This window comes from Streptomyces sp. NPDC086787, assembly GCF_044745865.1.
Taxonomy (GTDB): Bacteria; Actinomycetota; Actinomycetes; order Streptomycetales; family Streptomycetaceae; genus Streptomyces.
On record NZ_JBIVBC010000018.1, the window covers coordinates 1 to 57,160 of the forward strand.

Below are 57,160 nucleotides of genomic sequence, written 5' to 3' on the forward strand. Positions count from 1 at the left end.
CCTTCACACCTACAACTACCATCGCTGCCACACCGCACTCGGAGGCCAACCACCCATCAGCCGTGTCAACAACCCTGCGGGTCAATACACCTAGGCCCTGTCGGCCCCGGGCTCGGCCGGCCGGGGTGGCTTCCGGACGATCAGGAAGGCCTGGGGGACCGTCTCGTCGAGCACCGGGTCCGGTTCGCGGAGGGTGTGGGAGACGGGGGTGAAACCGGTCTCGGTCAGCAGGGCGGCCGTCCGGTGCGGGTCGCGGCGTTCGAAGTCCAGCGTGACCGGGTGGCCCCACGGGTTCTCGTAACGGCGCGGCGTGTCGCCGGCCTGGAAGCCGAGCAGGAGGTGGCCGCCGGGGGCGAGTACCCGGTGGAACTCCGCGAACAGGGCCGGCAGCCGGCCCACCGGGGTGTGGATGGACGAGTACCAGCTGACCACACCGCCCAGCGTGCCGTCCGGCAGATCCAGGTCCAGCATCGAGCCCCGCTCGAAACGCAGACCCGGATTCTCCCGGCGGGCCACCGCGAGCATCGACTCCGACAGGTCCAGGCCGAAGACCGGCAGACCCAGCGAGGCGAGGTACCCGGTGGTCCGCCCCGGCCCGCAGCCGAGATCGGCGACCGCGCCGGAGCCGCCGCCGAGCCGCCGCCGACCAGTTCGGCGTACGCGGCGAGCACGGCCCGCTCCAGCGGTCTGGGGGCGAGTTCACCGCGGAATCGTTCGGCGTAGTCCTCCGCGATTGCGTCGTAGAACACCCGGGTGGCGGTCAGGAAGTCGGGGTCGGCCATGGACGGGGACCCTACTCCGCGCTCTGCATTCCGTCCCGGCCCGGAATACGCGGGGCGTGGGACAGGTGAAGCGGGAATGAACGGAAGAAGCGGGAATGAACAGAAAAGGCAGGAGCCCCGTTGCCTTGCGGCACGGGGCTCCTTGGGTACTGCACTCAGACTGCGAGCAGACTCGCCGCTATCAGACGGGGGTGACGTTCTCCGCCTGAGGACCCTTCGGACCCTGCGTCACGTCAAAGCTGACCTGCTGGTTCTCCTCAAGGGAGCGGAAGCCGGCCGCGTTGATCGCGGAGTAGTGAACGAAGACGTCCGGGCCGCCGCCCTCCTGGGCAATGAAGCCAAAGCCCTTTTCGGCGTTGAACCACTTCACGGTTCCGGTAGCCATAAGCCCTCCTTGGGCCCACAAAGGGTTTGCCCTGCTCCAGAACCTGCAAGTGTGAAAACAATGCTGCACAACTGCATATGTCTGAAAACGACGAGAGCCCGCGGTCACATGCTCCGCAGGCTCTGTACTGCAAGGGAAACCAAACTGCAACTTGCGGCGAGCCTAGCACGCGGGCAGCCGAAAGCAATAGAGGCCAAGATCACGTCACCCGGATGTTTGAAGATCGCGCCATCCTGGTTGACCGTGGGGCCGGAGTCCGCACGGTATCCCACGGGGTCTAGTGTCGCGATGTGGACATTTCTCGCACCCGGCCGCGCGTCGGCCACATCCAGTTCCTGAACTGCCTGCCCCTCTACTGGGGGCTCGCGAGAACCGGCACCCTCCTCGACTTCGAGCTGACCAAGGACACCCCCGAGAAGCTGAGCGAGCAACTGGTGCGGGGTGACCTCGACATCGGCCCGGTCACCCTCGTGGAGTTCCTGCGCAACGCCGACGACCTCGTCGCCTTCCCCGACATCGCGGTCGGCTGCGACGGCCCGGTGATGTCCTGCGTGATCGTCTCGCAGGTTCCGCTGGACCGGCTGGACGGCGCCCGTGTCGCCCTCGGCTCCACCTCCCGCACCTCCGTCCGCCTCGCCCAGCTGCTGCTCTCCGAGCGCTACGGCGTACAGCCCGACTACTACACCTGCCCGCCCGACCTCAGCCTGATGATGCAGGAGGCCGAGGCAGCCGTACTCATCGGCGACGCGGCACTGCGCGCCAACCTGCACGAGGGGCCCCGCTACGGGCTCGACGTGCACGACCTCGGCACGCTGTGGAAGGAGTGGACGGGCCTGCCCTTCGTCTTCGCGGTGTGGGCGGCCCGCCGGGACTACGTCGAGCGCGAGCCGGAGATCACCCGCCAGGTGCACGAAGCCTTCCTCGCCTCCCGCAACCTCTCCCTGGAGGAGGTCACCAAGGTCGCCGAACAGGCGGCCCGCTGGGAGGCCTTCGACCAGCGGATCCTCGAGCAGTACTTCACCACCCTCGACTTCCGCTTCGGAGGTCCGCAGCTCGCCGCCGTCTCCGAGTTCGCCCGGCGGGTCGGCCCGACCACCGGTTTCCCGGCCGACGTGAAGGTGGATCTGCTCCGGCCCTAGTCACTACGCTGCCCGGAGAAACGGGGAGCGGGGAACGGGGGAGGGGACGCGATGCAGCCGCTCGAAGCCGGTGAACCGGTCGTCGTCGGGCCCTACCGGCTCCTCGGCAGGCTCGGCGCGGGCGGTATGGGCCGCGTGTACCTGGGGCGCAGCACCGGCGGCCGTACGGTCGCCGTGAAGATCGTGCACCCGCACTTCGCGCTCGACGAGGAGTTCCGGGCCCGCTTCCGCCGCGAGGTGGAGGCCGCACGCCGGGTGGGCGGCGCCTGGACCGCGCCCGTCCTGGACGCGGACCCGGACGCCGCCGTGCCCTGGGTCGCCACCGCCTACGCGGCCGGACCGTCCCTGGCCGCCGCCGTCTCCGACGCCGGCCCCCTGCCCGCGCACTCGGTACGGGCCCTGGTCGCGGGCCTCGCCGAGGCACTGACCGCCGTGCACGAGCTGGGCCTGGTGCACCGCGACGTGAAGCCGTCCAACGTCCTGCTCACCCTGGACGGCCCGCTGCTGATCGACTTCGGCATCGCTCGGGCCGTGGACGGCACCGCGTCCCTCACCTCCTCCGGCGTGTCGATCGGATCGCCCGGCTACATGTCGCCCGAACAGATCCTCGGCAAGGGCGTCACGGGTGCGGCGGACGTCTTCTCGCTCGGCGCGGTCCTCGCCTACGCGGCCACCGGACGGCCCCCGTTCCCCGGCGACTCCTCGGCCGCGCTGCTCTACAAGGTCGTACACGAGGAGCCCGAACTCGGTGCCCTCGACGGGGAACTGCGCGGGCTCGCGGCGCACTGCCTGGCCAAGGAGCCGTCCGCCCGCCCGGTCCCCGCGGACATCGCCCGACGGCTCGCCCCCGACGGTGCGGCCCGCCTGGTTGCGGGCGGCTGGCTGCCCGGGGCACTGGTCGAGCAGGTGAGCCGCGGCGCCGTACGCCTGCTCAACCTGGAGACCGCCGACGCGGCACCGTCCGGACCGGTGGGGTTCAGCAGCCCGTCGGTGGGCGGGACGGGCGGGGTGTCGGCGGGTGCGGGTGCGGGATCGGGAGCGTTCGGGCCGGCCCCCGTCATGCCGGCACCACGGGACGCGGCGGTCGCGGATGCCCGGCCGGAGCAAGGTCCGGGGCCTGGAACGGGTGCCGGATCGTCGCCGGCACCTTCCCCGGGACTGAGACCGGGACCTGGGCCGGGGCCCGGGAAGATCTCCGTCACGTTGGCGGCGGGCTCGGCTCCGGGGGAGGGCGGCCGCGGCCGCCGGATGAGCTGCACGGTCGCGCTCGCCGTGGCCGGGGCGCTGGCCGCGGTCAGTGTGGGACTGGGGTTCCTGATCCGCCCGATGATCGGCGGAGGCGGCGCCGACAGGGCGAGCGGCGGCGCGCACTCCCCGGCACCGAGCACGGCCACCGGAAGCACCCCCGGCGACACCACCGGGACCGCCGTCCCCGACCGCTACCTCGGCACCTGGGAGGGCCAGGGCACCGCCCTGGACGGAACCCTGCCCATCGGCACCTTCCGGCTGACGGTCCACCGGGCGCGGGTCGGCGAAGAGCTGGGCCGCCTGACCCAGACCGACCAACTGGGCGGTGTCTGCACCGACATCCTCACCCTGAAGAAGGTGACGACAACCACGATCGTCGCCACCTCCGTCGGCGCCAAGGGCAACCACGACGGCTGCAACCCGGCCCCGCACCCGGTCGAACTGAAGCCGACCGGCGCCGACCTCACCTACATGTCGGACAGTTCGGCCGAGGGCAATCCGGTGGCACGGATGTCGAAGGCCGAGTAGCCGGGCGGGGCCGCTGCCCCGCTCACCCCGGAATCACCACCGTCCGCAACTCCCCGTCGCCCAGGTGCAGCATCCCCTTGCCCGGGACCACCTGACCGCCCACCAGGCTCCGGGACAGACGGACGCCTATGAGGTCGCCGCTGGACGACTCCTGCGGGGAGAGCAGGATGCCACGGCGGGCCTTCTTGGCGTCGACCTGCCAGCCCGAGAAGCCGCTGCACACGTCCTCCTCGTCACCGGCGATCACCAGGGCGAGGCCGCGTTCGGCACCGCGCGAGACGATCCGCTTCATGTGCGACTCGGCGTCCAGGTCCTCCAGGATCTCGCCGTCGTCCACGAGGACCACGATCGGTTCCTCCGGGGACGCCGAGTCGATGACCTCCTCGAAGTCGTCCTCGTCGATGTCCTCGCCGGTGAACACCTTCACCACGCCCCCCGTGCCCTCCAGTTGACGCAGCGGCGACTGGCGGGGCGCGGCGACGACCAGCCGTACGCCCTGGGCGAGATAGGACTGCGCGAAGTTCATCAGGACGGTCGAGCGGCCGGACTTCGCCGGTCCGGCGATGACGAACGCGGGAACACCGTCGGCGAGGTCCGGGCCGAAGCCGACGATCTCGTCGCCGCCGATACCCGCCAGCGCCCACAACCGGGAACGGGAGGCGTCCGGATCGCGCATCTCCCAGGCGTCCGGGAAGGAGATCCGGCTGGGCAGACTGTCCACCCGGAAGGGCCTGCGGGCGCGCGGCACGGCCGCGTCCCGGGCCGCCGCCGCCTCGCCGATCGCGGCGAGCGCGGCCGCCTGCCCCTGGCCGGTGGTGTCCTCGGCGAGCAGCGCGAACTGCGTCTCCGTGCCGGACTCGTTGCGATAGGCACGCCCCGCCGGGATCTCCTCGGGCACCTTGCGGCTCGGGATGCCGAGCGTGGAGAAGTCGCTGCGGTCGGCGAGCCGCAGACCGTACTTGTCCTCCGTCAGCGTGGCGACCCGGCCGATGAGGAGCGTGCGGTCACCGGTCAGGACCAGATGGATGCCGACGCTCGCACCCTCCCGCATCATCGTGGTCAACTCGTCCGTGAGCGAACCGTGGTCGATCTCGCCGAGCGTGGGCACCCAGCCCTCCCACCGGTCGAGCAGCACCACGATGTGCGGCAGCCGCTCGCCCTCGGGCGCAGCCGCCCGCTGCTCGCCGATGTCGGCGAAGCCCTTGTCCGCCAACAGGTCCTGACGGCGACCCAGTTCACCTTTGAGACGGTTGACCAGGCGGATCACCCGCTCGGTCTGGTTGCGGCCGACGACCGCCCCGCAGTGCGGCAGCCGGGTCAGCGCGTTGAGCGCGCCGTTGCCGCAGTCGATGCCGTACAGATGGACATCGGCACTGGAGTGCGTACGCGCGAGGGAGCCCGCGATGGTCCGCAGCACCTGCGAACGGCCGCTGCGCGGCGCACCGCCGATCATCAGGTGACCGAAGGTCGCGAAGTCGACCACGACCGGGCGGCGCGCCTGGTCGGCCGGCAGGTCCGCCACGCCGTACGGGGCGGGCGCGAGCCGGCCGGGGGCGAGAGCGGGGGCGGCGATCTCGGGGATATCGTCCAGCAGCAGCGTCTCGGTGAGAGCGGGCAGCCACGGGCTGTGCTGGGCCCGGATGTCCAGTACCCGGTTGGCGTCGTTGACCGCGTCCACGAGCACCTTGAGGTCGGTGATCTCCTCGTCCTCCCGGGCCTCCGTCTTCGGCTTCACCAGCGCGGACCGGCCCAGATCCGCCCAGGACAGCTCGCCCACCCAGGGCGCGAGTGCCGTGGGATCGGCGGCGCCGGGCCTGCGGCCGCCGACCCGGCCCGACTGGAACGGCACCAGCGAGGCGTGGCCGAGCCGCACATACGCCCGTCCCGGTGTGGTCTTCGAGATGTGCCCCGCCTCGGGCGAGTCGATGACGTCGCTCGACTCGCCGCCGTCCGTGACACGCAGGGCGATACGGAGGTTGGTGTTGGCGCGGATCTCCGGCGAGACCACACCGCTGGGCCGCTGCGTGGCGAGCAGCAGGTGGATGCCGAGTGAACGGCCTCGCTGGGCGATGTTGACCAGACCGGTGACGAAGTCGGGCAGATCGCGCACCATCGACGCGAACTCGTCGATGACGATGAGGAGTCGGGGGACCGGTGCATGGCTCGGATCCCGGCGCACGAGATCCTGGTAGTCCTCGATGTCCTTGGCGTCGGCGGCGGCCAGGATGTGCTCGCGCCGCTTCAGCTCGGCCCCCAGCGACTCCAGCGCGCGCTCGACCAGATGCGCGTCGAGGTCGGTGACCATGCCGACGGTGTGCGGCAGCTTCACACAGTCCTTGAACGCCGAGCCGCCCTTGTAGTCGACCAGCACGAAGGTCATGTTCTCCGGCGTGTTGGCCACGGCCAGCGAGGCGACAATGGTCTGGAGCAGCTCCGACTTGCCGGAACCGGTGGTGCCGGCGATCAGGCCGTGCGGTCCGTCCTTGCGCATGTCGATGCCGAACGGCCCGTCGTACGACTCACCGATCACCGCGAGCGTCGACTGCCCGCCAGTCCGCCACCGCGCGACGATCGCGTCACCCGTCGGCGGCTCCAGCTGGAGCACGTCGAGCAGACGGCTGGCACCGGGCAGCGCCGAGTCCTCGGTCTCCCCGCTGATGTCGCGCAGCGCCGACAGCGAACGGGACAGCCGCAGCGCCCAGGCGGCGGACACGAAGTCGGGCCGTACGTCCTTGATGCCCGCGGCGCCGCCCTCCTCGACCCGCAGCCGCAACTCCTTCGCCTCATCGGCGTTCTCGTTCTCCGGGACGCCCGTGTTGTGCCAGGCGTGGAAGGAGGGGAAGCCCCCGGCGGTCTGCGGCTGGGCGGCGGTCCGGTCGGCTTGGGTGTCGTACTCCCGGGCCTTGGGCTCCGCGACCACGAACGCCTGGCACTCGCCCGGCAGGAACCGTTCCTCGGTGTCCAGGCACACGGCGTACATCGAGACGGCGGGCCCCTCGCGCAGCAGCCGTACCGCACCAGGCAGCGAGCGCAGCCGCCGCGATCCGTCCCATACGACGACGATGTCCGGGTCGCTGAAACTCGTCCCCTGCCCGCGGTTCTGCTCGGCGGCCTTCTTGCGGGCGTCGAGGACCTGCGTCAGCTCGCCGATGCGGGCGCCCACGGTCTCGGCGTCGGTGCCGATGAGCACGTTGACGTCCTGGCTGCCCGACGGGCGGGCGTGCGGCAGCCAGCGCACCCAGTCCCATTCGCTCTGCGCGCTGTTCTCGCTGAGGAAGTAGAACTGCACATCCATCGGGCTGTGCAGCGCGGCGGTCTGCCCGACCGCCCACCGGCCGAGCGCCCGCGCCGAGTCCCCGGGCCCCGCGATGCCGATGACACCGAGCGAGCGCAGCGAGAGGGCGACGGGAGCGTCCTCGATGTTCCACGTGACCTGCCGCCGGTGCTCGTCCTGCTCGGGGTCGTCCAGCACCACCTCGGACGGCACCCGTCCGGTCCCGAGGCGCAGAAGCAGGTGATCGCGGTCGGTGCGGCGGCGCTCCCACAGCCGGGTGCGCGGCCCGGTGCCGAGCGAGAGGACGGCGGCCGGGTCGGGAATGGCGTTGCGCCGGTCGTCGCGCTCGGCGGTCAGCGCGTCCTGCGCGTCCTTCTCGATCCGGTCCTTCTGCTCCTTGTACTCCTTGACCTGCTTCGCATGGGACTTGCGCCCGTGCTTCTTGTCCATGAAGTAGTTGGCGAACAGCATGACGGGACTGAGCCCCGCCATGATCAGGTAGTACCAGCGGTGGAAGATGAGCACGGCCACGACCGACCCGACGAGCGGGGTGAGCGCCATCAGCCAGGGCAGTGGGCGGGCTTCGAACTCCCGGGGCGGGCTGGGCAGCCGGAACTTGGTCTGCCGGTCCGGCGGGCGCAGCCGGGGCGGCCGGTTGTAGTCGAGGCCCACCCCGTCCTCGGACCACTTGAGGGCGGCGTTGGGCGGGGTGTAACGGGCCAGCTCCAGAAGGGTGTTGCCGATGGCGATCTGCCCGCCGAGCGGCCAGTCGTCACTGCCGCTCTCCCCGGCCTTCTCCCCGTCGCGGGTGACACTCTCCTTGTCCTGGTGCACGACGACCTTGCAGGTGCCGTCCGTCGCGATCGACAACGTCAGGGCCCTGGCGTCGAGTTCTGGGTCATCGATCCGGATGTACGAGGCCGGCCCGCTGCCGATGTCGTACCGGCCGACACCGAGCCGGTGCACGAAACCGGCGACGGGACCACCGACGACACGCAACTCGACGAGCCCGGTGGGTTCTCCGGGCAGGCACCCGGCTGGATCCTGAAGGCTGACCACCGCGCCCTCGCGCAGCGGCGAGCCGATCACGGTCGCGGCCGGATCGACGGAATACCCGTCGATGTAGACGGCCGGCGCCCCGCCCGACGGCACCTGGCCGTGCTGTCCGAACGGGATGATCTGCGCCCCACTCTGCCCGACCTGCCTGGCCAGCTCCGTGGCGATGTCCCCCACGGTGGACTCGGGATCGGCATCGAGAACGACGTCGGCGGCCCCACCGCCGAACGGGTCGACGACGGTCAGAGTCAGGCGCACGCCGGACCTCCCCAAGCACCTGTGGCCGCTGGCGCCACGTGTCATGGCGGGATCTGACGATATCTGCTCCGTTGCGTCCGTGATGTCCGGACGTCAACCGTCGATGACCCTTTTGCGAAGAGGCAGGAAGTCCAGGCCGTCAACCAATGACCGGCGAGCGGCGACTCAGGCGTCGCCGAGCCGCCGCAGGTCCACGTATCCGGCCTTGAAGTCGGGCGAGTTCACCGCGGAGTCCGTGTTCCCGGCGTTGATTGTCTCGACCTTCCACAGCTGACCCGCGATCTCCACGGTACTGCCGTCGCGTACGTCGCCGTAGAAGGCGAGTTGGCCCTTGCCGGAGGCGGTCACACTGATCGAGGCGCGGGCGGGGCCGCTCTGGATGTCGGTGACGACGGCTCCCATGGCGGGCCCGTTGTCGGGCACGTGCCAGCGGAGCCGCCAGTGACCGTCCTGCGTTGTCGGCCACTTGTCCATGTCTGCCCCTTCGTTCGTGCTGCTGTGATCCGGCGTCGTGAGGACTACGCGGTAGGCGCAGATCTGGGCGACGGTGAAGGAACGCCCCTTCACGGTGACCTTTCGGCCCGCCGTCACGGTCTGCCCCGTGTTGTCCAGGGTCAGCATCGCGGTGCGGTGCTTTCCGTCGGCGCCCGCCTCCGTGTACGCCGCCTTGCCGCCGCCCGGCAGTACGGTGGTGCCGCCCCGCAGGACGTGCACCCCGTTGGTGTTCTTGGCACCGTCGCACTCCGGGCCCTTGTCGGCGGGCGGTGCGGGGCGCGACGGCGACGAGGACTCCGGGGGACTTGTGGTGTCCGACGCCTTGGTATCGCTGTCCGTTCCACAGGCGGCGAGGATCAGCGTGAGACAGACCGCTCCGCCGAGTTTCAGCAGTTTCATTTCTTCACCTGCAGCTCTTGCGGGGTGTTGAAGAATTTCTCGTACTGTTCGCGCGTGGCGACAACGTCCGGACTTCCGCCACCCCATGGATTGCCGAGGATGACGTCCCCGTTTGCATTGAATCCCTTGACGTAGTAAACATGCCGAGTAACGTATGCGCCGTTCTTCTGCCAATCCGACGGCAGATTGCTGGAGTCGGAATTGGACGCCACGATCACCGGGTGATGGGCGTCGAACGACTTCTTGATGGAGTCGACGTTGTTGTCGATCGACTTGGAGTTCTCGCCGGTCACATAGGGCGGCGCCTTGTCGGTCATATCCCACTCGGTGGCACCGTAGTTGCCGAAGTCGGCGTGGTCGTAGCGTTTGTCTCCGTCACGGCCGTCCGGGGCCCCACCCTCGTCGCCGCCGTACATCAGGGCGAAAGCCTTCTCGTAGTACGCGGGCCAGGTCTCGGCGTTTCCATGGGCCGAGATCAGGTGCCCATTGCTGTCCATCGGAAGGTCCGGAGTGACGGTGACCCAGTGCTTGTTGCCGTCTTTGTCCCAGATCCGGACGTCCACGGTGCCGTTGGCGTTCTGCTTGAGTCCTTCCGCGATGAACTGGGGATCCGCCTGAGCTGTCGCGGTGAGAGACGCGATGTACCAGCAGTCGGCGAACTGTCCCTGCGAGATGCTCGACGCGTCGACCTGGCCGGGTTTGGCGAACAGCGGGTCGGTGGGGGTGCCGTACTGAACGCCCTGCACGGTCTGACCCCGCTGGGAGTTCTGCTTGTCGAGCCAAACGTCCGTTGTGTCGAATCCCGGCTGTATTCCCGGGAACGCCGCTTCCAGCTTCGCCCAGTGCGACGGTCCGGCCTTCTTCAGCAGTCCGCTCAGGTGGTCACGGAACGCGCTGTCCGGGATGCCGTCGTGCGACTCCCACCACCACATGCCGCTGTCGTCGGTCTTCCGCGCCAAGTCGCCGTAGCGGCGCAGATCCTCGGGCTTGGCCTTGGCCAGGAATGCGTCGAGCTCGGCGGCGGTGAGGCCGTTCAGCTTGTCCTTGACCTCGTCCAGATCGTCCCGGTTGCCATCGTCGCCGAAGTCCTTGCCGTCCAGTGCGGCGAGCGCGTCCAGCGCATCGTTGATCTTCTTCTCGTCGGGGGCCTTCTCGTCGGCGAAGGCGAGTGCCGGGTCGATGGCGTATCCCTTGGCGAGCAGTTCGTTGCACTTCTCCAACTGGCTGCAGCGGCGTGCCATCGAGTCGGACATGTCTCCGAGTTCCCCGTTGAGCGACCCGGGCAGGTTGTTGAAGCCGAACGGCCAGAAGGAGAAGGGATTGCCGACCAGGGGCTCGAGGTCGCGGCTCGTGGTGGCAGGTTTGCCGCCCATCAGGCTCTGGGCCTGGGTCAGCACCGCAGAGACGTCGCTGTGCAGCTTGCCCGCGTTGTCGCCCAGGGTCTTCAGGCTGGTTCCCAGGCTGCGTATCTTCGGTATGTCGAAGCCGGCGAAGGGCATGGGTCAGCCTCCCGGCTTGTCGCTCTGGGTCTTGGCCTGTTCGTCGAGGTGGTTTGCCTCGGTTTCCCAGCGCTTGGCGTCGACCATCAGGTCAGTGGCCATCGAGCCCAGTCTGGCCTTGCGGGTGCGGAGCGTTGCGGTGGATGCCTCGGCGAACGGGCCCATCCATATGCCCTGTGTCGCACTCGTCACCGCGCTGTCGAGATATGGTCCGAGCGACCCGGCGAGTGTTCGTGCCTTGCGGGCGCACTCGCGCAAATCGTCCGCCCGTTTGCGCAACTGTGCGGGTGTCTCGCCCCGTTCGTCGTCCGGTCTTCCCATGTCAACCCCGTAGTCGATCGGCCGCAAGCATCGAGTGCAGATGCTAACAAACGAACCAACGTTCAAGCCTGCCACCGCGTTTGGGCGTTGCAGCACCTGCACACCGACGTGAGGGCGAGATCCCGCGACCGGCTTCGTCCCGCCTACGCTCCTCCGCCGGTGCGCTTGCTGTCCATTGCCGCCTGATCCTTCTGGGCCTTGGTGACCAGGCGCTGTTCCTCCGGGGGGTAGGAGTCGAACAGTTTGCCCAGAGTGCCCATACGGCCCTGGAAGTCACTGCCCCACTTGTCGGCGGCGGCGCCGACCCAGGTCTCGCAGCCGATCAGGTTGTTCACGGCGGTGATCGCGGAGCGGATGTTCGCGACCGATGCCTCGATCTTGTTCATGTCCTGGCGGCAGAGATAGCCGAGTTTGTCTTCGTCTGGTATGCCCACTGATGTCCCCGTTAGTTGATGCCGATTTGAAGGAAGTACTGGGTGTCTCCGGCGAGAACGAGTTTCCCGCCGCCGTACGTCATGAACTTAGGGAGAGCGCAGGGCAGTTGTTCGGCGTCCACCGTGTCCTTCAACTCACACTGGTCCGCGTACTTCGATGTCTGCTGTGAGTTCCGGGAGCGGGCCACCAACTCAGCGCGTCCGGCGTGAAGGTGGAGCAGATAGTGCGCTTCCTCGCCGTAGGCGTTGGCGTAGACGCCCTCGGCACCATCCCCGGTGAGGGATACGACCGTCAGGTCGCCGGGGCTCCCCTTGACCCCCGCGACTGACCGGGGCAGAGCGAGGGGGGTGGTCGTCCCGTCGGTGCGGATGGCCGTGACGTCTTTGATGTGCGAGAACTCGGACGAGTGGGTCCACGGATCACTGGTGATGTAGACCGTACCCGTCCTGTCCACGGCAGTACTTGGGTAGCCGGCCAGTGTCCGGGTCTCGCGATCGCCCGCCGGGAGTTCGTACACACGGGTGAGCCGGTCCTTGGCCAACGACCAGACCACATGCCCATCGAGCACGATCAGTGACCCGTCGGGACGCACACCGAGAGGCGCGACGTGGTCATCGGCGAATCTGAAGCCGTGAGCCGTGGCCGATTCCGGGGCCTGTGCCGTGGCTGACCGGTGCTTACCGGGGACTCCGGCCAGGACGCTGACCTGTCCGTTGCTGCCGTACTTGTAAAGGGCGTGATCTTTCCCGAAGACCAGGGAACGGTCCGGCAACACGACCAGGCCGGACGAGCCCTGGGTCGCCTCGGACCCCACCGACTTGACCGTACGGTCATTGTTGATGCGTTGAATGCCGTGCTGCATCGAATAGACAGTGCCGTCTGGGGCAGTGGTCAAAGCCTTGACCTCGTAACCAAGCAGGTCGGCGAGCGCATCGGACTGGCCACGGTCCAGCAGGACCGCCGCCTGCCCCTTGCCCGGCGGTTTCCAGGCGTCGTCGTCGTTGTGATCGCAGGCGGTGGCTCCGACGCACAGCCCGACGGCTGCGAACACGAGCAGGGTTCGCCGGACACGGCCGAAGGTCCCTGTCATCGTTGCCGAAGTCTCGGAAACCTGCATCCGCGACACCTCACTGTCGCTATTCGGAGCCACGCTTGAAGCCGTCCCTCATGTCGTCGTCGAAGTTGTCGAGCAAGCCGCCTTGCTGCTTCTTGACCTCAACCCACCACTGGTTGAAGTCGGTGCGATCACGGTCGTTGCGGAACGCGATATGGCCGTCCGCCCACTCCGGGTGATCCGCCGGCGGCTGGATCCTGCCCGCGCGGACCAGTCCCTGGACGAGGGGCACGTGCATGGAGACGGCATCGTCGAACGCGATGCTCTTGTAGCCGGACTCGACATTGGCGGCATTGTTCGTCGAGAACTTGCTGCCGACATAGGGGATACCGGCCCAGATCGCCGCCTGGACCCAGTTCTGGGTGAGCTGGGTGGTCGGGTTCGGGATGGCGGCGGCACCACTGGCGATGATGTTGAACCAGAGGAGTTCCTTTGCGTGTGCCGCGTCCGTAAGGGCGGCCGCGTCCAGGTTGACCTGCTTGCCCGCCGCAGACACTTCGCCCCGCAACTCGGCCAGGTTCTTCAGATACGTGTCGGCGTCGGAGTCGTTCAGGCCTTGCTGTGCTGTGAGGCTGATCTGGGCGTTGATCGCCTGGACGACGTTTCCGGCCTCGTCGTGGTTCTGCATGATCTCGCTGAGGAAATCCTCGGCGTGCTGGCGGTCCATGACGATCCGGCCGTCCTTCGCGTCGGCCGCCTGGTTCGAAAGGCCGGTGGAGTTGGCGAAGTCCGGCACATACGCCTGGAAGACCGTCGAAAGGGCTGTCGTTATGCCCTTGTTGACTGGATACTGCTCCTTCTCGTAGTCGCCCTTGGTCTTCTCCTTGGCGTACTCGGCGGCCCCCGCGTTGATCAGGTTGGCGGCCGCCTCGGCCGACTCCTTGGCGTGGTGCTGTCGGTCCAGCGTCGCCATGCGGATGACGGCGGCGGGGAACTTCGCGTCGTCGAAGGAGTACGGCCCGGGAGTCGCCCACTTGTCGCTGACGAGCGCCGCTGCGTGGTTCGCACCGTCCTTTCCGGTGAGTACCAGGCGTGACGCGTCCGCGTTCTGGCTGAGGCGCTGCATGAGGGCGAGCGAGGGGTCGTTGGCGTCGATGGCGGCGATTCTCGCGTCAACGCCCTTGCTGCCGTGGGTGTAGTCGACGCTCAGGCCGAGCGACTTGTACCAGTAGTAGTCGTCCTTGCCTTCGACGTATCCGCCATAGCCCCCGCCCTGCATGGTGGGTGCGACGTAATCGGGTCGCATCTGGTTCTTCTGGCGCCAGTCGAGCATCGCGCCGCTCACGGTGGACAGCACATGGGGATCCCACTTGTCCCCGTCAGGGCCGTACTTGAAGAGCATGCCGACGGACCACATGTCGCCGCCGTCCGGCTTGGTCAGCTTGTCCGTGCAGTTGGGCGGGAGGGTGATCTTGCCCTCCTGGGCGAGGCTGGTCGCGGCCTGCACGCCCTGGCCGAACTGCCCGATGATCGCCTCGGACTCCTTCGACAGCACCACGCCGTCATGGGTGCCGTCCTGCCCGTGCAGGACGCGCGCGACGCGGGCGGCCTGGCTCATGCCGTCGGCCGCCATGAATGCCTGGAGGTACGCGGGATCGTCCTGGTGGTCGGCCAGGGACTGCGCGATCTCGTTGATCGTCTGCCGCGACGACGGGTCGTCCGGGTCGTCCAGCGCCTTCTTGAGGTTCGCCGCCTCCTGCTGCGCCTCGTAGGCGGTATTGATCTGCGAGACGTCCCAGGGAATGGTGATGAAGTCCTTGTGCGGGTCGTTCGGGTCGACGAACCGCGGGTTGTGCAGCAGGTTCAGCGCCTCGTCGGCGCGCTTGGCCATGTCCCGTGCGTCATCATGAACCTGCGTCACCTGGCGCAGCAGCGCGGCCTGGTTGAGGGCTCCGTGCCACTTGTCGAATTGACTGCGTATGTTCGGCGCCTCGCGGGCCAGCGTGTCCGCCAGATCCTTGAGCTTGTTGGCCAGCAGACGTACGCGATGCGGGTCGACCCCGGCGAATTCAGACATCCTGCTCTTCTCCCCCGTGCCGCAGTAGCTGCGCCGACGTTCGGGCGTCGACAGCAACAGTCAAGGCTAGCCTCCCCTGCTGTCACCAGGTGTCCCGGACCGGTCAAACAACGATCAAGGCTGCGTAGGGATTCCGCAACCAGGTATGCGGAAGGGAACCAACACCGGTACAAGTTGAGTCTGTTGCAGAAGAAATGTAGAGGTGCCAGAGACACTGGCGTCACCTGAACGGCGTACAGTTACGATTGCCAATCGCGGGCGTGGTGCCCGTGACGTGTTGAAACGGGGAGGAGCGGCGACTCATGGCTATCAGCGGTGCTGATCTTGACGCGTTGAACAAGATGGTCAACAACTTCAAGTCCCAGAAGATCAACCTGGAGTCGGTGTTCAGCGGTCTGAACTCGGCTGCTGACGAGAGCCACGGCTACTGGACGGGGCCTCTGGCGGACAAGTTCCGCCACGAGTGGACCGCGATGAAGCCGCACCTCCAGAAGATCGTGGATCTGCTGCACGAGGCCCACCAGGCCTCGCAGACCCACCACGACAACATCCGTAGGGCCACCGCCGGCCACTGAGCCGATCAGGTCCCACGGAGCTGCTTGCCCAGCCCGGGGGGTCCCGTCCGACTGTCGGACGGGACCCCCCGGGCTGTTTCCGGTTGCGTGTGCCACGAAGTCCCTCACTCGACCTTGGGCAGCCTTGACGGGCGGCGGCCATGGTCCGTAAGCGAACGGACGGAGGAGCGTAGGGAGTCGACTCCCTCCTCCGCCTTGCAGCTGCAAGCGCCGGACCCCGCTCACCGCCACCACACAGGCCCGACGCTTCCCTCCGCCTTGACCGGCCGGACAGGTCCTAGCCCCGGCACGGGCCGTCGACGACAGAGCCGGTGCCGTCCGCCGTGTCCGGGACGGTGGCGCAGACCTGCTTGCCGCTGTCCGAGTCGGTGACGGTCACGTGTCCGCTCGCGTCGAAGGAGTCCGCCGCCTGTGCCTCGTACACGCCGTCGGAGGTCGTCACCGACGTGTCCAGAGCGACGTCCCGCGGCGAGGTGCTGCACGGTGACGGAACATACGTGGCCGCGCCGCCGGACCCCGGTTCGCTCGGATAGACGAAGGTCGGTTGCGGGGCGGCGGGGTTGCAGGCGCGGGCCGACTTCAGTGCCTCGTCGATGATCCGGCTACCCGCCGCGTGGAGTCCGTCGCTCGTCTTCCGGTCCTCGGACGCTTCGCCCAGCAGTACGAGTCCGCCCACGGCACACATCGTCATGCCGAGCCCGAACAGCCAGTTGGTCAGGCGTTTGGCACTGGGGTCCCGTCGTGTCAGCGCGGCCGCCACGCCGGCCGTCAGGACGATCACCCCTCCGGCCCCGAGCAGGGCCCAAGCCGGCCCGGTCGAGATGGGTCCTACGTGGACGTCGGGTGGCAACGGCTGAGCCATCAGCATGTACACCGCCCCCGTTCGATCAGTAGTCCGTCACTCTGGTGGGTCGAGCCGCCTGCGGTCCCTGCCGCGCTCTCAGCCATCGATCACGGCCTGCACCTGCGTGACCGCACCCGCCTGGATCAGCACCCCTCGGCCGGCGGGGCCTGCCGAGGACGTGCGAGGCAGGCGGACGCCGAAGAGCTGTTCGCCGGCATCCGCGGTCGGCGCCAGGAGCAGGCCGTGGCGGTTGCGGCGGGTCTCCACCACGAAGCCGCGGTACTGGGAGCCGAGCGACTCGGCCGAACCCGCCGCGATGACGGCGTGGTCGCCGTCGAGTCCGCTGCGGACCACCTCTTCCAGCGCGGAGTCCAGCGGGGTGTCGTAGAGGAGTTCCGCGTCGTCCGCGAGGACCGCGTACCGGCCGCCCTGCGTCTGGGCCAGTAGATCGGTGAGGTCCTGCTGGGTGGCGTCGCCGAGTAGCACGCCGAGGACGCCGGGTTCTCCTTCCAGTTCCTTCAGCGGGGAGCGCTTCGGGGTGATCAGCACCACGGGCAGACCTGCCCGCGTCATCGAGCGCGCCATCGCGATCAGGGTGCTCGACCGGCCCGACTTCGGCGGTCCTGCGACGACGAAGCCCGGTCCGGCCTCGGACAAGTCGGCCCCGAGCGGCGAGAGTTCGTCGCCGCCCACGCCGACGAGGGCCCACAGGTCCGAGGCGGGCGCGAACTCGGGCTCCAGGGCGACGGCTTCGCGGACCGTGCAGCGTACGGGAAGGGCGTCCACCCGCATCGGGCGGAGCGGGCGCGGGGGACGGGCGTGGAGCCCCGTGGCCTCCGTCGCGATCCGCTGCAGCGCTTCCACCTGCGCCTTGCCCGCCGGATCGGCGGCGAGTAGGGCGAGCTGGCACTCCTGCACGCCGTCATCGGTCAGGCGCAGGGCTCGTCCGGGCGGCATGTCCTTGGGTACGGAACGCGGGTTGATGCCGACCATGCCGTAGTCGTTGGGGTCGGTGAGCCGCAGGATCAGCCGTTCGCCGAAGGAGGTGGTCATGGCACCGGACATCCCCGTGCGGTCCGTGGTCATCACCACACGCAGGCCGACCGCGGGGCCCTCGCGGAACAGGCGGGTGGTGGCCTCGATCAGCTTGCCGTACTCGTAACCCTCGAAGGTGGAGACGAAGCTCTCCCAGCCGTCGAGGAGCAGCACCATGTACGGCAGCCGGTCCTCGCCCTGGGCCGATGCCCGCTGCTCGGCCACGCTGGAGACGCCGAGATGGGCCAGGAGTTGCTGGCGTCGGGTGATCTCGGCCTGGAGACGGCCCAACAGGCGGACCAGGCGCTCGGTCTCGTCGCGGGTGATGATGGCGCCGCAGTGCGGCAGCCTGGTCAGCGGCAGCAGGATGTTGGCGCCGCAGTCGATGCCGTAGAGATGGACGTCGGCGGGACTCGTGGTCGTGGCCAGGGACGCGGCGACCGTGCGCAGTGCGGTGGAACGGCCGGAGCGGGGGCCTCCGATGATCAGCAAATGCTCGCCGTCCACCAGGTCCAGGCTCAGTGGGGAGCGCGCCTGCCGGGAGGGGACGTCGATGACGCCGAAGACCGCCGGGGCCACGTCGCCGTGTGCGGGACGGGTCTCCTGGTACAGGTCGGCGACCGTGACGTGTTCGGGCAACGGCGGCAGCCACGGACTGTGCGGCGCGCCGAAGCCCATGCGCTGAGAGCCCTCGGCGATGGCGTCGACCAGCACCGCGAGGTCAGTCACCATTGTGCCGTCGTCCCCGTCGTCGGCCCGCCGGGGCAGGGGGCGGCCGATGGCGCCCCAGGACAGCGGGAGGAGACCGACGGTCGGCGCCGACGACGCACCGGGGCGCCGACCGCCGATACGGGCCGATTGAACGGCGACCAGCGCGTTCGCCCCCGACCGTACGTACATCCGGCCCGGCGTCGACTTCGAGATGCTTCCGGCGTCCGGGGCTTCGATGACGTCGGCGGACTCGTCCCGGTTGGTCACCCGCAGCGCGATGCGCAGGTTGGTGTTGGCGCGTATGTCCTGGCTGACGACGCCCGCGGGACGCTGGGTCGCGAGGATGAGGTGGACGCCCAGGGAGCGGCCGCGGCGGGCGATGTCGACGAGACCGGCGACGAAGTCCGGCAGTTCGGCCACCAGTGAGGCGAACTCGTCGATGATGATGACCAGGCGCGGCATCGGCTCCAGTTCGGGCCGCAGCCGCCTGGTGTCGGCGTAGTCCTCGATGTCCTTCGCGCCCGCGTCGAGGAGGATCTCCTCGCGCCGTCGCAGTTCGGCGGCGAGCGAGGCGAGGGCGCGCTCGGTCAGATGCGCGTCGAGGTCGCTGACCATGCCCACGGTGTGCGGGAGCCGGGCACAGTCCTGGAACGCGGCGCCGCCCTTGTAGTCGATGAGGACGAAGTTCAGGGCGTCGGGCCGGTTGTGGACGGCCAGCGAGGTGATGAGCGTCTGCAGCAGCTCGGACTTGCCCGCCCCGGTGGTACCGGCGACGAGTCCGTGAGGTCCGTCCAGCCGGAGATCCAGGAAGAACGTTCCCTCAGCGCCGACGCCCACGGGGAAGACTGTCGTGGCGCCTCCGGTGCGCCAGATCTGTTCGATATGGCGGCCGGTCGGATCGGGCATCTGCAACAGGTTCAGCAGGCGCGCCGCCGACGGCAGGGCGCTGTCTGCGTCGTCCCGGCTGACGTCGCGCACAGGCGCCAGCGAGCGTGCCACCAGCTCGCACCACTCGTGGGACACCTGGTCGGCCAGCACCTCGCCAATGGCGTCCAGACCCGCCCCGCGCAGCACGACGTGGTGGCTGGATCCCATCGGCCAGCAGATCGCGGCCCGGCACTCCTCGGGCAACAGCCGCTCGTCCTCGTCCACGCACAGCGCGAACATCCCGTACAGCGGCCCCTCTTGGAGCAGCTGCGGGACGCCGGGCACCCGCCGCAGCAGCCGCGCACCGTCCAGGACGACCAGGATGTGCGGGTCGGGCCGCAGACGTCCCGCGCCGGCTGCCGCGCCGGCCCCCTCCTTGCGCCGGTTCAGTTCGTTCAGCAGTTCCGCGACGCGTCGGCCCACGGTCTCGGAGTCCGCGCCGACGAGGGCGACGCAGTCCTGCCCGTTCTGCGGTTGGGTGTGGGGCAGCCAGTGCGCCCAGCTCCAGGCGACCGCCGCGTCCGGTGCGGACGAGAACACGACGATCGAGAGATCGCGCGGGCTGTGCAGCACGGCGGCCTGAACCGCGAGCCATCGGGCGCTCGCCAGCACCTGGGCGCGTCCTCCGGCCAGGCCCACCACACCCAGGTCGGTGAGCGGCAGCGGCACCGGGACATCGTCCACGTGCGGTGGCGTGGGCGGCCCCTCTTCCGCTGCCTTCCCGGGGGAGGCGACGAGTTCGACGTTCGCCAGGAGTTTCGCGACACCGACGCGCAGTTCCAGGGCGTCCGGATCCGTGAGCCGACGCTCCCACAAGCGGCGCCGTGGTCCGGTCGCGAACAAGAGGAGGGAAGCGGCGTCCGGGGAGGCCTCGCGTCGTGCCCGCTGGTCCGCGGCGGCGAGGGCGGCCAACTCCTTGTCGTACTCGGCCTTCTGCGCCTTGTACTCCTTGACCGACGTGCGGTGCTTCTTTTTGCCCTCACGGTTCTGGCTGAACCACTCGCCCGCCATCATCACCGGGCTCATCAGGCAGAACAGCAGCATGTACGGCTGCTTGGTCATGGCGTACATGACCAAGCCGAACACCAACGGGGTGATGACGCTGATCACTTGGAAGCGGTGACGGTCGGCCTTGTTCGGCGGATACGGGACCACCAACCGGGCGCGAGGTGTCAGCGAACCGAGGCGTGGCGGGCGGTTGTAGGCGAGGCCGCCCTCGCCCATCGGCGCAAGATGCGCGTCGGCCTCCACCGGGTCGTCGAGGACCAGCAGCGAACCCCCGCAGCGGACGAGGCCGCCCGGCGGCCACTCGCGTTCCCCGACGACGGCCTCACCGTCGAGGAGCACCTTCGCGCCATCGGAGCCAGGGGCGAGTCTCACGCTGCCGTCGACGGCGACGCTCACGCGCACCGCCTCACGCGGGAGAAGCGGGTCGGCGACGGGGACGGTACAGGCGGGCGCCGAACCGATCACTGTCACACCCGCGGCGAGGCGAGCCACCCGGCCGGCGCCCGGTCCTCCGGTGACGCGCAGCTCGTAGCGCCCTGCCGGCTCGCCTGCCCGCAGGAACGGCCCCACGCTGTCGTCGACGGATATCCGCATGCCGTCACGGAGTGCGTCGCTCGCGCGTTCGTCGGATGCGCAGAGCCGGCCGTCGGCCCACAGCCCGGTCTTGACGGGTCCCGGCGCTCCGCCGAGACGAGGGTCGTACGCAACTTGGGGCAACCCGGCGGGGACTGAGGCGGGAGCCGTAGCCGGGGCCAACGTCCCCGCCACCTCGGCAATGCTCGCGTCCTCACTGAAATCAAGAATGACGTCCTGTGGGTCCATGCCCTGCCGGACCACTGTCACGGACACCCGCATCGACCGCGTTCCTTCCAGGGAATTCCATGGTCATGCCATGCTGATAGGCCAACACAGGCTACCCCTCCCCGGCGACAACCGGTTTGCGGGCGGCGTTGCTCACCCCGGCTTCGCGTTCTGTGCCCTAACCACCGCGGCAGCTCTGCGTCGCAGGGCTGCATCGTGGCTCGCCTTCGCCGTGAAGCCGCTGCTGCAGGACCGGACTGCCTTCGACGCGTCACTCACGGCCGACTCTGCCCCGCCGGATCCGTACGTGGTGAGGGTGAAGTGGGTGAACGCGGGCTGGGTCGACGGATGTTCCGGTCCGAGGACGCGGGTCAGGTCGACCTGTGATTCGCTCCGAGCGGTAGTTCGTGCGAGCGCCGGCAGGCGCGTGAGGAGGCGAGGCCGGAATCCGGGATCCTCGACCCGGACGAATGACGTCTCGATCCATGAAGCCAACGGCGTGCGCAACGGTCGTAGTCTGCTGCCGCAAGAGCGGACGATCACTACGGTGGAGGCGGCTTCATGGCCAAGGACCTTGACGTCACATACCAGGACATGCGTGACGCTGCCAAGCAGGTCGTGAAGGAGAAGGAACGGCTCCAGGAGAAGCTGGACGGCCTGCGCAAGTACATCGCCAACCTGGTCGAGTCGGGCTACGTCACCAAGAGCTCGTCGAAGGCCTTCGACGAGAACTTCGACGAGTTCGTCCGAGGCACCAAGGACACGCTCGACGGCCTCGACGGCATGGGTGACTACCTCACCACCGCGGCCGACCGGTTCGAGCAGATCGACGACGAGCTGGCGAAGTCGGTGCGGAGCAAGTGACGCTGTGCCGGCGATGTCAGGCTGGTGCGGTGGACGTACGAACCTACCGCCGCATCGGCTTCTCGCAAGCCCCATGACACGACACTCCGGGGGATGGCATGTCTGGTGCGGGTGATCACACGCGAGTCGACCTCGACGCCGTCAGGGAGATGGGTGTCGGACTCAGCCGTGTGCAGAAAGCCTTTGAAGGGCTGAACAAGCTGAGCGGAAGGTATGGCGAGGACTTCGGGCACGGTGGACTGGCACATAAATTTGAGGACTTCGCCGGTAACTGGGAGATCAGCCGTCGTGAGCTGACAGAGGAAGTTGAGGCGCTGGCAAAGATGGCCAAGGAAGCTGCCAAGGTGTACGACGACGTCGACCACCAGTTGGCTGAAGCCATTCGAGGTGCTCGGGACCCCAAGTCGAAACAGTAGGGGGAGTAGGCTATGCGGCCTCGCGATTGGCATCCGATTGCCGACAGCGACCCCATCCCTGGTGACCCGGACCAGGTTGCCGCGCTTGGTCGCCAACTTCGCAAGACTGCCGAGGTGCTGGAGCGTCAGATTCGCAGCCTGAAGGCGGTCTCCGCAGTCGAATCCTGGGACAGCAAGGCCGGCGAGGAATTTCGAGCGAAGGCCAAAGGCAGCGTAGGGAAGCTCGAAGCCGCACTGAAGCGCTACGACACCGCGGCAGATGCCCTTGGCACGACAGTGTCGGAGACCGGTGGTGGGTACCACGACAAGCTGCATGCCAAGTCCACGAACTACGCGTCTGATCTGAGCCGAGCACAAGAGATCGCGGACTCCGCGCTCAAGGATGCCCAGGATGCGGATGGACGAAAGGGGGCTGCCGAACGGAGCTTGGGTGTCCTCTCCGGGAAGGACAAAAGTGACAAGGCCAAGCTCGAAGGGCAACGGGATGCCGCTGGGGACGAGATCGCTGCTGCCAGAGAGAAGATCAGGCGCGCCAAGGACATCCGGGACAGTGCTGCGAAACGCGCGTGTGAGGCGATCGATGCTGTCATCAGCCACGATTCCCTGAGAGACGGCTTCTGGGACAAGTTCGATGACTGGGTCGAAGACATTGGTGAGTGGACAGGGTCGATTGCGACTTGGCTCGGTATTGCCTCCCTGGTCGTTGGCTGGATTCCTGTCATCGGTCAAGCACTGGCTGGAGTCCTAGGCAGTCTGGCCATGATTCTCACGCTGGTGAGCGCCTTGATGACGGTTATTCAGTTCGCTCGTGGCGATGCTGGATGGAGAGATCTTGCATTTGCAGCCATCGGTTTCGCAATGATGGGAGTGGGAAAGGGTTTCTCCAAAATTGCGGGCAGGTTCGGAAAAGGTGCGCTCGGAAATCTTGGACGAGCTGGTGCGGCACGAACGGTCCGTCAGGTCAGTCGTGCTGGCAAAAATCTCAACAGGCTCTCCGGGAAGCGTTTCACGCTTGGGAGGGGCGACGCCTGGAAGTCCGTCAAAGAGCCGTTCGTCGAGCCATTCTCGAAAACCTCCTGGAGCCAGAATCTCAAAGCCTTGAGGCCTGGGGTCGGCAGCTACAGGAGCTCCTGGAACGAGTTGTCGGCGCGCGGCGGAGGTAACCCCTTCAAAGGGCTTCCCAGATCTTTCTCCATGGCTGATCCCGGCGTGGCATCCGATTTGAAGTCAGTCAAAATGGGGACGGCCGCTCTGGTCGGCCAGTTCAACTCTGACGCTCTCAATAAGATCTCAAAGACCGCCACACGGATGTCCCTCGTCGGTACCGGTATTACCCTGGGTGGGCTGGGACTGGACAGCAACGTCGACCCGCTCGTCGGCTGAACCGTCGAGAACGCTTTGCCGGAAGGAAAGCATGACCGCACTGGACGACAGCGCCCCTCTGGATGAGCGCTTCGAGTGCCGCTTCGACTTCGAGCCCGGATGGATCGATCTCACTCTTCGTGAGGCCACCAAGAACGAGGCGAGGACACTGGCCAGGGAGGTCGTGCATGGCCTCAACCCACTCGGGCTGGAGATCGAGACGAGCGCGGTTTTCGAGGACACGGTCGAACGTGCCATCGACCTGAACGAAGACGTACCGATTCTCGCGGCCGCGTACTATACCGAGGCGGGAGAGCCCCTGGCGAACCTGGTGGTCGACTCATACGGTGATGAGGGTGTGCCGCGTCCGAGGCGTGAGGAAGTTCAGCCGCGCTTGCTCGAATGGGCGAACGCGCGGGTCGCTGGCGAACCTCAGGTCGCCTACCTGGACTTGTCCGCCGGACCTGCGGTGCGTGTTCAGGCGATGCTCCAAGTGAAGCGCGTGTTGGGCTTCGGGCGGAGGCTGACCGAGTTCATCAAGTACGCCGTATTTCCACCCGGCATGCAGAGCCTTGTTGTCGTCACGGTGACTTGGGAGAAGATCGCTCGTGCCGAGGAGATCACCGCCCTGGCCGACGAAGCGGTGCGGACGTTGCGGATCGCGCCACTTGGACCCGGTGGCTCTGCGGAGGCCACAAAATGAGGCGGGGAATGAAGGTAGCTGATGAATTCATCTCACCTCCCGAGGACTACAGTGTCATTGTCCCGGATGGGTGGTTTCAGCTCCCGCTCGATCCGGACGTAAGGGATCGAGCGATTGTCGCTCTGGCCGAGCGGACTTTCCATGGAGTGGACAACGCTCCGCATCTCAAAAAGGAGCTCATGCAAGACCTCCAGCGTAAGGCCAAGGAGGCCTACAGTGTTGGCGGTACCGAGCTCTACCTCTCCACGCTGAGCATCGGCAAGGTGCCACTGGCATCCTCGTTGCTCATCAGCATTCCTGCAGCCGATGAGTGGCCACGTACATCGGACGTGGAGGAACTTGCCGAGCACCTCGCAGGACCGGAACTGGCTGATGGCGCTGAACTTGGCGTGGTGCAACTGGAGGCGGCCGGCAAGGCGGTGCGATACCGGCACTGCAGTGATCCCGCGCCTGAAGCGCAACTGGGCAATAGGCTACCTACAACCAGCGTCACATATTACGTGCCGGTACCCGCCACGGGGCGTTGGCTGATGCTGAGCTTCTCTACGCCTTTGGACCCGCTTGCGGACCAGATGGTGGAGCTCTTCGATGCGGTCGCCGGCACCCTGCATTGGTCGTGATGTTCCCTGGAGCGTGTCGGTTGGGAGCCAAGGAACGGCAGTCCACTGTCGACTCCACGTGTGACAAAAGTGCTGTCGGGCTTATGCCTCGAAGACGCCGAATCGCGGATCGGCGGGCAACGGTTGCCGGAGAGGTACATGTGGAGGGCGCTGCGGGGGTTCTCCGTGTCGTCGGCAGGCGTTTTGTTGACCTTGCCGGTCTTGCGGACTTTGCTGAATGCCTTGCTCTCATCGGAGCAATAGCGCATGGAACCCGCTGACTTTCCTGAGAGCGTCACCTTCGGGTCGAAGTATCGGACCGTGCCCGTGATGCTCAGTCCGTGGTCCATGAAGGTCGACTGGATCCACTTCGACGTGGCGACGAGAGCGTCTCCCGAGTAGTAGAAGGACAGGGCCGGTTCCTTCGTGCTGCCCCGCGTGATCGAGTAGTCCGTCGCGGACTGGGCGCCCTGGACGTCGGCAAGGACCGCGTCCTTCGTCGCGTCTCCGGTCTTCCAGCCCCGAACGTGTCGGTGAGGTCGCTCGGCAGAGTGATTTCGGGACGATCGGGACTGACGCTTGCACTCGGTGGCGTTGCCGTCGGTGCGTCGCTCGTGTCAGTGCCGGCGATCTTGTTGTTGTCCTTGGGACTTCCACCTCCGCCGCCACAAGCGGTCAGCAGAGCAGCTGCGGTGGAAACGAGCGCGGCACCAACGGGCAAGGGATGACGCTTCACACTGGGCTCCCCGTGAGACAAGTCAATTCAGCGTCCCCACGGAATCCGGACTTCACTGCGCCTGCGGACGCAGAGGGGGGGCGGTGTGCGAGGGTTCGCGATTGCCACCATGGAGTGACGGATCACAAAGTCACCCCAACTTCGCGTTCTGCGCCTTCACCACAGCATCCGGCAGCTTCGCATCGCTCGGCTTGCCCTGTCCGATGGCGAAGCCGTTGACCGAGAAGTAGACGGCGATGACGTCTCCGCGGCGTACGGCTTCGGTGCGCAGGGTGTGGTGGATGCCGCGGAAGGCCAGCGTCGACTTGAAAGCCAGGGTTTCGTCGCCGCCCGAAGGGGCCTTCTCGGTGCTGACCGAGTCGTACGAGCTGGTGTTGACCTTGGCCTTGGCGGTGAAGCCGCCGCCACAGGCGGCCACGGACTTGGACAGTTCGGCCAAGGTCGACTTGGCCTCGCCGGAGGCGTACGAGGTGAGCGTCACGTACGTGGACACGCCGCTGTACGCCCCTTGCGCGACATCACGCGTGAGGTCCGCCTCGGGCTTGCCGAGGGGGAGTTGGTTCAGTGCGTAGGCGACCGGCTTGCAGGCCGGCTTGTCCACCGTGACATCGTCGCGCGACGCGGCGAAGGCGTAGTCCGAGTCGGGCTTCTTGACCTTGAATCCGTGAACGTCCGCGTCCGTGATCACCAGCTTCGTGAGCCGGTCGGCCGGGGTGACCTGCTTCGGCGCGGAGGCGGTGGCCGACGTCTCGGCAGAGTCGGAGCCCGAACCGCCGCCGCAGGCGGAGAGGGTGAGCGCGGTGAGTGACAGTGCGGTCAGGGCACAGGCGGTCCGGGCGGCTTGCCTCACGGGGTGACTCCTTGATGTCGGTCGAGTAGAGGCTCGTGGGCCGCATCGAGTGCCGAGGGGCGCAGCCGTCGAGGACGAGTGTCGTGGGGCCGGCCAGAAGGCTCGCCCGGGTCGCTGCGACACCATTCCCCCGATGGGCTCGCGCTCTCGTACCGGAGGTCTCGCCGTCCTCCTGGGAAGCCCGAAGAAGATCATGACATGCCCCGCCACCCGCTTTGCGGGAGATCTGTGCAGGAGTCATGACCTTCGCGTGAGCAGGCGATGGCCTCGCACAGGTCGCCCATGGGGCTCTTGATGCCGCTCAACGGCACGGTGAAGGCCAGCAGCAGGTAGCCGACGCCGCCGGGCATGTGGATGTAGAGGTCCAGCGTCGTCGTTGTCGCCACACGCACCCTGTCCCCGGCGGGGAGCGGCACGACGGTCACCTCCGCGGTGGAACCTCGACGGGCCGAGACGGCTTGAGCGAACTCCTCCGGCGGGGAGTCGAGCGCTCCCCGTGTCGGCAGGAGGGAGACCAACAGGGTGGCCGGCGTGGCCGATTCGGCCTCCGTGCGGAGGAAGAGTTCCAGCGCGCCTTCTGCGACACCGCGCTCGGCGGTGTTGCGCAGCGCCGTCCACAGCTCCTGCCTCGCCTCCGCCGACATGGGTCGCCGGGATGCCTGCTGGTCGATGAACGTCTTCAGCTGCGGACGCCAGCGGTCGAGGGTGAGGTCGATCCGGAACCAGTCACGGGGGACGAGGAGTCGGTAGTCCTCCGGGGGCCGAGGGTCTTCGGGTCGGTCACGCGGAGGGCTCCAACGAGTTGCCCTGGTCGTCGAAGAGACAGAGGCATCTTCAGGATGCCCGCGAACATGGACGAGAAGACCTCCCAGCCCCCTGCGTGGGGGTGACCATCTCCAGGACCAGCGCCGAGCCGTTGGGCAGGGGTATCTGCAGCTGGATGAAGGGCGTCCAGAACTGCTCGTCGTGGCCCGACGGCACGAGTGCGGCGTCGACGGCCGCCTGGCGGGTGCCGATCCAGACACGGCCGGACCGAAGGTCAGGCTGATCTCTGCGACTTCGCCGCGACCCCGCGCGCCCATCGTGGCGTGCACGGGACCTGAAGCGGGCCTCCTCGGCCACATCCATGAGGGGAGAGGTGCACGGTAGCCGTGCGGTGGGCTCCATCGGCGCTGCGAGGATCACCGATGTGGCAGAGAAGGGGTACGGCCCTCGGCGTCGGCATACAAGGACAGGGCCTTGAAACCTGGCTCCTGTCGCGGGGGAAAAAGAACGCGGATGGCGCGTTGACGCGCCGGTCTCCGGAGCGCTGGGGACCCGGAATGCGCGGACCCCGACGACGGTGGGGCTGGGTAAAGTGCGAGTCAGGAAGTCGCTGAGCAGCCCCTTCGGGACTGCGCGAAGTAACGGGAGAGCAGCTCCGCGTGGAGACGTACGAGACGTTCGTGCCGGCAGGGGTGATGACCACTAGGCGGCGGCGCACGCTCAACAGCCCCGTGTGGGCGCTCCTCACACCAGCGATCGGAGGCCTGGCGGGCGTCATTGCCCACTATCCATACGGAATGTGGATCGGGGTCGTCATCACGCTGATCGTGGCGGCGGCGGCAGCCATCATTGTGGGAGGCATCTGGCGCCGCACCGGTGCGGCGACGCTCGCGACCCTATGCGTGCTCGCACTTCCGTTGTTCGCGGGACCCACGTTCTACGAGCTGTAACTGAAGCAGTTCGGTGGCCGGATGCATGCCGTTGTGACGGACACGGGGTCACGCCAAGGGCTCAAGAAGAGCACCGACTTGTCGGTGTGCCGGGTCGTGGACGAGTCCGGTGAGGTGCGCGACGTGTCCGAACGGCAGAACTACTAAGACCAGTTCCACAAAGGGCAGCACGTCGCTCTCTTCGAGGACCCGCACGACTGAATCGTCCCTTGGATCGAGCCTCTGCCCGGTGACCGGAGCGTCGACACCGTCACTGTCGGTATCACTGCCGGTGCGTTCCTCGTGACCGGCACGACCCTCTTTCACCGCTGGGCAGAGGCGCAGGGGATAGACGGACCCTAGCGCCGAGTCTCATCGCCGCTCTCGGAAACGATGCGGTGATGGCGGCGCCCTCCGACGGGTGTTGGCAGGGGCGAGTTTGCTCTGGCGGAGTGTCAGGAAAGCCCGATACCTTATTCGGGTTTTGTATCAAGCCTCTCAACCGCCCCAATAGGAGCCCACCGTGACCCCTAGAACCCGCCTGCTCGCGGCAGCCGCAGCCGGAGCGACGGCCGTACTTCTGCTCGCCGGTTGCGGTGGGGGTGGGGGCGAAGGCAAGCCGAAGTCCAATGACAAGATCCCCGGAGCTGATACGGCCAGTGGGGCGCCGGCCTCGCCGAGTGCTACCGCGGCGAGCTCGGCCGGACGGCCGAAGATCGAGCTACCATCCGACCTGACCCTGACCTTTGAAGGCGTGAAGACGGGAGACGCCGTCAAGGACGCGGTGCTCGCCGATAGCGCTGAGAGCGTGCGGGCTGTGGATGCTGCCATTGCGGGGACAGACCCCAAGGGCGTGGCGGTCGCCTACTACAACACCGGCAAGGCTCGCGTCGCAGCGTTCTCCTGGGTGGACCAGTGGAAGAAAGCCAACGCAACCATGACGGGTGAAGCTCGCTACTTCGACCGCAAGCTGACGTTGCAGAGCAAAACGACAGCCATCCTCACGTACTGCGCTGACGAGAGCAAAGGCTTCAGCAAGGACAAGAGGACGAAAAAGATCGCCAAGACTGCCGTAACCAAGAACAGTTACGTCGTGTACAACACCAGGCTGGACAAGAACTCCATCGGGGTCTGGCAGACGTCTCAGATCACTTCCACCAGGGGGGCAGCCCAGTGTCAACCGTAGCCAGAGTTTCGGTCTGCGCCATCGTGGGTGTGGTGGCGTGGGCCACTGGCCCAGTGGCTTGGGCCGACTTCACCCCGGGGGGTACAGGCAGCGGTTCCCAGACCCAGGCGAACGGAGACCGAGAGGGCGACACGCTCTCTGCCTCCGTAGTCGTCTACGACCGGTCGAAGAACGGTTCCGGGACGTCGGCCGGTGCCGTGACCTCCACCACGACATGGACTCCCCCGGCCTGTTACTACGCGCCCAGGTATACGCCCGATCAGCTGAAGGCGCACCTCGAACCGATCTGGGAGGTGGGTTCCACGGGTGACCTGTGGGACTCGCAGCAGCGCGACCGGTACGTCAACGGCAAGCCGTACAAGGACTTCAACAAGGGCAAGGACGGCGACGGCTACTTCTGGGAGTCGTTCGTGACGGACGGGCGCGAGGCGGATCCGCACGCCTATGACTGCGACCAGCCGATCTTCTGGGTGGACAAGGCAGAGTCCCCGCCGGCCAGCGCCCCTCAGTCGGTCACCCCGGAGGTGCTCGCAGGGCTTGCGTACAACGAGATCCGCGTGCCCAGTACCAAGGTGACCTTGGCTCCCGCCGACGAGACCAAGGTGAACTTGCCGACCTGGGCCTGGTTGGACGGTGCCGAGTTCAAGCCGGTAGCCGTAACCGCGTCGGTTCCAGTGCTCGGGATCTCTTCGACGGTCACCGCCGAACCGGTGTCCCTGAAGATCGACCCGGGTACTGCGGACGCGGTGACCTACCCGGCTTCGGGGGTGTGTGGGATCAGTGGCGGCACCATCGGTGAGGCGTTCGCCAGGGGTAAGGCCGACCAGGCGCCGCCCTGCGGAGTGCGGTACCTGCGTTCTTCGGGTACTGGCTCATACCAGCTCAGGGCGACCGTCACCTGGAGGATCCACTGGACCGGTAGCAACGGTGCGGGCGGCGACCTGCCCGACGGGGCCTTCGGGGCCACCCAGGAGGTCGACGTTCAGGAGATCCAGGCCGTCAACCGCTGAGCCGTGTCCTGGACGGTCGCGCAGACCTGCCCGTCGCTGTTCGGGTTGGTGACGGTCGCCTGTCCGCTCTTCAAAGCGAAGTTCGTCTCCCGGACTCCGTACACGCCCTGGGAGGTCGCGAGCGACGAGTCCAGTTGTACGTCGCGCGGGGAGGCGCCGCATGGCGACGCAAGAGCAACCAGTTGGCCGACCGCCGACCTATGAGGTCGCGTCGCTTGGGTGCGGCGCCCACTCAGGTGGTGATCGCGAAGACCGCGCCGGCTCCTAGCAGGGTTAGGGCCCACCCGGTTGGAAGAGGCTGATGCGGACCCGCGCGGGGGACCAATGCCAGGTTGGTCGCGGGTCCGTCCAGCCCTGCGTACGGGCCGCGTCCAATCCGTGTGGGTAAAGCGTGCAGGCATTTTGACGGATCGGTGAGGGCGGCGCCCGAGGGTCGGCCATCGTGGGGAAGCCGGTCATTTGCTGACGCACAGGATGTTTCCGGCTTGTGGTCTTTGACCAACTGGGTTTCATGCTAAGGGAATTGCGAGACGTAACATTGATTCAGGTGTGACAGGAGGGCGCCAAGGCGCCTTGAGGGGCCTATGCATGACTGATACGGTGCGATCGCTTGACACTCACTTCGGCCGCCGCTATTCGGCCAGGCTGGGCGGTTCGTCCAGCACGTCCGGCTGAACCGGCGCATGCCGGGAAGGGCGTTCGGGGGTGGAGTGTCCTCTGTTGCAGGTGTATTGGCAGACATTTTCTTGGGTGTACGGGGAGCGGTTGCGTGAAGATCCAAGAGCGTACGGGGGCGGGCGCCGGTCGTTCCGCCGTTCCGGCTCAGCCTTCGGCCGGTGACCGGCTTCCCGCACCGCCCCGTGAGCGCAAGCCGGCGCTCGCCGCGCTGGCGGTACTGCTGATCCTGCTGGGCGCGCTCGGTGCCACGACGCTCGTGCTGCGGGCCGGGGACCGTATCGAGGTCCTCAAGGCCACCCATCAGATCGAGGCCGGGGAGTCCCTGGAGGACGGTGACGTCACCACCGTGATGGTCGCCGCCGACAGCGGGATCGACTATGTCCGCTCGGAGCAGCTGGACGTCATCAAGACGTACAAGGCCAAGTCCACGATCTACCCGGGTACGGCCCTGGTGGGCCAGATGTTCGCCCAGCGGGTCAGTCTGCCCGCGGGCAAGGCCGTGGTGGGCGCCGCCCTCAAGGAGGGGCAGTACCCGGACGGCATCAGGGCCGGAGACACGGTCGCCGTCTACAACGTCGACTCCAGCGGCTCGGGTGCCGGCAAGTCCGGAGCCTCCACAAGCACAGCCGGTGGAGCCGCCCTCGTCGACAACGCCAAGGTGTACAAGGTCGACGAGGACAGCGACGCCACCGTCAGCACGGGCAACCTCTCCATCACACTGCTCGTCGACCAGGGCCAGGCCGCCGCTGTGGCGCGCGCCGCGTCCGCCGGTGGTGTCGCCGTGGTGCGTGTGCCCGGCAGCGGCAACTAGAAGGCGGCACGCATCTCATGGCGCTCATCGCAATCGCCGCCGACAAGGGTTCCCCCGGCGTCACCACCACGGCTGTCGCCCTCGCGGCGGTCTGGCCGCGGCGCTCACTGCTCGCCGAGACCGACCCGGCGGGCGGCGACCTGGTCTACCGCAGTGCCGCCGCGCACGGCGGGCAGCTCAACCCGAACATCGGCATGCTGTCCATAGCGGCGACCGCTCGCCGCGGTCTCGTGCCGGACCAGCTCTGGGACCACGTGCAGCCGTTGAGCGGTGGTCTCGACGTCCTGGTCGGACTCGGGAACGCCGAGCAGGCCACCGGTCTCGTCGGACTCTGGCCGACCCTCGGCCACGCCTTCTCCTCCCTCGCCGACTCCCCGCACCAGGCCGCCGACGTCATCGCCGACTGCGGGCGCATCGCCGGGGACACCCCGGCCGCGGAGCTGTTCCCGCACGCCGCGCTCGTCCTGCTCGTCTCGCGCACCGAGCCGGAGGCCCTGGCCCGGGTACGGGACCGGGCCGCCGCCCTGACCGCCAAGCTGCACGGCGGACCGCGCGGCGCCGCCGCGCTCGGCACCCCGCTGATCGGCATCCTCCTGATCGCCGACCCGGGCAACTCCGCCAAGCTCGTCAACCAGGTCAACGACATGCTGGTGCACTCCCAGGCGGGCGCCCGCGTGGTCGGCACCATCGCCGACGACCCGGCGGGCGCGGAGCAGTTGGCCGGCCGCAGGCGCGGACGCCTGGAGAAGTCGCTGCTCATCCGCTCGGCACGCAAGGTCACCGCGGACCTCTACCAGCAGTACGGCACGGCCTGGACCGTGGCCGCCCAGGCGAACCAGGGCGGCCACCCCGGCCAGCACGGCCCGGCGCAGCAGGCCGGTCAGGGCCATGCCGGAGCCGGCCGATGACCGCTGTCGACCACCAGTTGGTCAAGCGGTTCCGGCAGGACGCCGGTGACCGCATCGCCGAGCAGCGCCGCCTCGACCAGGCGTCCGGTGTCTCGCCGATGTCCACGGAGGACGAGCGGCAGTACGCCCGCGCGGTCATCGCGCAGCTCCTGGAGGAGCACGCCCGCACCGAGATCAACGCGGGTCGCACCCCCATCGACGCGGAGACCGAGGAGCAGTACGCGGCCGCCGTGCACGCCGCGCTGTTCGGTGTCGGGCGGCTCCAGCCGCTGCTGGACGACGTCGAGGTCGAGAACATCGACATCAACGGCTACGACCAGGTCTTCGTCGGCTACTCGGACGGGCGGGAGGCGAAGGCTGACCCGGTCGCCGAGTCCGACGAGGAGCTCATCGAGCTGATCCAGGTGCTCGGCGCCTACTCCGGTCTGTCCTCGCGACCCTTCGACTCCGCCAACCCGCAGCTCGACCTGCGGCTGCCGGACGGCTCCCGGCTCTCGGCCGTCATGGACGTGACCCGGCGTCCCGCGCTGTCCATCCGTCGTGCCCGCATGGGCAAGGTGTTCATCTCCGACCTCGTCGGCAACGGCACGCTGACCCCCGAGGTCGCGCACTTCATGGCCTGCGCCGTCCGAGCCCGCAAGAACATCATGATCGCGGGCGCCACCAACGCCGGCAAGACGACGCTGCTGCGTGCCCTGGCCAACGAGATCCCGCCGCACGAGCGGCTCATCACCGTCGAACGCGCCCTGGAGCTCGGGCTCGACACGTTTCCCGACCTCCACCCCAACGTCGTGGCGTTCGAGGAGCGGCTGCCCAACTCGGAGGGGCAGGGCACCATCGCCATGGCCGAACTCGTGCGCCGTTCCCTGCGTATGAACCCTTCCCGGGTCATCGTCGGTGAGGTCCTCGGCGACGAGATCGTGACCATGCTCAACGCGATGTCGCAGGGCAACGACGGCTCGCTGTCCACGATCCACGCGAACAGCTCCAGCGAGGTCTTCAACCGTATCTCCACCTACGCGTTGCAGGCGTCCGAGCGGCTGCCCATCGAGGCCAGCCAGATGCTGATCGCGGGCGCGGTCAACTTCGTCGTCTTCATCCAGCGGCGCAACAACTACCAGAGCGGCGGCCGCCTCCAGCGCATGGTCACCTCGGTGCGCGAGGTCAACGGTGTCGACGGGCGGGTGCTGTCCAGCGAGGTGTTCGCGGAGGCCCCCGACGGCCGGGTCGTACCGCACGCGCCCATAGCCTGCCTGGAGGAACTGATGGCTTTCGGCTACCAGCCGCACGGGGCGTGGGGGTGACCGGCATGACAGACACATACGTGGCGGTCGGCTCGCTCGGCTCCCTGGGCGGCCTCTTCTCCACCGAGGTCCTCTACTCCCTCGGCAGTGGCCTCGCCGTCGGCGGCGGACTCGCGCTGCTGATGATCGCGATACGCGGACTGCCCGCCAAGCCCGAGCACGAGAAGCAGAAGGCCAACGAACGGGCCGCCGAACTCATACGGTTCGCCGGGCAGCGAGGTTCGCTCGCCGCCATCATCGGTCTCGTCGTCCTGCTGCTCACCCGCTGGGCGGTGGCCGGTATCGCGGCCGGTGTCCTCGTCTTCTTCTGGGACCGCCTGTTCGGCGGCGCCGCCGAGGAGCGGGCCGCCATGCGCCGAGTGGAGGCCCTCGCCTCTTGGACGGAGTCCCTGCGCGACACCATCGCCGGTGCCGTCGGCCTGGAGCAGGCCATTCCGGCCTCCGCCCGTGCCGCCGCCCCCATCCTGCGCCCCCACCTCGACTCCCTCGTCGACAAGCTGCGTGCCCGCACCCCGCTGCCGGACGCACTTCAGCTTCTCGCCGACGAGATCGACGACGCCTCCGCGGACATCATCGTGGCCGCGCTGATCCTCAACGCCCGGCTGCGCGGCCCGGGTCTGCGCCAGGTTCTCGGCGCGCTGGCCAAGTCGGCCCGCGAGGAGGTCGACATGCGCCAGCGTGTGATGGCCCAGCGCGCCTCCACCCGCCGTTCGGTGCAGATCGTGGTCGCCGTCTCCGTCGCGTTCGTCCTCGGCCTGTCCGTCTTCAACCGCGACTTCGTGGCCCCCTACGGCACCCCGACCGGACAGCTCGTACTCGCTCTGGTCTGCGCCCTGTTCGCACTCGGCTTCTGGTGGCTGCGCAAGCTGTCCACGATCGAGACGCCGGAGCGCTTCCTGGTCCGTGCCGAGACCTCGGTGCGGTTCGCACGCCCCCAGACGCCCGCTCAACCCGACGCGCAGGCCCAGCAGTTCCGACCCGAGGAAGGTGTACGGCGGTGAACCTGACGATGCCGATCCTGGTCGGCGTGGCCTTCGGCCTCGGTGTCTACGCCCTCATCCGGGCGCTGATGCCGAGCAAGCGCAGCGCGGTCGCGCAGGTCGCCCGGATCGACGCGATGCGGGCACGCGGATCGGCGTACGAGTCGGCCCGGCAGTCCACCGCGGACGCGGGACGTCTCGGCTCCCTGCGGGCCGAGATCGGCGCCCGGATCTCCGAGTTCTATCTCCACCAGGGCTGGGAGCAGCGCTCGCTCCGCGCCGACCTGGCCGTTCTGGAACGCAGTTGGGAGAACTTCCTCGCCACGAAGGTGCTGCTGGCCACGGCCGGCCTGTTCTTCGGGCCGCTGCTGTTCGCGGTGGCCTGGACGCTGAGCTTCAGCTCCGGACCGGTCGTCCCGCTCTGGCTGGCCCTGCTCTTCGCGGCACTGTTCTTCTTCCTGCCCGACCTGGAGGTCAAGCGGGACGCGGCCGACAAGCGCCGCGACCTGAGACGGGTCATCGGTGCCTATCTGGACCTGGTGTCGATGAGCCTGGCCGGTGGCCGCGGCCTCCCGGAGGCCCTGATGGCGGCCGCCGAGGTGTCCGACGGCTGGGCGAGCCGCCGTATCGCCAACGCCCTGGCCGACGCCCGCATCACCGGCGTAAGTCAGTGGCAGGCGCTGGGCGCGCTCGGCGAGGAACTGGGTGTCGAGGAGCTGAAGGACCTGTCGGCGTCGCTGGCGCTGGTCGCCGACGACGGGGCCAAGGTCCGTGAGTCGCTCGCCTCCCGCGCCGAGACCATGCGGCACCGCGAACTCGCCGACATCGAGGGCAGCGCGGGCGAGAAGTCGCAGTCGATGCTCGTGGCCCAGCTGTTGCTGTGCGCGGGCTTCCTGGTGTTCCTGATCTTCCCGGCGGCGATTCGGGTGTTCCAGGTGTGAGCCGTTTCCCGAACCTACGCCAACCGCTGTTTCGAAAGGACAAGTCATGATGAACGGACGGAACTTCCAGACCGGGATCCCGGCCGTGGACTTCCTGGTCACCTTCCTCCAGGGCCGCGTGGAGCGCGCCCGCTCCGGCGAACTCGACCGCGGTGCCTCCGCGGTGGAGTGGGTGATCATCTCCGCGGTCGTCGTCGCGATCGTCGGCGTCGTCGCGGGGATCATCAACGTGGCGCTCAAGGGCGGTGCCACCAAGGTCGGCAAGTGCGTCGAGGGTGCCAGCGCGGACAAGACCTGCTGACCATCTGAGCGCAGCGACAACACAGCGACACAGCAACGGGGATGACAGGTTGACGGGGGTGTTTGTGGACCTGGCCGGATGGGCGCGGCGACGTGCCGCGGCCGCGCGCGGTGAGTCCGGTCAGTCCGGCATGACCGCGATCGAGTTCGTGCTGCTCACTCCCGTCCTCTTCTTCATGATCTTCGCGACGGTCCAGTTCGCGCTGTACTTCTTCGCGGACCACGTGGCCCAGGCGGCCGCCCAGGCCGGTGCCCGCAAGGCCCGTGCCATGGCCGACGAGCACCCCGGCGAGTGGCGGGGCGAGGCCCGGGACACCGTCGACACCTACATCCGCCAGCTGGGTCCGCAGCTGGTGCTGTCGCCCGACGTGAAGATGCTCCAGCCGGAGCCGAACACGGTGGGTGTGGAGATCTCGGCGCGGGTGCCGAGTGTGTTCCCCGGGCTCGATCTGACGGTGCACGCACAGTCGGCGGGGCCGGTGGAGCGGTTCGTGAAGGACGAGGGGAACTAGATGGGCTTCGCGTCCGTGCGGCAGCGGATCGGCGAGGGCGACCGGGGACTGTCGACCGTCGAGGTCGTGATCCTCGCGCCGGTGCTGATCCTGTTCATTCTCGTTCTCGTCGGATTCGGCCAACTGGTCGACGGGCGTGGCGCGTTGGACGGCGCCGCACGGGACGCGGCGCGGGCCGGGTCCATTCAGAAGAACTCGGCCACGGCGATGTCCGAGGCTCGCAGGGCCGCCGAGGCGGACCTCGCCGACGTGTGTTCCGGCCCGGTGTCGGTCGTGAAGAAGAGCGCGGGCTTCCACCCGGACGTGGACCCCTTCTTCACGGTGGAGGTGAGCTGCCAGGTACGTGGTCTGGCCTCGCTCGGCCTGGACATCCCCACCCGCCTGTCCGCGAGCTTCTCCTCGTCCCTGGACCCGTACCGGAGGTCGTCGTGAGCATCGCCGTACGGACCGTGCGGACGACCGCACGAGCATGGTGGGCCGCCCGCCGAACCCGCCTGGACGACCGCGGTTCCGGCGCCGGCGCAGTGATCATCTTCGCGCTGGTCTTCCTGTCCCTGTCGGCCTTCGTGATCGACGGCGGCCTGTCCATCTCCAAGCGTGAACGCGCCGCCGACCTCGCCGAACAGGCCGCGCGCTACGCCGCCCAGGACATCGACAAGGAAGCCCTCTACGACAACGTGGGCGGGGTCGCCCCGATCAACTTCCAGAACTGCGACGCCCGGGTGAAGGCCTACGCCCGCGAGATGGACATGTCCGGCGCGGACATCGCGGCCACCCACTGTGTGACGGCGGACGTCGACCAGGTGGAGGTCGACGTCCAGCTCACCTACGACCCCGTGTTCACGGGCATGTTCTACGACGGCGACGTCGTCGTGCACGGCAGGGCGAGGGCCGAGAACCAGGTGGGGTGAGACGCGCGGTGTGCGCCGCGTGCCTCAGCGGTTCACCGACTGGATCTCCTGGACGCTGACGTCCCGGGCGGTCTCGAAGGTGCCGTCGGGCAGGTCGCCGCCGCTGCCGTCGGATCCTCGCCAGCTGATCCGCCAGGTGATGCTCGCCTTCAGGTGGTACGGGGTGCCGTCGGACGCGCGCAGATAGGTGACGCCGCACGGCGGGGTCCGGTCGGCGTCGCCCGTCCGGTACGGCGTCCCGATCGAACCGTCGTCGTTGATCGCGCAGTCGCCCGAGGCCGGGAAGGTCGTGGCGTCGCCGGTGCCCGGCTCCAGGTGCAGTGCGACCGGCTTCGCCGTCGTCTCCGCCCAGAGGCCGGTGCGGGGGAGTTCCGCCCTGACCTTGACCTCCTTGAAGTCGTTCCGGTCCAGCCACGCCCACGTGGGCACGTTGACGGTGGACCTGGCGTTGGGCTTCAGCTCGACCTCGGTGGTGGGGACCTTGACCTGGTCGTAGGCGTACTCGGCGAGGGTCCTCGGGGTGGGGGCCTTCGGCACGGCCGGGATGTGGCCGGCGGGCACCCAGAACATGAGCCGGCTGCACAGTGACGTGTCGTCGACGGTGCCGACGTTCGGGGCGACTCCGCGCCAGAAGTACCCGTCCTTGCCGAGGTTGTAGTTCTTGTACCCCTTCACGGTGGACGGCTCGGTGAAGATGGTGGTCGCGTCCTTGCCGTCCCTGAAGTGGTCGGTCCAGAGCTCCGGTCCGTACCAGCCGTCGCGGAGACCGGCGTCGCCCTGGCCGTCGTGCTCCGCGAAGTTCTTCAGCTCCGCCGGGGAGAAGACCGGCTCGTACCAGCACGGCGGCGGCTTCCAGTTGACGTCCGTCGAGGTGACCGTGGACTGCCGGCCGCCGGTGGGGCCGCTCACCCGGGTGACCTTGATGCCGGAGTAGTGGGCGGAGGCTGAGAGCGCGGCGCCGTCGGCCCTGCCGCGGGTGCCGGTCCCTCCGTCGCCGAGCGCGTCGGCGGGTGTCGAGCCGAACAGTGCCGCTGCGAGCGCAGTGGCGATCGCCGGTACGGTCCGGTGCCGCGCCGTCACCTGCCGCACCTGCCCCGCTCGGAGCGGACGGCGGTGCTCTGCCACACGCCCTGCGGGCTCTTCGCCAGGGAGATCTCGTAGCGGACGTACGGGTTGGTGCCCGGCGGGTTGCCCGCGACCTTGCCGGTCGCGCGGTTTCTGGTGGAGGCGTGGCTCTCGTCCGTGCAGTAGGTGAGCGATGCTCCCTTGCCGCTCGCCATGACACCCACCTCGGGGGAGAAGACGGGCAACTTGCCGATGACGGTGAGGTTCTTGTCCGTGTACGTCTTGATCCACGCCTTGGTCTGCCGGACCACGCCCTTGCTGTCGTAGAAGGCGACGGCCTCGCTGTCGGGGTCGTTGGCGATGATCGCCGCATACCCCGCCCGGAGTTCCTCCTTCGCGTCGTTCAGCACCGCCTGCTTCACCGGGTCGCCGCTGCTCCAGTTCTCGAACGGCAACTGGAAGCCGGGCAGGGCGATCACGGGACGCTTGACGCCGGACGGAGCCGAAGCGGAGGCGGAGGCGGAGGCCGTGGGACTCGTCGGGCCCGTGTCCGCGCCCTTGATGTCGTCGTCCCCGCCGCCACTTCCGCCGCAGGCGCTGAGCAGCAGGGCGGCGGTGGCCGTCAGGGTGGTCATGGTCAGGGTGTGGCGAGCCACGGTCGAGTCTCCCCCGATGTTCGATACGTGTGTGCGACTGGGAACGAAGCTAACAGGGCCCTACGACAGGGACTTGAGCGGTGCCAGGGGGAACGCGTGGCGATTGTGCGGGGATTGTGCAGGGGTCGGACCCGGGTCACCGGCCCGGGCTTCGACGTTGTCGGACCCAGTCCATAGGATCTCGGTAGGCTCGACCCACCCCCCGAACCAGCCCCTCCCACCACACACGACCCAGGACTCTCGCCATGGCGCGACGCAGCACATCAAGCTCGACGGGAACCCCGACGGCACCGCGGAACCGGACCCCGCAGCCGGTACGGGTCCGGCGGCGTTCGTTCGGGGACTTCGTCAAGGCGTTCCTTGCCTTCCTCGCCCTGCTGGTGCTCGTCCTGGGCGTGCCCGGCGCGCTCGCCGTCGAGGTCGGCTGGCCGCTGCCGCACGGGGTGCCGAGCCTCGACTGGCTGCAGCAGGAGATCACCGTCCAGACCTTCCTGCACGTTCTCACCGTGATCGTGTGGTTCGCCTGGGCCCAGTTCACCGCCTGCGTGCTCGTGGAGGTCAAGGCCGCGCTGTCCGGTGTGGGAATCCCCGGGCGGGTGCCCGGCTCCGGACCCAGCCAGCTGCTCGCCCGGCAGCTCGTCGCCGCCCTGCTGCTCGTCGGCGCCACCGCGGCCAGCCTCACGCCGGGGCTCTCCCAGCTCGGGCACAGCCCGGAGGGGAACCACAAGGGCACCGTCGCCGCGGCCCAGCAGACTCCGGGGCTGTTCGCGCAGGAGCGCGAGCAGGCCGCGGACACCGCGGGCGCCCTCGCCGCGCAGGCCGGTCACGCCGCCGCCCACGCCCGCGCCGACGTGGGAGGCGGCAGCGCAAAGGCGGCGGACACCAAGTACTACCGGATCCAGCCGCCCGAAGGACGCCACCACGATTCCTTGTGGGAGATAGCGCAGCGCCACCTGGGCGACGGCCGCCGGTACAAGGAGATCTACGAGCTCAACAAGGACCGTGCCCAGCCCGACGGTTCGCGGCTGTCCGAGGCCAGCCTCATCCGCCCCGGCTGGATCATGGAGATGCCCGGCGACGCGCACGGCGGCGACCTCGTCGAGAACCCCGACGCACACGTCTCCCACGAGGTCCGGCAGCACATCGCCGACTACGCCAGGACCGGCGACCACGCCCGGGAACAGGGCCACGCCGCACACAAGGACCAGGGCCACGGCGCACAAGGGGATCAGGGTCACGGCGCCCAGGACCCGGCCACCGCCCAGATCTCCGTCCCCGCGCAGCGGCCCGCCCCCGCCGGCGAGGAGCAGTCGGCGCACACCACCCCCGCCGCCTCCGAAACCGGCGCCACCGGCCACTCCTTCGGCCTGCCCGAGGCGCTCCTCGGCGCCCCCCTGCTCGCCGCCGGTCTGCTCGGCGCCCTCGGGCGCAGGCGCCGGCAGGCGCTGTGGCAGTCGGCGCTCGGCACCGTCGGCGGACGCCGCGGCATGGAGCCGCCGACGCCGACCGGCGACGCCCAGGACGTCCACGACGCGCTGCTCGTGGGTGCCGACCCCGACGGCGTACGGCTGCTCGACCGGGCGCTGCGCGGCCTCGCCGCCTCCCTGGCCGCCGAGTCGCGCCCGCTGCCCGTGGTCTACGCCGCCTGGCTCAGCGACGGCGACCTGCACCTTCAGCTCGCCCAGCCGGCCGAGCCGCCGGCCCCCTGGCAGGTCGGGCAGGACCAGACGTTCTGGATGCTGGCCAGGACCGACGCCGAGCGGTACGAGGACGCGGACACCGCCGCGCCGTACCCCGGTCTCGTCAGCCTCGGCACCATGGACGGCTCCCGGCTGCTGCTCAACCTGGAGGCCGTGCCCGGCATCGTCTCGCTCAGCGGCCGCACGGCCGACCGGGCCGCAGTGTTCGCCTCCGTCGCCGCCGAACTCGCCACCAACGGCTGGTCCGACCGCATGACCATCACCCTCGTCGGTTTCGGCGCCGACCTCACTCCGCTCGCCCCCAACCGGCTCCGCCACCTCGACGGCGTCGAGGACCTCATCGAGGCGATGGAGGCCGAGACCCGGCAGCGGCGCGGCGCGCTCGGCACCGCCGGACACGACTCCGTGCTCACCGGCCGCACCGGGCCCGCCCAGCACACCCGCTGGGCCCCGCACCTCGTCCTGCTCGCCGACCGGCCCGCCGACGACGAAGCGGCCGCCAGGCTCGCCGAACTCGCCACCGACGCCGGACGCCTCGGCATCGGCTACCTCGTCGGCACCGACAGCGGCGAACTCCCCGGCGCCGCCTGGGAGATGGAGATCACCCCCGAGGGCAAGCTGCTCGCCCCGCTGCTCGGTCTGGAACTCGACGCGCAGGTCCTGCCCGCAGTGCAGCACCGTGCGATCGTCGAACTGTTCGCCGAGGCCGACCCCGAGAGCGACCCCGACGGCCCCGCCACCGCCCCGCCGTTCCTCGTGGACGTCAGCGAGCAGGGCCGCCCCGCGGTGTACGCGCGACTGGTGGGACCGTACGAGGTCATCGGGCTCGGCAACCCGCAGGAGGAGCGCAGCGCGCTGCTCCACGAGGCGCTCGCCCTGCTGCTCCTGCACCGCGAGGGCGTCCACCCGCTGGTGCTGGCCTCCGCGCTGTGGCCGCGTGGCGTCACCGAGGACGTACGGGACGCGCTGGTCGAGCGGCTGCGCGCCTGGCTCGGAACCGACCCCGACGGCACCCCCCGCCTCGGCACCGACCCGACCGGCCGGCTCACCCTCGCCAAGTCCGTCGTCTCCGACCTGGACGTGCTGCGCTCGCTCTACCACGAGGCCACCCAGGGCAGGGGCGCCGACAGCCGGGCCATACGCGGACGGCTGCTCACCGACGCGCTCGTGCTCGTGCGCGGCCCGCTGCTCGCCGACCGCCCCGAGGGCCGCTACGGCTGGCTCACCCACGAGATCATCGACGCCCAGCTGCCCCTGCTGGTCGCCGACACCGGGCTCGCCCTGTCCGCCTTCCACCTGGAGAAGGACCGTGCGGAGAAGGCGATCGAGGCGCTGAACGCCGCCCTGAAGTCGGCCCCGGACGACGAGCGCCTGTGGCACGAGCTGCTGCGCGCCGCCCATGCCACCGGCGACCCCGACCGCGTCCGGTCGCTCGCGGCCGACCTGCTCGGCCGCAGCGGCGCCCGGGGCCTGCCGCCGCGCACCGAGGCGCTGCTCGACGAACTCCTGCCGAGCTGGCGCGAGGGCGCCGCGGCCGCCGGATGAGCGACGACCTCGCGCTGATCGCCGTCGCCGCGCTGTGGGGCGCGGCGACCGGTCTGCTGCTGCCCCGCGCCGCCTACCGGTTCGCCGCCCCGGCGGGCGAGGCGTGGCTGACGCACTGTCCCGGCGGCCACCCGGTCCGGGGCTGGCTCGGACCGGCACGGTGCCGGGACTGCGCCAGGACACGCCCTGGACCCGCGTACGGCCCCGGCGCCCTGCTCCTGCCGGTCGTCACCGCCGCCGTGTGCGCCGCGCTCGCCGCCGCCACCGGCACCAGGCCCGAACTCGGCGCCTGGCTGCTGCTCGCGCCCGTCGGGGTGCTGCTCGCGGTCGTCGACTTCCGGGTACGGCGGCTGCCGGACCCGCTGACGCTGCCCCTCGCGGGCGCCGCCCTGGCCCTGCTCGGCCTCGCCGCCCTGCTGCCCGAGCACGCGGGCCACTGGCTCACCGCGCTCTACGGCGCCCTCGCGCTCTGCGCCGGATACTTCGCGCTGTTCCTCATCAACCCCGCGGGCATGGCCTTCGGGGACGTGAAACTGGCCCTCGGGGTGGGGGCGACCCTCGGCTGGTACGGCTGGCCGACGGTGATGCTGGGCACCTTCGCCGGCTTCGTCCTCGGCGCGCTGTACGCCGGTGTCCTGGTCGTCGCCGGGCGGGCGGGGCGCAAGTCGGCCATCGCGTTCGGTCCGTTCCTCCTCGCGGGTGCCTTCGTCGGCCTGCTGGCAGGGGCCTACGCGGCCTGAGGTCGGGCGGGTGCGGCCCCTGGCGTAGGCTGGTTCGGTCCGTCCACAACCCTTGACGAAAGGGCCGCCCGGTGACCGAGAAGGCCGACCTCCAGTCCGTGCTCGACCGTGCCGCAGCGGGCGGACGCATCACGCCCGAAGAAGCGCTCGTCCTCTACCGCGACGCCCCGCTGCACGCGCTGGGCGCCGCCGCCGACGCCGTTCGCCGCCGTATGTACGCGGGCACCGAGCACATCGCGACGTACATCATCGAGCGCAACATCAACTACACGAACGTGTGCGTCACGGCGTGCAGGTTCTGCGCCTTCTACGCCGCCCCCAAGGACACCGCCAAGGGCTGGACCCGCGACCTCGACGACATCCTGCGCCGGTGCGCGGAGACCGTGGAGCTGGGCGGCACCCAGATCATGTTCCAGGGCGGGCACCACCCCGACTACGGCGTCGAGTACTACGAGAAGCACTTCGCCGCCATCAAGAAGGACTTCCCGCAACTCGTCATCCACAGCCTGGGGGCGAGCGAGGTCGAGCACATGGCCCGGATCTCCAAGGTGACGGTCGAGGAGGCCATCACCCGGATCCACCAGGCCGGTCTCGACTCCTTCGCGGGCGCCGGCGCCGAGCTGCTGCCGGAGCGGCCGCGCAAGGCCATCGCCCCGCTCAAGGAGAGCGGCGAGCGCTGGCTGGAGATCATGGAGATCGCGCACGGGCTGGGCGTGGAGTCCACGTCCACCATGCTCATGGGCACCGGCGAGACCAACGCCGAGCGCATCGAGCACCTGCGGATGATCCGCGAGGTGCAGGACCGCACGGGCGGCTTCCGGGCGTTCATCCCGTACACCTACCAGCCCGAGAACAACCACCTGAAGGGCCGTACGCAGGCCACGCTCTTCGAGTACCTGCGGATGATCGCGATCGCCCGCCTGTTCCTGGACAACGTCCGGCACATCCAGGGCTCGTGGCTCACCACGGGCAAGGAGGCCGGCCAGCTGTCCCTGCACTACGGCGCCGACGACCTCGGCTCGATCATGCTGGAGGAGAACGTGGTCTCCTCGGCCGGTGCCAAGCACCGCTCCAACCGCATGGAGATCATCGACCTGATCCGCAAGGCGGACCGGGTGCCGGCGCAGCGCGCGACGACCTACGAGCACCTCGTCGTGCACGACGACCCGGCGAACGACCCGGTCGACGAGCGGGTGATGTCCCACATCTCGTCCATCGCGATCGAGGGTGGCACGGCCCACCCCGAGCTGAAGCTGCTGGCCTCCAACTAGAGCGGACCAGGCTTTCCGTGCTGACACTTCATGTCGCCGAGCAGTCGCCCGAGGCGGCGGTCCTGGTCGACGGGGCGTCCGTCGCCGCCGTCGGCCCCCACCAGGAACTGGCCGTCGCCCACCCGGGGGCGAAGGTGCGGCACTGGCCCGGCATCCTGACGCCGGGACTGCTGAACCCGTACGGCCCGGAGCTGCTGGAGGCCACCTACCACCCCGATCCGCGCGAGGCCGACGCACTCGGTACCGAGCCGATCGGCGGGGAGCAGGCCCGGCGGATCTTCCGCAGCGACCCCGCACGCCTCGGCGCGAGCGCGCGGCGCGGGATCCAACGGCTGCTGGCGCACGGCACGGTGGCGGTGGCCGGGGAGCTGCGGTCGCGGGCCGTGGCCGACGCGGTGCGCAGGGCAGGGCTGGCGATCGGACAGCGGCCGGACCGGCTCCCGGGCCCGGCGGCGCTGTCCCCGACCCCGCTGATCCTGCTGCCGAGGCTGGTGCCGGGCGGTCCCGCCCGGTTCGCCGTGTTCGACGTCGCGGACCGCGCCGAACTGGTCCGGCGCGGCGCCGGTACCTGCGTGGCGACCGTGATCGGCGGCCGGCTGGTGTACCGCGGCCGCTGACCGGCTACGCGGTGCCCGCCAGCGCTCGCGCGAAAGCCCCCGAACCCTGCTTCACCCCACTGCAGTCGGTCGCCGCCTCGTCCCTCGTGGGGTTCCCGCCCGCGCACTGCCGGTCGCGGAACGCCGCCCACATCGACACCCAGCCGATCTCCTTCTCCTCGGCGAACTTCCTCACCCGGTCCGCGTCGGAGAGCGTGAACGTCTCGCCCGCCACGTCGTTGACGCCGATCATCGAGGTGAGCGCCATGCCCCGCCAGGCGTCCGAGTCGGACAGCCCGAAGACCTTCTTCAGCTGGCCGTGGGTGGCCCTGGCCGACGTGAGCGCGTATTCGCCCATGTCGCCGTCGTACGACTCGCCGTAGTTCATCGTCATGATGTCGACGGTGGAGACCTTTACGTCCCGCTCGTTCGCGGACTCCAGCAGCGCGAGGCCGTCGGCGTCAAGTCCGGACGGCATCACGGGCAGGGTGAACGTGACCTCCAGGTCCGGGCGTTCGCGTTGGAGCAGGGCTACCGCCTCGGAACGTCGGGCCACCGAGGCGGAGTCGGCGAGCGTGGCGCCCTCGATGTCGAAGTCGGCCTGCGCGGAGCCCGCCGCGTCCAGCGCCTTGCCGTAGGCCGCCGCCAGCGCGGGCGCGCTGTGGCAGGCGCGCGCCAGCTCCGTGCCGGACGCGCCGCCGAAGGAGACGCGGACCGTGGCGCCGCCCCGCTTCAGCCGTGCGATCCGGGACTTCACCGCCGCACTGGTGACGGAGGCCGTGCCGTCCCACGCCGGGGTGCAACCGCTGCCGTCGGAGATCACGAAGGCCAGGTTGTACGTCGCCGGGGAGCCCGAGGCGTCCGACCCCGAGGCGTCGGTGGCGCTGACATAGGGGGCGTACGACGTGACCGGGTGCGTCGGTTCCGTCGGCTGCTTCGGCGGCTTCGACTGCCGCGACTCCTTCGGATCCGTCGGTTTGGCCGACGTCGTGTCCGGTGCGGAGCATCCCGTGGCGGCCAGTAGGAACACGCAGCTGGATAAGGCCGCGGAGATTGTGGAGATCGCAGAGATCAGGGATTTCCTCATTGCGCCGGATCCTCTCAGAAAACCTCCCGGAAAACGTCTCGGGAAAAGGACCTGCCACAATGAGTGAGTGACCCGCGCATCTTTGGACAAGCAGCCGCACGAAGTCGCCTCGATGTTCGACAACGTGGCGGAACGGTACGACCTGACGAACGACGTGCTGTCACTCGGCCAGGACCGGCGCTGGCGCAAGGAGGTCGCGAGCGCGGTCGACGCGCGTCCCGCGCAGAAGATCCTGGACCTGGCGGCCGGCACGGCCACCTCGTCGCTGCCCTTCGCGCAGACCGGCGCCCATGTCGTGCCCTGCGACTTCTCCCTCGGCATGCTCCAGGTCGGCAAGCGACGCAACCCCTGGCTGCCGTTCACGGCCGGTGACGCCACGCGGCTGCCGTTCAAGGACGACACCTTCGACGCGGTGACGATCTCCTTCGGGCTGCGCAACGTGCAGGACACGGATGCCGCGCTGCGCGAGATGTACCGGGTCACCCGGCCCGGCGGGCGGGTGGTGATCTGCGAGTTCTCGCACCCCACCTGGGCGCCCTTCCGCACCGTCTACACCGAGTACCTGATGCGCGCGCTGCCGCCGGTCGCCCGCGCGGTCTCGTCCAACCCGGACGCCTACGTCTACCTCGCCGAGTCCATCCGCAGCTGGCCCGACCAGCCCGCGCTGGCCGGGCGGCTGCGCGAGGCGGGCTGGTCGAAGGTGGCCTGGCGCAACCTCACCGGCGGAGTGGTGGCCCTGCACCGGGGCTTCAAGGAGAGCTGATTCCCGAGCCGGTCCCCGAGCTGGTCCCCGGCGGAAGCGGCCGGGTGAACAGACTCCCGTGCGCGCCCGCCCCGGCCTCCGGTGCCCTGCCCGGCGCGGCGTGGCGCAGGCCGTACCAGAGGACCGACTGGTTCGAGGTGATCACCGGGACGCCCAGTTCCCGCTCCAGCGGGACGACGGCCCCGTGGGCCGGGAAGCCGCTACCCGGCACCAGGATCCCGTCCGGGCGCGGGAAGTCCGGGTCGTGGAAGGCCCGGACCGCCTGGCGGTGCACCTCCGCCGGGTCGACGGTCCAGTGGGCGCCCTCGTCGAAGGCGTTGTAGCGGGGTATGCCGTCCCACTCCGGGCCCAGGGCGAACTGAACCTGACGGGACTGCTCCACGCCGACCTCGCCCAGGTACTTCTCCGTGGCCCGGAACGTCGGCTCGGTGAACCACGGCGGCATCACCAGCAGCGGTCGGCGCATGCCCGACGCCCGCAGGGCCGCCGTGATGGCCGTCGCCGCGGTGTACACGGGCACGCCGTGCGCGTGCGCGCCGGCCGCCGCGACGAACTCGGCCTCGAAGCCGGGACCCCCGAAGAAGCTGCTCGAACCGAAGCAGAGCGCGATGCTCTGCGCGCCCAGCCGGCCCAGCTGGTCCAGGCCGCGGACGACGTCCGGCGCGTTCGCGAGGGCGCCGGCGGGGCTGCCGACGTACTCGGTGTCGGCGGGCCGGGGGCACTCGAAGCGGGCGGTGTGCACCGACACCCCGTCGGGCGCCATCCGCCAGATCTCGGTCTCGGGCACGGGGTCGTTGTGGATGACCAGGATGCCCAGCCGGGCGGCGAGGGCGACCATCAGCACTCACCCGCCGTGGCCGTGGCCGGGAGCGGCTCCGCAAGCGCCTCCGGCTGCTCGGCGGCTGTCCGCGTACCGGGTCCGAAGCCGATCCACGCGAGCGCCGCGCCGATCACCGCGACCGCACCCGCCAGCAGGAACGCGGTACGGAAGGTGCCGTCGTCGGGGTGCGTGCCCAGCACCAGGACCAGGGCGGCCACGCCGAGGGCGCCTCCCGCGTACTGCGTGGTGGTCATGAGCGCCCCGGCCACGCCCTGGTTGCGGTCGTCCACGTCACGCGTGCCGCCGACGAACATCGAGGTGTAGATCATGCCGTGGCCGAGTCCGCTGACGGCCATCCCGGGCAGCATCGCCACGAGGTATCCGTGGTGATGGGCGGAGAGACCGAGCAGCGTGAGCCCGGCCGCACCGACGGCGAACGCCAGCGTCAGACAGCGACGCACACCGAGGACCCCGACCAGCTTTCCGGCGATCATGTTCCCGAAGGTGATGCAGGCGGCGAGCGGCAGGAACGCGATGCCGGCGGCGAGCGGCGTGTAGCTGCGGCCGTTCTGCAGAAGCAGCGTCACCAGGTAGAACTCGACACCCGCCACGCTCGCCATGTACAGCGCGGAGGAGCCGCAGCCCATGAGGAGGCTTCGGGTGCGGCGCAGCACCGGGTCGACCAGCGGCTGTCCGCTGCTCCGCTCGCGCACCGCGAACAGCACCAGCAGGACGGCTCCGGCGAGGAAGCTGGCCAGCGTCAGCGGGTCGGTCCAGCCGGTGTCGGCGGCCAGGGTGAGGCCCAGCACCGAGACGAGGACCGTCGCGGTGCACAGCACGGCGTTGAGCACGTTGAGCGCGTTGGTACGGCTCCGCTCCGTCCGGCCGGGCAGGAACCGGGGGGCGGCCAGTGCGCAGAGCACCGCGAAGGGCAGGTTCACGAAGAACGTCCAGCGCCAGGAGAGGCTGGTCAGCAGGCCGCCTATGACCACGCCGGCGGCCAGCCCGCTGGCGCCGACCGTGCCCCACACGGCGAGCGCCCGGGTGCGCTCCCGGCCGGGCGGGAACGTCGTGTTCACCAGGGCCAGGATCGACGGCTGGAGACAGGCCGCGGCGACGCCCTGGGCACCGCGGGCGACCAACAGCAGGGCGGCGTTCGCCGCGATGCCGCCCAGCAGCGAGGCGATGCCGAAGAGCACGAGCGCGGCCATGAACAGCTTGCGGGCGCCGACCCGGTCACCGACCCGGCCGCCGACGATGAGGAATCCGGCGAAGAACACGGAGTAGGCGCTGACCACCCACTGCATGGCGCTGCCGGACAGCTCCAGGCCGGAGCTGATGTCCGGCAGCGCGACGAAGATGACGGAGAAGTCGAGCGCGATGAGGAACTGGGCCGCGGAGAGGGTGATGAGGCCGCCGACAGGGCTGCGGGACGCCGTCGGCGTGGTGGATGTGGTCGGGAGAGGCATGGTGAGGTGACCGCCTGGTTCTGTAGAGGTAGAGGTCCCGGGTGGGGCGAGTCGGGCGAGTCGGGGGGGCGGAGGCCGGAAGGGGCGCAAGGGGCCGAGGTTGGGCTGGGGGGCCGAGGTGGGGTGGGGGACGAGATGGGCTGGGGCGGAGGAGCCGTCAGGCGGAGGCCGCGGCGGGGACCGCACTCGCGGCCGTGGCCGCACCCGTGGCCGTACCGGTGGGCAGAAGGCGGTCGAGCGCCCGCGTCAGCGCGTCGACGTTGTCCGCCACCAGTCCGGCCCCCGACCTGGTCAACTCCCGTACCGAGGCGACCCCGTAGGAGACGCCGATGGCGGACATGCCGGCCGTGGCCGCCATCCGCATGTCGTCGACGGCGTCGCCGACGACCACACACCGTCCCGGCTCCACGCCGACCGATCGGGCGGCGAGCAGCGCCAGGTCCGGGTGGGGTTTGCCGCGCGGCGCCATGCCGTGGCAGACGATCGCGTCGAACGCGTCGACGAGACCGGCGGGTTCGAGGAGTTCCAGGGCGCTGGGCCGGATCTTGCTGGTGCAGACGGCGGTCCGCACGCCCTGGGCCCGCAGCCGGCCCAGCAGCTCCGGTATGCCGGGGAAGACCAGGCCGGCGGCCCCCGGGACGACCTCCTCCCGGAACATCTCCCGGAAGAGCGCGACCGCGGCCGTCACCTCAGGGTGGTCCTCGGGGAGGCCGGTGAGCTGGGCGAACACGGCTCCGAGCGGTTTGCCGACGGTGGCGCGCACCTGGTCAGCCGGGACGTCCCCGTGGCCGGTCCGGGCCAGTACCCTGCCGAGCACCCCGGCGATGGCGCCGGGGGTGTCCAGCAGTGTGCCGTCGAGGTCGAAGAGGACCGCGGCGGGTCCCTGAGCGGTCATGCGCCCGCCCCGGCGTGCTCCGCGAGTTCGAGCGCCAGCTGCGTGGCGAACTCCCCGGCGAGGGTCGCGGTCGACAGCAGTACGGACCGGTTGGCGGCCGACGTACGCCCCTGGGTCGCCTGGGCGATCGCCTTGAGGAGGTACGGCGTGATCGCGGGGCCGGTGACGCCCGCGGCCCGCGCCTGGGCGGTGGCGTCCGCGAGGGCGGCCTCGATGTCGGCGGACGGGATGCCGTCCTGCTCGTGGATCGGGTGGGTGACCAGCGGCGAGGTGGTGTTCCCGGCCCGCCAGTGGGCGACGGCGACGGCGGCTATCTCGCGCAGGTCGTCGAGCCGGTGCGGGACGCGCACCCCGCTGCTGACGCTCAGGTAGGCGGGGAAGTCGTCGCAGCGGTAGCCGATCACCGGGATGCCCGCGGTCTCCAGCCACTCCAGGGTCCAGGCCGGATGCAGCATCGACTTGGCGCCCGCGCACACCACGGCCACCCGGCTGCGGGTGAACTGCACCAGGTCCGCCGAGATGTCGAAGGTGTCCGGTGCGTCACGGTGCACTCCGCCGATGCCCGCCACGGCGAACACCGGGATACCGGCCAGCTCCGCCGCCACCAGCGAGGAGGACACGGTGGTGCCGCCCGACCCGCGGCGCGCCAGGGTGATGCCGAAGTCCCGGGTGCTGACCTTGGGCACGGACGGGTCGGTGGCGAAGCGCTCCAGCAGCTCCTTGTCCATGCCCACCCGTATCCGCCCGTCGAGCAGGGCGATCCGGGCGGGTGTGGCGCCGGCCGCGCGGACGGCCGCGTCGATGTCCAGGGCCATGTCGAGGTTGGCCGGATACGGCAGCCCGCTGGGAATGGCGGAGGACTCCAGGGCGACGACCGGCCGGCCCTCGTGCAGGGCCTCGCGGACCTCCTCGTCGAAGTCCAGCAGACCGGGATCGGCGGCGGGCACGGTGCGGGTGGTGTTCACGAGGTCTCCTCGGGGTTCGGGGCGGACGGCGGTACGGCCTCGAGGGAGAGCGAGCCGCCGGAGACGGTGCGGGTTCCCTCCAGGAACCGGGGGTGGGCGCTGCGCATGGACGCCATCACGAACGCGTAGGGCAGGTCGTCGAAGGCGCCGTGATCCTTGAGGAACTCCATGGCGGCGCCGCTGCCGTGCGGGTGGTAGAGGCTGTCGGCGCTGCCGTCGAACTCCAGCGGCGCCATGCCGTAGAGCTTGCAGAGCACCTTGTTGAAGACCGGCGTGGCCTTCACCCAGCGGCCGTCCAGATGGATCTGGGTGAGCCCGTGGAAGAAGACGTCGCCGCCTATGTGCTCGATCAGGCGGGGCGAGGCGAGATGGTTGCGGACATCGCCGTACACCAGCCGGGAGGGGATGCCGAGTGCGCGTACGGCGGCGGCGAACAGGGCCGACTTGTGCAGGCAGAAACCGGACTTGGTGGTGGCGGTGCGGGACGCCTTCAGCCCCTCGTGGGACAGGTCGGCGCCGTACACCTCGTAGTGAACGGTGTCGCGCACCGCGTAGTACAGCTTGACGGCGTTGGCGCGGCGGTCGGCCGAGCGGTCGGCCACGACGTCGTCGATGAAGGTCTGCACCGCGTCCGACTCGTAGTCGAGGAACTCGGTGGGCGCGGTCAGCGCGTTGAGGGGACTGAGTGGGCTGGGCGAGCTGAGTGCATCCGTGGTCATGGGTACGTTTCCTGGTCAGAGGCCGAGGAGGCTGGCGATCCGGGTGCGCTGGATCTCGCTGGTCCCGGAGTAGATGGTCCCGGCGATCGAGTCGCGCAGTCCGCGTTCGACCCCGTGGGTGGTGAGCACCCCGCGTCCGCCGTGGATGCGGACCGCGTCCAGGGCGTTCTGGACGTTCGCCTCCGACACGACGGTCTTGGTGGCGGCGAGGTCGACGGCGGCGTCCTGGCTCGCCTCCACCTTGGCGCCGGTGTCGCGCAGCCATTTGCGGGCGGTCTCGGTGCGTATCTTCATGTCGGCGATCCGGTGGGAGATCGCCTGGTACTTGCCGATGGGCCGGCCGAACTGCGTGCGCTCCCTGGCGAACCGGACGGTCTCCTCCAGCCGGCGGGTCATCTCGCCGAGCGTGATGGAGAAGGAGAAGAGGACCTCCCGCTTCATGACGTGGTCCAGCACCAGGAACCCGGCCCCGTGCCCGCCGACCCGCTGGGTGACGGGAACCCGCAGGTTCTCGAAGGCGAGGGTGCCGACCGGGCTGGTGCGCAGCCCGATCTTGTCCAGGGCCGGGCCGGCCAGCAGACCGGGCGTGCCGGCCTCGACCAGCAGGCAGGTGAGCCCGAACGGCCCGGGGGCGCCGGTGCGGACGTAGAGCAGGAAGAGGTCGGCGACCGGGGCGTTGGTGATGAACATCTTCCCGCCGTCGACGACGTAGTGGTCGCCGTCGCGTACCGCGGTGGTGGAGATGTTCGTCGCGTCGGAGCCGCCGGACTCCTCGGTGATGGCGTGCGCGGTGATCAGATCGCCGGAGACGATCTTCGGCAGGTAGCGCTCCTTCAGTTCGTCGTCGCCGAACCGTTGGAGCGGCACGCCCACGGACACGATCTGTGTGGAGGCCGAGAAGGACAGGCCGGAGTCGTGCGACACGCGGCCCAGTCCTTCCAGGGCGGCCATGGTGTCGGTCAGGGACCGGCCGTGGCCGCCGTAGGCGGGGGAGAAGGGGGTGCGAAGGATCCCGGAGTCCTGGACGGCCGACCACTTGTCCCACGGGAAGGCGGCGGTGTGGTCCAGTTCGTCCAGATCGGCGTTGAGCCGGTCGGACCACGGGAGCATCAGCTCCGCGAGATCGGGCTGGAATGGATGATCGGACATGACTGTCCTCCTCTGAACGGGGCCGGAGCGGCTGTCAGTACTGGGAGAAGCCGTCCTCGGACAGGGTGTGCCGCTCGGTGCCGACGATCGGTGGGTTGAACACCGAGACCAGGTGCAGGTCCTCGTAGTCGGAGGCGACGAGGTAGTGCGGGTCGTGCTGGTCGAGGACGTAGATCGTGCCGGGCATGATCTTGTGCCGGGTGCCGTCCTTCTCGACGACCTCGCCGGAGCCCGCGACGCAGTAGCACGCCTCCAGGTGCTTGCGGTACTGGAGCGCGCTCGTGGTGCCCTGACGGACCAGGGTCACGGCGAAGGCGAAGCCCATCCGGTCGGCCTCGACGAGGAGCCGGTGGCTGGTGCCGTTGCCCCACTCGACGGGGGCGATCTCGTCCGTGGTGCGAGTGAACATGGGGATACTCCTTCGAGTGCTGTTCTGCTGTTTGTCTTTGTGGGGAGAGGGACGCGTCAGGCCGCGGCGGCCGCAGCGGGCGCGGAGTGACGGACGATCAGGTCGGTGATCGCGGCGATGGTCCGGAAGTCGTCCGGCCTGATCTCCAGGTCGTCCAGCGGCACCTGGTAGGCGGTCACGATGTGCGAGACCAGCCGGACCAGGCCCAGGCTGTCGATCACTCCGGAGCCGATGAGGTCGTAGTCGTCGGTGAGGTCCGCGGCGTCCTCGCCCGCCAGGTACTCGGCGGCGATGTGGTCACGGACGTCGTCTGCTATCTCGTTCGGGGTCATGTTGTCGTCGTCTCCTTCGTGCGGCCGGCCGTGTGGTCGGCCAGGCGGTCGGCCTTGATCCGGTTGCGGTCGGGCTTGCCGGTGGATGTGCGGGGCAGCGGCTGGTCGGTGATGTGGACGGAGGACGGAATGGCGTGCCGGGGCAGCCGGGCTCCGGCGTGGGCCCGCAGGCCGAGGCCGGTCAGCGCGGCGGCGGGGCGCCGGGTCACGCTGGCGTGCAGCCGGACTCCCGCCTGGTCGTCGGGCAGGGCGACGACGACCGCCTCGGCCACGTCGGGGTGGGCCTCGATGACGGACTCCACCTCCTGGAGGTTGGTCCGGATGCCGCGCACCTTGACCTGCCAGTCGGCCCGCCCCTCCAGACGCACCAGGCCGTCCTCGGCCCGGGTGACGAGGTCTCCGGTCCGGTAGTACGACCGGCCGTCGATCTCGGTGAACGCCTCCTCGTTCAGGGCGGCCCTGAGGTAGCCGTCGGTCTGGAACGGCGTCGACACGAGCAGCTCTCCGCCGCCGGGGCCGTCCAGCGGGTCGCCGTCGGCACCGACGACCAGCGTGCGTACACCGGGCAGCGGGCGGCCGATCGGCATCCGGTCCCGTACCGGGGTGCGGGACACCTCGTGGATGAACGAGTCGTTGGTCTCGGTGCAGCCGAACACGTTGTGCAGGCGTGCCGCGGGGAAGGCGGCGAACACCGGGGGCAGCAGGTCGGCGGGCATCGACTCGCCGGTGAAGACGGCCTGACGGACCGTGGGGTAGGGGCCCGTCGTGCCCGCCGAGTCCTCTGTTGTCTCGTTCAGGTGCTCGGTGAGCAGCCGGTGGAGCAGGGGCACGCCCTGGACGAAGCTCACGCCCCGGCCGGTCACCAGGTCCCGCAGCCGTCGGGCGTCGGTGGCGTGCTCCTTGCCGACGAGGACGACCTCGGCACCGAGGCGCAGGAAGGTCCAGACGTCCAGGAGCGCCAGGTCGAAGTTGAGGGGGGCGTAGGAGAGGGCGACGTCGTCGCCGGAGAGTCCGAACGCGTCGGCCGCCCAGTCGGCGAACGCGGTGAAGCCGTCGACGGGGATGGGCACGATCTTCGGGGTTCCGGTCGAGCCGGAGGTGGTCAGCAGGAGCCGGGTGCGGGCCGGATCGGCGACCGTGAACCCCGTCGCCTCGTCCTCGTCGGGCTCGATCGGCTCGACCGACAGCGCGCCCTGCTCTCCGGCGTGGAGCAGCTGGCGGGCACGGGCTTGCCGGGAGAGCCGGCCCAGCGCCTCGGCGCCGAGGTCGGGCGAGGGGACGAGCGCGACCAGCCCCTGGCGGAACACCGCCAGCAGCAGGGCAACGGTCCCTGGTGTCTTGTGCCCCGGGACGCAGACGGTGTCGCCCGGTGCGAGGCTCAGTCGCCCCAGCCGGTCGGCGAACGTCCGTGTGAGGTCGTCCAGTTGCTGGTAGGTGACGCTGAGATGGCAGCAGGAGAGTGCCACCCGGTCGGGATGTTTCTCGCGGTGCGTGCCGACGGCGTCGGCGAGGTGTGGTGACGGCATGGACGCCCCCAGGAGGGTTGGGCCGGTTGGACGGGATCCCGGCGCGCATCGGTCGCTCCGCTGCCGGAGCCCGGTGCCGGGCGCTGAACACGTTCATCACTGTGTGGAGCGGGCCGGGGGCGTCACAAGCGCCGCCCCGGATCCTCGTCAGGTCCGGCGGAGTCCGTCAGGTCGCCGTTCCCGGCCGGGATCCGCGAGGGCCGGACGGGGGCCCGGTGCGGGCCGTTGAGCAGGAGTTCAGGCCCGGTGGTGGTGGCCGGACCACCTCCCGGGAGCCGTCCGGGAGCCCTTCGTGCGCCGTGTCGCGACCGGCCGTGGTGGTCCGGCCACCATCGCGGACGCATACGGGGTTCCCGCGGCACCTCCACCGGGCGGCGGACGGCTCGGCAAGGTGGGACGCGTCAAGGAGTCAGCGGGCGAGAGGCAGGCGTGACCGTGAGCAGAGCCGTCTTCAGCGGACCCGGGGCCGACCACGCGTGGGCCGACGTCCACCAGCCGGCGGACCGTGTCGCCGAGTTGTCCGCCGCCCTGTTCCCCCAGGCCCTGCGCAGGAAGGACCAGCGCTGGTGGGCCGAACAGTATGTGCGCGGGCTGCTCGCGGCCGACGGCCGCAAGTCGGTGCGCCGGATCGCCGCCGCCGTCGGCGGCGGGGCCGCCGAGCAGAGCCTGCACCACCTCATCGCCGACTCCACCTGGGACTGGTCGCCGATGCGGGAGGAGCTGGCCCGCTTCCTCCAGGGCGCGATGCCGCCGTCCGCCTGGGTGGTCCAGCCGATGGCCATTCCCAAGGTCGGCGAGCACTCGGTGGGCGTCGGCCGGCAACTCGTGCCGCGCCCCGGACGGCCGGACAACGGGCAGCAGGCGTTCGGTCTCTGGTTCGCCTCCGAACAGGCCGCGGCCCCGGTCAACTGGCGGCTGCACCTGCCGGGCGGCTGGGTCCGGGACGCGGAGCGGCGGCGCCGGGCGGACATTCCCGACGGGGTCGGCGAGGAGACCTTGGAGGAGTGCGCGGCGGCGGTCGTGCGGTCCACGCTCAAGTGGCGGGTGCCGCGCCGCCCGGTGGTCCTGGGGGCCGCGGGTCCCGATCTGGGCGCGACGGTACGGCGCTTCCAGGCGTCCGGGGTGCCGCTGCTGGTGCGGATCTCCGGCGGCACCGCGCTGACCGTGACCGAGCCGTCGTCGCCCGGATTCGGCGCGGGGCGGCTGAGCGCCCAACGGATCACCGACTCGGTACGGTCACTGCGCCGCCCCGTGCGCTGGTCCGACCCGCTGAGCGGCACGCCGGTCGTACGCGACTCGCTGGTGGTGGCCGTCCGGGTGGCGCTGCCCGGGGCCGCCGGAGACGACGGACGGTCCGGTCTGCTGCTCGGGGAGTGGGGCGATCCCCGGCGGCCGCCGACCGAGTTCTGGCTGACCGATCTGGACCGCGCGCCGGTGCCGGTCCTGCTGCGGCTGGCCAAGCTGGCCCGGCGGGTGGCCCGCGACTGCGACACGGCGGGGGAGCAGGCGGGGCTACGGGACTTCGTGGGCCGCTCGTTCAAGGGCTGGCACCGGCACACCACGCTGGCCTCGGTCGCCTACGCCGCCCGGACCCTGACCGACGCGGACGACGACACGTTCGACCTCCTGGAGGCGCGCAGCGCCTGACCGGGCGCCGTGGGCGCGGCCGTCGTACGCGGATCGCCGTACGCGGACCCGCCCCTCCCGGACGCCGTGCTCAGCTGTCGTCGGTGCCCGCCAGCAGGTGCCGGGTGCGGTGCAGCCGCAGCGCGAGCTGCACCTCAAGAGCCTGCGCGGGCTCCTGCCAGTGGGGGCCCAGCAGGTCGGTGATCCGCTC

At 69.6% G+C, this 57,160-nt stretch carries 52 protein-coding genes and 1 pseudogene (1 of these 53 cut by a window edge); 27 read left to right on the forward strand and 26 right to left on the reverse strand.

Annotated features, from left to right (window positions below; genetic code table 11):
• Positions 1-90: 90 nt before the first annotated feature.
• Positions 91-570 (reverse strand): annotated as a pseudogene (locus tag ACIPK3_RS29650) (class I SAM-dependent methyltransferase); the annotation flags it as partial.
• A gap of 393 nt (positions 571-963) precedes the next feature.
• Positions 964-1,167 carry a cold-shock protein gene (locus ACIPK3_RS29655; protein WP_069779342.1) on the reverse strand — a complete coding sequence of 68 codons (204 nt, stop codon included), beginning with the start codon at positions 1,165-1,167 and terminating at the stop codon, positions 964-966.
• Positions 1,168-1,457: 290 nt separating this feature from the next.
• On the opposite strand from ACIPK3_RS29655, the gene ACIPK3_RS29660 reads away from it, so the two are divergent.
• Positions 1,458-2,306 (forward strand): menaquinone biosynthetic enzyme MqnA/MqnD family protein, encoded by an 849-nt coding sequence (locus ACIPK3_RS29660; RefSeq protein WP_402574575.1) that lies wholly within the window; start codon positions 1,458-1,460, stop codon positions 2,304-2,306.
• A 51-nt stretch (positions 2,307-2,357) separates the two neighbouring features.
• A complete protein-coding gene (locus tag ACIPK3_RS29665) occupies positions 2,358-4,082 on the forward strand; it encodes a serine/threonine-protein kinase (RefSeq protein WP_402574577.1) in 1,725 nt (574 codons plus the stop codon).
• A 22-nt stretch (positions 4,083-4,104) separates the two neighbouring features.
• Here ACIPK3_RS29665 and ACIPK3_RS29670 read toward each other — a convergent pair whose 3' ends face one another.
• The 7 genes from ACIPK3_RS29670 to ACIPK3_RS29700 form a co-directional block, all read right to left on the reverse strand.
• On the reverse strand, positions 4,105-8,670 hold the full coding sequence (locus ACIPK3_RS29670) for an FtsK/SpoIIIE domain-containing protein (protein ID WP_402574579.1): 4,566 nt from the start codon (positions 8,668-8,670) through the stop codon (positions 4,105-4,107).
• 165 nt (positions 8,671-8,835) lie between these two features.
• On the reverse strand, positions 8,836-9,564 hold the full coding sequence (locus ACIPK3_RS29675) for a hypothetical protein (protein ID WP_402574581.1): 729 nt from the start codon (positions 9,562-9,564) through the stop codon (positions 8,836-8,838).
• Complete coding sequence (locus tag ACIPK3_RS29680; protein WP_402574583.1) at positions 9,561-11,063, reverse strand: C2 family cysteine protease; 1,503 nt, start codon at positions 11,061-11,063, stop codon at positions 9,561-9,563. Before ACIPK3_RS29680 ends, ACIPK3_RS29675 begins: the two co-directional genes overlap by 4 nt.
• A gap of 3 nt (positions 11,064-11,066) precedes the next feature.
• Entirely contained in the window at positions 11,067-11,384 is a 318-nt protein-coding gene (locus ACIPK3_RS29685; RefSeq protein ID WP_402574585.1) for a hypothetical protein, read from the reverse strand.
• A gap of 143 nt (positions 11,385-11,527) precedes the next feature.
• Complete coding sequence (locus ACIPK3_RS29690; protein ID WP_402574587.1) at positions 11,528-11,818, reverse strand: hypothetical protein; 291 nt, start codon at positions 11,816-11,818, stop codon at positions 11,528-11,530.
• Positions 11,819-11,829: 11 nt separating this feature from the next.
• Positions 11,830-12,870 (reverse strand): hypothetical protein, encoded by a 1,041-nt coding sequence (locus ACIPK3_RS29695; RefSeq protein WP_402574589.1) that lies wholly within the window; start codon positions 12,868-12,870, stop codon positions 11,830-11,832.
• Positions 12,871-12,955: 85 nt separating this feature from the next.
• Positions 12,956-14,950 (reverse strand): hypothetical protein, encoded by a 1,995-nt coding sequence (locus tag ACIPK3_RS29700; protein WP_402574591.1) that lies wholly within the window; start codon positions 14,948-14,950, stop codon positions 12,956-12,958.
• Positions 14,951-15,252: 302 nt separating this feature from the next.
• Here ACIPK3_RS29700 and ACIPK3_RS29705 point away from each other — a divergent pair, with 302 nt between their 5' ends.
• Positions 15,253-15,525 carry a WXG100 family type VII secretion target gene (locus tag ACIPK3_RS29705; protein ID WP_402574593.1) on the forward strand — a complete coding sequence of 91 codons (273 nt, stop codon included), beginning with the start codon at positions 15,253-15,255 and terminating at the stop codon, positions 15,523-15,525.
• 277 nt (positions 15,526-15,802) lie between these two features.
• Here the strand turns inward: ACIPK3_RS29705 and ACIPK3_RS29710 are convergent, their stop codons facing one another.
• Both ACIPK3_RS29710 and ACIPK3_RS29715 read right to left on the reverse strand, forming a co-directional pair.
• Positions 15,803-16,387, reverse strand: a complete 585-nt coding sequence (locus tag ACIPK3_RS29710; RefSeq protein WP_402574595.1) for a hypothetical protein — start codon at positions 16,385-16,387, stop codon at positions 15,803-15,805.
• Positions 16,388-16,465: 78 nt separating this feature from the next.
• Complete coding sequence (locus tag ACIPK3_RS29715; RefSeq protein ID WP_402574597.1) at positions 16,466-20,905, reverse strand: FtsK/SpoIIIE domain-containing protein; 4,440 nt, start codon at positions 20,903-20,905, stop codon at positions 16,466-16,468.
• 507 nt (positions 20,906-21,412) lie between these two features.
• On the opposite strand from ACIPK3_RS29715, the gene ACIPK3_RS29720 reads away from it, so the two are divergent.
• The 5 genes from ACIPK3_RS29720 to ACIPK3_RS29740 all read left to right on the forward strand — a co-directional run bounded on the left by ACIPK3_RS29720 (position 21,413) and on the right by ACIPK3_RS29740 (position 24,816).
• Positions 21,413-21,715, forward strand: coding sequence for a WXG100 family type VII secretion target (locus ACIPK3_RS29720; RefSeq protein WP_402574599.1), 303 nt, complete (start codon positions 21,413-21,415; stop codon positions 21,713-21,715).
• A gap of 149 nt (positions 21,716-21,864) precedes the next feature.
• Positions 21,865-22,131 (forward strand): hypothetical protein, encoded by a 267-nt coding sequence (locus ACIPK3_RS29725; RefSeq protein ID WP_402574601.1) that lies wholly within the window; start codon positions 21,865-21,867, stop codon positions 22,129-22,131.
• Between the two features lie 12 nt (positions 22,132-22,143).
• On the forward strand, positions 22,144-23,514 hold the full coding sequence (locus ACIPK3_RS29730; RefSeq protein WP_402574603.1) for a hypothetical protein: 1,371 nt from the start codon (positions 22,144-22,146) through the stop codon (positions 23,512-23,514).
• A 31-nt stretch (positions 23,515-23,545) separates the two neighbouring features.
• On the forward strand, positions 23,546-24,196 hold the full coding sequence (locus ACIPK3_RS29735) for a hypothetical protein (RefSeq protein ID WP_402574605.1): 651 nt from the start codon (positions 23,546-23,548) through the stop codon (positions 24,194-24,196).
• A gap of 8 nt (positions 24,197-24,204) precedes the next feature.
• On the forward strand, positions 24,205-24,816 hold the full coding sequence (locus tag ACIPK3_RS29740) for a hypothetical protein (protein ID WP_402574607.1): 612 nt from the start codon (positions 24,205-24,207) through the stop codon (positions 24,814-24,816).
• Between the two features lie 845 nt (positions 24,817-25,661).
• Here the strand turns inward: ACIPK3_RS29740 and ACIPK3_RS29745 are convergent.
• Positions 25,662-26,381 (reverse strand): hypothetical protein, encoded by a 720-nt coding sequence (locus ACIPK3_RS29745; protein WP_402574609.1) that lies wholly within the window; start codon positions 26,379-26,381, stop codon positions 25,662-25,664.
• A 191-nt stretch (positions 26,382-26,572) separates the two neighbouring features.
• Positions 26,573-27,025, reverse strand: a complete 453-nt coding sequence (locus ACIPK3_RS29750; RefSeq protein WP_402574611.1) for a hypothetical protein — start codon at positions 27,023-27,025, stop codon at positions 26,573-26,575.
• Between the two features lie 780 nt (positions 27,026-27,805).
• Here ACIPK3_RS29750 and ACIPK3_RS29755 point away from each other — a divergent pair.
• The 13 genes from ACIPK3_RS29755 (at position 27,806) to ACIPK3_RS29815 (ending at position 37,616) form a co-directional block, all read left to right on the forward strand.
• Positions 27,806-28,096 (forward strand): hypothetical protein, encoded by a 291-nt coding sequence (locus ACIPK3_RS29755; protein ID WP_402574613.1) that lies wholly within the window; start codon positions 27,806-27,808, stop codon positions 28,094-28,096.
• Positions 28,097-28,117: 21 nt separating this feature from the next.
• The gene (locus ACIPK3_RS29760; protein ID WP_402574615.1) at positions 28,118-28,243 is read left to right on the forward strand and encodes a hypothetical protein; all 126 of its coding nucleotides are present in this window, start codon (positions 28,118-28,120) and stop codon (positions 28,241-28,243) included.
• Between the two features lie 355 nt (positions 28,244-28,598).
• On the forward strand, positions 28,599-29,261 hold the full coding sequence (locus tag ACIPK3_RS29765) for a hypothetical protein (protein WP_402574616.1): 663 nt from the start codon (positions 28,599-28,601) through the stop codon (positions 29,259-29,261).
• 32 nt (positions 29,262-29,293) lie between these two features.
• Positions 29,294-30,271: a hypothetical protein gene (locus ACIPK3_RS29770; protein ID WP_402574618.1), complete on the forward strand. Its 978-nt coding sequence runs from the start codon at positions 29,294-29,296 to the stop codon at positions 30,269-30,271.
• A gap of 769 nt (positions 30,272-31,040) precedes the next feature.
• The gene (locus ACIPK3_RS29775) at positions 31,041-31,760 is read left to right on the forward strand and encodes a hypothetical protein (protein WP_402574620.1); all 720 of its coding nucleotides are present in this window, start codon (positions 31,041-31,043) and stop codon (positions 31,758-31,760) included.
• 17 nt (positions 31,761-31,777) lie between these two features.
• Positions 31,778-32,668, forward strand: coding sequence for a hypothetical protein (locus ACIPK3_RS29780; RefSeq protein ID WP_402574622.1), 891 nt, complete (start codon positions 31,778-31,780; stop codon positions 32,666-32,668).
• Positions 32,665-33,972, forward strand: coding sequence for a CpaF family protein (locus ACIPK3_RS29785; protein ID WP_402574624.1), 1,308 nt, complete (start codon positions 32,665-32,667; stop codon positions 33,970-33,972). The genes ACIPK3_RS29780 and ACIPK3_RS29785 overlap by 4 nt, the downstream gene beginning before the upstream one ends.
• Positions 33,973-33,977: 5 nt before the next feature.
• Positions 33,978-34,973, forward strand: a complete 996-nt coding sequence (locus tag ACIPK3_RS29790; protein WP_402574626.1) for a type II secretion system F family protein — start codon at positions 33,978-33,980, stop codon at positions 34,971-34,973.
• Positions 34,970-35,893, forward strand: coding sequence for a type II secretion system F family protein (locus ACIPK3_RS29795; protein ID WP_402574628.1), 924 nt, complete (start codon positions 34,970-34,972; stop codon positions 35,891-35,893). The genes ACIPK3_RS29790 and ACIPK3_RS29795 overlap by 4 nt, the downstream gene beginning before the upstream one ends.
• Positions 35,894-35,942: 49 nt before the next feature.
• Positions 35,943-36,194, forward strand: coding sequence for a hypothetical protein (locus tag ACIPK3_RS29800; protein WP_402574750.1), 252 nt, complete (start codon positions 35,943-35,945; stop codon positions 36,192-36,194).
• Positions 36,195-36,324: 130 nt separating this feature from the next.
• Positions 36,325-36,705, forward strand: coding sequence for a TadE family protein (locus ACIPK3_RS29805; RefSeq protein ID WP_402574752.1), 381 nt, complete (start codon positions 36,325-36,327; stop codon positions 36,703-36,705).
• Entirely contained in the window at positions 36,706-37,137 is a 432-nt protein-coding gene (locus tag ACIPK3_RS29810) for a TadE/TadG family type IV pilus assembly protein (RefSeq protein WP_402574630.1), read from the forward strand.
• Between the two features lie 17 nt (positions 37,138-37,154).
• On the forward strand, positions 37,155-37,616 hold the full coding sequence (locus ACIPK3_RS29815; RefSeq protein ID WP_402574754.1) for a TadE/TadG family type IV pilus assembly protein: 462 nt from the start codon (positions 37,155-37,157) through the stop codon (positions 37,614-37,616).
• A 24-nt stretch (positions 37,617-37,640) separates the two neighbouring features.
• Here ACIPK3_RS29815 and ACIPK3_RS29820 read toward each other — a convergent pair whose 3' ends face one another.
• Positions 37,641-38,696 carry a hypothetical protein gene (locus tag ACIPK3_RS29820; protein ID WP_402574632.1) on the reverse strand — a complete coding sequence of 352 codons (1,056 nt, stop codon included), beginning with the start codon at positions 38,694-38,696 and terminating at the stop codon, positions 37,641-37,643.
• Positions 38,693-39,337 carry a hypothetical protein gene (locus ACIPK3_RS29825; RefSeq protein WP_402574634.1) on the reverse strand — a complete coding sequence of 215 codons (645 nt, stop codon included), beginning with the start codon at positions 39,335-39,337 and terminating at the stop codon, positions 38,693-38,695. The genes ACIPK3_RS29820 and ACIPK3_RS29825 overlap by 4 nt, the downstream gene beginning before the upstream one ends.
• A gap of 245 nt (positions 39,338-39,582) precedes the next feature.
• Between ACIPK3_RS29825 and ACIPK3_RS29830 the strand changes: the two genes are divergently transcribed.
• From ACIPK3_RS29830 to ACIPK3_RS29845, 4 genes are all read left to right on the forward strand, one after another.
• A complete protein-coding gene (locus tag ACIPK3_RS29830) occupies positions 39,583-42,582 on the forward strand; it encodes a BTAD domain-containing putative transcriptional regulator (RefSeq protein ID WP_402574636.1) in 3,000 nt (999 codons plus the stop codon).
• The gene (locus ACIPK3_RS29835; protein WP_402574638.1) at positions 42,579-43,322 is read left to right on the forward strand and encodes a prepilin peptidase; all 744 of its coding nucleotides are present in this window, start codon (positions 42,579-42,581) and stop codon (positions 43,320-43,322) included. The genes ACIPK3_RS29830 and ACIPK3_RS29835 overlap by 4 nt, the downstream gene beginning before the upstream one ends.
• A gap of 71 nt (positions 43,323-43,393) precedes the next feature.
• On the forward strand, positions 43,394-44,593 hold the full coding sequence (mqnC, locus tag ACIPK3_RS29840) for a cyclic dehypoxanthinyl futalosine synthase (RefSeq protein ID WP_402574640.1): 1,200 nt from the start codon (positions 43,394-43,396) through the stop codon (positions 44,591-44,593).
• 17 nt (positions 44,594-44,610) lie between these two features.
• Positions 44,611-45,210 (forward strand): hypothetical protein, encoded by a 600-nt coding sequence (locus tag ACIPK3_RS29845; protein ID WP_402574642.1) that lies wholly within the window; start codon positions 44,611-44,613, stop codon positions 45,208-45,210.
• Positions 45,211-45,214: 4 nt separating this feature from the next.
• Here ACIPK3_RS29845 and ACIPK3_RS29850 read toward each other — a convergent pair whose 3' ends face one another.
• Entirely contained in the window at positions 45,215-46,219 is a 1,005-nt protein-coding gene (locus tag ACIPK3_RS29850) for a chitinase (protein ID WP_402574643.1), read from the reverse strand.
• Positions 46,220-46,343: 124 nt separating this feature from the next.
• On the opposite strand from ACIPK3_RS29850, the gene ACIPK3_RS29855 reads away from it, so the two are divergent.
• Positions 46,344-47,039, forward strand: coding sequence for a demethylmenaquinone methyltransferase (locus ACIPK3_RS29855; protein WP_402574645.1), 696 nt, complete (start codon positions 46,344-46,346; stop codon positions 47,037-47,039).
• On the opposite strand, the gene ACIPK3_RS29860 is transcribed toward ACIPK3_RS29855, so the two are convergent.
• The 9 genes from ACIPK3_RS29860 to ACIPK3_RS29900 all read right to left on the reverse strand — a co-directional run bounded on the left by ACIPK3_RS29860 (position 47,026) and on the right by ACIPK3_RS29900 (position 55,323).
• Entirely contained in the window at positions 47,026-47,877 is an 852-nt protein-coding gene (locus ACIPK3_RS29860; protein WP_402574647.1) for a hypothetical protein, read from the reverse strand. The genes ACIPK3_RS29855 and ACIPK3_RS29860 overlap by 14 nt on opposite strands.
• Positions 47,877-49,328 (reverse strand): MFS transporter, encoded by a 1,452-nt coding sequence (locus ACIPK3_RS29865; RefSeq protein WP_402574649.1) that lies wholly within the window; start codon positions 49,326-49,328, stop codon positions 47,877-47,879. Before ACIPK3_RS29865 ends, ACIPK3_RS29860 begins: the two co-directional genes overlap by 1 nt.
• A gap of 157 nt (positions 49,329-49,485) precedes the next feature.
• Positions 49,486-50,223: an HAD family hydrolase gene (locus tag ACIPK3_RS29870; RefSeq protein ID WP_402574651.1), complete on the reverse strand. Its 738-nt coding sequence runs from the start codon at positions 50,221-50,223 to the stop codon at positions 49,486-49,488.
• Positions 50,220-51,188, reverse strand: coding sequence for a pseudouridine-5'-phosphate glycosidase (locus tag ACIPK3_RS29875; RefSeq protein WP_402574653.1), 969 nt, complete (start codon positions 51,186-51,188; stop codon positions 50,220-50,222). Before ACIPK3_RS29875 ends, ACIPK3_RS29870 begins: the two co-directional genes overlap by 4 nt.
• Positions 51,185-51,907 carry a transglutaminase family protein gene (locus ACIPK3_RS29880; protein WP_402574655.1) on the reverse strand — a complete coding sequence of 241 codons (723 nt, stop codon included), beginning with the start codon at positions 51,905-51,907 and terminating at the stop codon, positions 51,185-51,187. Before ACIPK3_RS29880 ends, ACIPK3_RS29875 begins: the two co-directional genes overlap by 4 nt.
• A gap of 15 nt (positions 51,908-51,922) precedes the next feature.
• Positions 51,923-53,056, reverse strand: a complete 1,134-nt coding sequence (locus ACIPK3_RS29885; RefSeq protein WP_402574656.1) for an acyl-CoA dehydrogenase family protein — start codon at positions 53,054-53,056, stop codon at positions 51,923-51,925.
• A gap of 34 nt (positions 53,057-53,090) precedes the next feature.
• On the reverse strand, positions 53,091-53,465 hold the full coding sequence (locus tag ACIPK3_RS29890; RefSeq protein ID WP_402574658.1) for an ectoine synthase: 375 nt from the start codon (positions 53,463-53,465) through the stop codon (positions 53,091-53,093).
• 56 nt (positions 53,466-53,521) lie between these two features.
• Positions 53,522-53,797 (reverse strand): acyl carrier protein, encoded by a 276-nt coding sequence (locus ACIPK3_RS29895; protein WP_402574660.1) that lies wholly within the window; start codon positions 53,795-53,797, stop codon positions 53,522-53,524.
• On the reverse strand, positions 53,794-55,323 hold the full coding sequence (locus tag ACIPK3_RS29900; RefSeq protein WP_402574662.1) for an AMP-binding protein: 1,530 nt from the start codon (positions 55,321-55,323) through the stop codon (positions 53,794-53,796). The genes ACIPK3_RS29895 and ACIPK3_RS29900 overlap by 4 nt, the downstream gene beginning before the upstream one ends.
• Before the next feature lie 435 nt (positions 55,324-55,758).
• On the opposite strand from ACIPK3_RS29900, the gene ACIPK3_RS29905 reads away from it, so the two are divergent.
• Positions 55,759-56,970, forward strand: a complete 1,212-nt coding sequence (locus ACIPK3_RS29905; protein WP_402574664.1) for an IS701 family transposase — start codon at positions 55,759-55,761, stop codon at positions 56,968-56,970.
• Between the two features lie 70 nt (positions 56,971-57,040).
• On the opposite strand, the gene ACIPK3_RS29910 is transcribed toward ACIPK3_RS29905, so the two are convergent.
• Positions 57,041-57,160: the 3' end of a helix-turn-helix domain-containing protein gene (locus ACIPK3_RS29910; protein WP_402574666.1), read on the reverse strand. Its footprint extends 1,929 nt past the window's final position; only the last 120 of its 2,049 coding nucleotides appear in the window; its start codon lies off the right edge, out of view — the gene reads right to left on this strand; it ends in the stop codon at positions 57,041-57,043.

Bases quoted from the DNA above. Each gene is read 5' to 3' on its own strand.
- ACIPK3_RS29655 (WP_069779342.1), bottom strand. From the start codon at position 1,167: ATGGCTACCGGAACCGTGAAGTGGTTCAACGCCGAAAAGGGCTTTGGC.
- ACIPK3_RS29665 (WP_402574577.1), top strand. From the start codon at position 2,358: ATGCAGCCGCTCGAAGCCGGTGAACCGGTCGTCGTCGGGCCCTACCGG.
- ACIPK3_RS29675 (WP_402574581.1), bottom strand. From the start codon at position 9,564: ATGAAACTGCTGAAACTCGGCGGAGCGGTCTGTCTCACGCTGATCCTC.
- ACIPK3_RS29680 (WP_402574583.1), bottom strand. From the start codon at position 11,063: ATGCCCTTCGCCGGCTTCGACATACCGAAGATACGCAGCCTGGGAACC.
- ACIPK3_RS29685 (WP_402574585.1), bottom strand. From the start codon at position 11,384: ATGGGAAGACCGGACGACGAACGGGGCGAGACACCCGCACAGTTGCGC.
- ACIPK3_RS29700 (WP_402574591.1), bottom strand. From the start codon at position 14,950: ATGTCTGAATTCGCCGGGGTCGACCCGCATCGCGTACGTCTGCTGGCC.
- ACIPK3_RS29705 (WP_402574593.1), top strand. From the start codon at position 15,253: ATGGCTATCAGCGGTGCTGATCTTGACGCGTTGAACAAGATGGTCAAC.
- ACIPK3_RS29710 (WP_402574595.1), bottom strand. From the start codon at position 16,387: ATGGCTCAGCCGTTGCCACCCGACGTCCACGTAGGACCCATCTCGACC.
- ACIPK3_RS29715 (WP_402574597.1), bottom strand. From the start codon at position 20,905: ATGCGGGTGTCCGTGACAGTGGTCCGGCAGGGCATGGACCCACAGGAC.
- ACIPK3_RS29720 (WP_402574599.1), top strand. From the start codon at position 21,413: ATGGCCAAGGACCTTGACGTCACATACCAGGACATGCGTGACGCTGCC.
- ACIPK3_RS29725 (WP_402574601.1), top strand. From the start codon at position 21,865: ATGGGTGTCGGACTCAGCCGTGTGCAGAAAGCCTTTGAAGGGCTGAAC.
- ACIPK3_RS29730 (WP_402574603.1), top strand. From the start codon at position 22,144: ATGCGGCCTCGCGATTGGCATCCGATTGCCGACAGCGACCCCATCCCT.
- ACIPK3_RS29735 (WP_402574605.1), top strand. From the start codon at position 23,546: ATGACCGCACTGGACGACAGCGCCCCTCTGGATGAGCGCTTCGAGTGC.
- ACIPK3_RS29740 (WP_402574607.1), top strand. From the start codon at position 24,205: ATGAAGGTAGCTGATGAATTCATCTCACCTCCCGAGGACTACAGTGTC.
- ACIPK3_RS29750 (WP_402574611.1), bottom strand. From the start codon at position 27,025: ATGTCGGCGGAGGCGAGGCAGGAGCTGTGGACGGCGCTGCGCAACACC.
- ACIPK3_RS29760 (WP_402574615.1), top strand. From the start codon at position 28,118: ATGCATGCCGTTGTGACGGACACGGGGTCACGCCAAGGGCTCAAGAAG.
- ACIPK3_RS29780 (WP_402574622.1), top strand. From the start codon at position 31,778: ATGGCGCTCATCGCAATCGCCGCCGACAAGGGTTCCCCCGGCGTCACC.
- ACIPK3_RS29785 (WP_402574624.1), top strand. From the start codon at position 32,665: ATGACCGCTGTCGACCACCAGTTGGTCAAGCGGTTCCGGCAGGACGCC.
- ACIPK3_RS29790 (WP_402574626.1), top strand. From the start codon at position 33,978: ATGACAGACACATACGTGGCGGTCGGCTCGCTCGGCTCCCTGGGCGGC.
- ACIPK3_RS29800 (WP_402574750.1), top strand. From the start codon at position 35,943: ATGAACGGACGGAACTTCCAGACCGGGATCCCGGCCGTGGACTTCCTG.
- ACIPK3_RS29805 (WP_402574752.1), top strand. From the start codon at position 36,325: ATGACCGCGATCGAGTTCGTGCTGCTCACTCCCGTCCTCTTCTTCATG.
- ACIPK3_RS29810 (WP_402574630.1), top strand. From the start codon at position 36,706: ATGGGCTTCGCGTCCGTGCGGCAGCGGATCGGCGAGGGCGACCGGGGA.
- ACIPK3_RS29830 (WP_402574636.1), top strand. From the start codon at position 39,583: ATGGCGCGACGCAGCACATCAAGCTCGACGGGAACCCCGACGGCACCG.
- ACIPK3_RS29835 (WP_402574638.1), top strand. From the start codon at position 42,579: ATGAGCGACGACCTCGCGCTGATCGCCGTCGCCGCGCTGTGGGGCGCG.
- ACIPK3_RS29860 (WP_402574647.1), bottom strand. From the start codon at position 47,877: ATGGTCGCCCTCGCCGCCCGGCTGGGCATCCTGGTCATCCACAACGAC.
- ACIPK3_RS29865 (WP_402574649.1), bottom strand. From the start codon at position 49,328: ATGCCTCTCCCGACCACATCCACCACGCCGACGGCGTCCCGCAGCCCT.
- ACIPK3_RS29870 (WP_402574651.1), bottom strand. From the start codon at position 50,223: ATGACCGCTCAGGGACCCGCCGCGGTCCTCTTCGACCTCGACGGCACA.
- ACIPK3_RS29880 (WP_402574655.1), bottom strand. From the start codon at position 51,907: ATGACCACGGATGCACTCAGCTCGCCCAGCCCACTCAGTCCCCTCAAC.
- ACIPK3_RS29885 (WP_402574656.1), bottom strand. From the start codon at position 53,056: ATGTCCGATCATCCATTCCAGCCCGATCTCGCGGAGCTGATGCTCCCG.
- ACIPK3_RS29890 (WP_402574658.1), bottom strand. From the start codon at position 53,465: ATGTTCACTCGCACCACGGACGAGATCGCCCCCGTCGAGTGGGGCAAC.
- ACIPK3_RS29895 (WP_402574660.1), bottom strand. From the start codon at position 53,797: ATGACCCCGAACGAGATAGCAGACGACGTCCGTGACCACATCGCCGCC.
- ACIPK3_RS29900 (WP_402574662.1), bottom strand. From the start codon at position 55,323: ATGCCGTCACCACACCTCGCCGACGCCGTCGGCACGCACCGCGAGAAA.